The organism is Streptomyces sp. NPDC026062 (genome assembly GCF_055568375.1).
Genome location: NZ_JBVHOQ010000032.1, coordinates 1 through 57671, shown reverse-complemented (window position 1 = coordinate 57671; position 57671 = coordinate 1). Strand labels below are relative to the sequence as shown.

The following is a 57671-nucleotide window of genomic DNA, read 5'->3' as shown; positions in this document are numbered from 1 at the left end:
CGGAGCCCGCCGGGCGCTCGTCCCGGAAGATGCCGCGCGGCACCCGGTCCGTGGGATCGGCATCGCGCCCGGAACCCCGTCCCGTGTCCCGGCCGGCATCGCGTCCGGAGTCCCGTCCCGCGTCCCGTACGGGCGGAAGCACCGCCGTCTCGTCCGCCGCACCGGAGTGCCCGGACGTGTCGGAGACCTTCGGGATCATCGTCGTCTCGGCCTCGTCGGAAGGCCAGGGCGCGGACGGCGACGCGTCGCGGGACCGCCCGGAGCCGGACTGCGGATCCACCGGGGAAGGCACCGGCTGTGTGATCTCGTTCGGATTGACGATCGGGGTCGGCACCGTCAGCTCGCTGTCCGAAACGGACGCCGAGGACCGGGCGCGTGAGGACTGGTCGTGAGAGGACTGGGCCTGCGAGGACTGGGCCTGCGAGGACTGGTCACGTGCGGACCGGGCGCGCTCGGCATCGGCCTCCGCCGCCTCGGCATCGGCTTCCGCCTGGGCGGCCGCCGCCCGCGCGCGGGCGCTCTCCGCCGCCGCAGCCGCCTCCGCTTCTGCCTGCCTGCGAGCCGCCTCGGCCCGGAGCAGAGCCTCCTCGGCCTTGCGCTGCTTCTCCAGACGCCGGGCCTCGGCCTCCTGGCGCAGCCGGGCCTCCTCCTCCGCCTGACGCCGCAGCCGGGCCTGCTCGGCCTCACGGGCCGCGTCCTCGGCCTCGATCCGGGCGCGCTCCTCCTCGGCGACTCGGCGAGCCTCCTCGGCGCGCTGCCGGGCCTCCTCCGCCTGGCGTTCGGCCTCGCGTCGGCGCGCTTCCTCCTCCTCGCGGCGCTTGCGCTCCTCCTCCTCGGCTCGGAGCCTGGCGAGCTGTTCCTGCCGCTCGCGCTCCAGCCGCTCCTCCTCCGCCTTGCGCGCGGCCTCCTCCTCGGCGAGACGCCTGGCCTCCTCCTCGGCGGCCTTGCGCGCTTCCTCCTGGGCCTTGATCTCGGCCTCGGAGAGCGGAAGGAGCTGGTCGAGCCGGTGACGTACGACCGTGGTGATCGCCTCCGGTTCCTGGCCGGCGTCCACCACCAGGTAACGCGTCGGATCGGCGGCGGCCAGCGTCAGGAAGCCGGACCGCACCCGGGCGTGGAACTCGGGCGGCTCGGACTCCAGCCGGTCGGGCGCCTCGGTGAACCGTTCCCTCGCGGTCTGCGGGTCGACATCCAGAAGCACCGTCAGATGCGGTACGAGCCCGCTCGTCGCCCAGCGCGAGATCCGGGCGATCTCGGTCGGCGCGAGATCGCGGCCCGCGCCCTGATAGGCGACGGACGAGTCGATGTAGCGGTCGGAGATGACGATCGCGCCCCGCTCCAGCGCCGGACGCACCACCGAGTCGACGTGCTCGGCGCGGTCGGCGGCGTACAGCAGGGCCTCGGCCCGGTTGGAGAGCCCGGCCGACGACACGTCGAGCAGGATCGAGCGCAGCCGCTTGCCGACGGGGGTCGCACCGGGTTCACGGGTGACGACGACCTCGTGGCCCTTGGCGCGGATCCACTCGGCGAGCGCCTCGACCTGGGTCGACTTGCCCGCTCCGTCGCCGCCCTCCAGAGCGAGGAAGAAACCGGTCGCGGCGGGTGCGACCGCCGGATCACCGCCACGCAGCGCCTCGCGCAGATCACGGCGCAGCGGTACTCCGGAGCGGTCGTCCGTCTTCGCGAGCACGATCGCGGCGACCGGCAGCAGCAGTGCGCCGATCAGCACCAGGGTGAAGGCGGCGCCGCCGTGCGCGAAGACGAAGTCGCCGGCGGTCAGCCTCTGGGTGCCGATGGCGGCGGCCACCAGCGGGCCGCCGACCGCGCCGAGCGCGATCAGGACCCGGACGACCGCCTGGAGGTGCCCGGTGGTGCGGGCCCGGCGGAACTCCTCGGTCTCCTGGTCGACGAGCACATGGCCGGTGTTCGCCGCGACACCCGCCGTGTAACCGGCGAGTACGGCGATCAGGACGACGGTCGTCGTGTCCGGCACCAGGCCCATCGCCAGGAGGGCGACTCCGGTGACGGCGGTGGCCAGGGAGAGCAGCCGCCGGCGCGACAGGGCCGGCAGCACCTTCCCCGCGGTGCGGATGCCGACACCCGTACCGCCGGTCAGGGCGAGGATCAGCAGGGCGAAGGTGGCGGGGCCGCCGCCGAGGTCGGCAGCGTGCAGTACGGCGACGGCCGCCGCGGCCGCGATCGCTCCGGCGACGGCGGCGCAGGTCGCGACGATCAGCGGGACGGCACCGGTGCGGCCCTTGTCCGATCCGCTGCCGGCGGACGGCCGGCGCAGCCCCTCCAGCGGCGAGCGGGGACGGGGCGTCGGCGTACCGGGCAGTTCCAGGAAGTACAGGGTGGAGATGGAGGCGGAGAACAGCCCGGCCGCGACGTACGAGCCGAGGGCCGCCTGGTGGAAGGAGAACCACTCCAGGCCGGAGCCCAGCAGGTTGCCGACGAGCGTGGCAACCAGTAGAACGGCAGCGGCGGCCGGAATGGCGGCGAAGTCCGTACGCAGAGAGAGCCGGCGCAGCGCGTCGAGGTGGTCCGGCAGGGGCCGCACCGCGGCGCCCTCAATCGGCGGCGCGGGCAGCAGCGCGGGGGCGGCGCCGTCCTTGGCGATCGTCCACAGCCGTTCGCCCGCACCGGTGACGAACACGGTGATCAGGATCATCATGAGCGCCTTGTCGGGCGTCCAGTCGATCCACAGGGGCGCGACGACCAGCAGCGCGAGCCGCAGCCCGTCTGCGCCGATCATCAGCCACCGCCGGTCGACCGGCCCTCCTGGGGCCGTCAGGGTCGTCAGCGGACCCAGGAGTACGGCTCCGAAGAGCAGGGTGGAAATAATCCGGGCCCCGAAGACGGCGGCGACGGCGAAGGCCGCCCCGCGGTATCCGGATCCGAATGAGCCCCCAAGGACCGCCGCTTGCAGCGACAGCAACACCAGCACGAGAAGGGCGAGTGCATCGCCGGTACTGCCGACGAGCTGGGCGCTCCACAACCGCTTCAGCGGGGGAACGCGCAACAGGGCTCGTACGGCGCGCTCGCGTGAGTCTGCGGCAAGTGCGTCGGAGGTGGGGCTCACGACCGTTGGCTGCTCGGCTCGCGTCATCCGCCCAGCCTATCGGGAGCGCGGCAGTGCCCGGGGTCCGCGTCCGAACAAACGACCGCAGATGCCATTCCGTTCCCTCGGCCTCTCCCCTCCCGTTCAGCCTCTCCGGCCCCTTTCGCCCCCTCCTGCCACTCCCGCACCGCCCCGATACGAAACCGCAGCCCCGAGGCCACCCCAGAAGGCCCGGACCGCACCACACCGGAACACAGCACCCCGCACCGGACCGGAACACAGCACACCGAACCACACCGCACCGAACCACACCGGAACACGGAAACGCCGGGTGGGCCGGACACTCGTCCAGCCCACCCGGCGCTCAGAACCCCCGAACCGACCCGAACCGACCCGACCCGGCACGCCCGGGGCCGGCGCGCGCCGGCCCCGGCCCAGCCCCGGAAGGTCAGTCCTCCGAAGCCGACGAAGCCGTCTTCTTCGCGGCGGTCTTCTTCGCCGCGCCCGTCGTCTTCTTCGCAGCGGTCTTCTTCGCCGCAGTCGTCGTCTTATTCGCGGCCGTCGTCGTCTTCTTCGCCGCGGTGGCCTTCTTGGCCGGAGCCTTCTTCGCGGTCGCCTTCTTGGCCGGGGCCTTCTTCGCCGTCTTCTTCTTGGCGGGCCCCTTGGCACGCTTCTCGGCAAGCAGCTCGTAGCCGCGCTCCGGAGTGATCCCCTCGACGCTGTCGTCGCTCCGCAGCGTCGCGTTCGTCTCGCCGTCGGTGACGTACGCGCCGAACCGGCCGTCCTTGACGACGACCGGAGCACCGCTCACCGGGTCCGTGCCCAGCTCCTTCAGCGGCGGCTTGGCGGCGGCCCGCCCGCGCTGCTTGGGCTGGGCGTAGATGGCGAGGGCCTCTTCGAGCGTGATGTCGAAGAGCTGGTCCTCGGAGGTCAGCGACCGCGAGTCCGTGCCCTTCTTCAGGTACGGGCCGTAGCGGCCGTTCTGCGCGGTGATCTCGACGCCCTCGGCATCCTCGCCGACGACGCGCGGCAGCGACATCAGCTTCAGCGCGTCGGCCAGGGTCACCGTGTCCAGCGACATCGACTTGAAGAGCGAGGCGGTCCGCGGCTTCACCGCGTTCTTGCCGGTCTTCGGGGTGCCTTCGGGCAGCACCTCGGTGACGTACGGGCCGTAGCGGCCGTCCTTGGCGATGATCTGGTTCCCGCTCACCGGGTCCGCACCGAGCTCGAAGTCGCCGCTCGGCTTGGCCAGCAGCTCCTCCGCCAACTCCACGGTCAGCTCGTCGGGCGCCAGGTCCTCGGGGACATCCGCGCGCTGGTGGCCCTCGGAGTCCTTCTCGCCGCGCTCGATGTACGGGCCGTACCGGCCGACCCGGAGCTTGATGTCGTTGCCGACCGGGAACGAGGAGATCTCCCGGGCGTCGATCGCACCGAGGTCGGTGACGAGCTCCTTGAGCCCGCCGAGGTGGTCACCGTCGCCGTTGCCCGCGTCGGAGGCCTGTCCGGCACCGGCCGAGTCGTCCCCGTCCTGGGCGCCGAAGTAGAAGCGCCTCAGCCACGGCACGGACTGGGCCTCGCCCCGCGCGATGCGGTCGAGGTCGTCCTCCATACGTGCCGTGAAGTCGTAGTCGACGAGCCGGCCGAAGTGCTTCTCCAACAGGTTGACCACGGCGAACGACAGGAACGACGGTACGAGCGCCGTGCCCTTCTTGAAGACGTAGCCACGGTCGAGAATCGTCCCGATGATCGAGGCGTACGTCGACGGGCGGCCGATCTCGCGTTCTTCGAGCTCCTTGACCAGCGAGGCCTCGGTGTAACGGGCCGGCGGCTTCGTCGCGTGGCCGTCGACGGTGACCTCGTCCGCGGAGAGCGCGTCGCCCTCGGCGACCTGCGGCAGCCGGCGCTCGCGGTCGTCGAGCTCGGCGTTCGGGTCGTCGGCGCCCTCGACGTACGCCTTCATGAAGCCGTGGAAGGTGATCGTCTTGCCGGACGCGGAGAACTCGGCGTCCCGGCCGTCGCTCGCCCGGCCACCGATCTTGACGGTGACGGAGTTGCCGACCGCGTCCTTCATCTGGGAAGCGACGGTCCGCTTCCAGATCAGCTCGTAGAGCCGGAACTGGTCGCCGGTGAGACCCGTCTCGGCAGGAGTGCGGAAGCGGTCGCCGGAGGGGCGGATCGCCTCGTGCGCCTCCTGCGCGTTCTTGACCTTGCCGGCGTACGTGCGGGGCTTGTCCGGCAGGTAATTCGCCCCGTACAACTGCGTGACCTGGGCACGGGCAGCGGAGATCGCGGTGTCCGAGAGGGTCGTGGAGTCGGTACGCATGTAGGTGATGAAGCCGTTCTCGTACAGCTTCTGCGCGACCTGCATGGTGGCCTTGGCCCCGAAGCCCAGCTTCCGGCTCGCCTCCTGCTGGAGGGTCGTCGTACGGAAGGGGGCGTACGGGGAGCGGCGGTACGGCTTCGACTCGACGGACCGCACGGCGAACGCGGAGTCGGCGAGCGCGGCGGCCAGGGCGCGGGCGTTCGTCTCGTCCAGGTGCAGGGTCTGGGCGGAGCCGGCCTTGAGCTGCCCGTCGGGACCGAAGTCGCGGCCCTGGGCGATCCGGCGCCCGTCGACCGCGCTGAGGCGGGCGGTGAGCGTCGAGGGGTCGGAGGCGTCACCGGCGCGGCCGGTGGCGAAGGTGCCGGTCAGATCCCAGTATTCGGCGGACCGGAAGGCGATGCGCTCGCGCTCCCGTTCGACGACGAGGCGGGTGGCGACGGACTGGACACGGCCCGCCGACAGACGCGGCATGACCTTCTTCCACAGGACCGGCGAGACCTCGTAGCCGTAGAGACGGTCGAGGATACGGCGGGTCTCCTGGGCATCGACCATGCGCTGGTTGAGCTCGCGCGGGCTGGCGACCGCGGCCCGGATCGCGTCCTTGGTGATCTCGTGGAAGACCATCCGGTGGACCGGGACCTTGGGCCTGAGCACTTCCTGTAGATGCCACGCGATGGCTTCGCCCTCGCGGTCCTCATCGGTGGCGAGGAAGAGTTCGTCGGATTCGGCCAGCAGCTGCTTGAGCTTCCTGACCTGGGCCTTCTTATCGGCGTTGACGACGTAGATCGGCTGGAAGTCGTTCTCCACGTCGACGCCGAGGCGGCGCACCTCGCCGGTGTACTCGTCCGGTACCTCGGCGGCGCCGTTCGGCAGGTCGCGGATGTGCCCGACGCTCGCCTCGACGACGTATCCGGGGCCGAGATAGCCCTTGATCGTCTTCGCCTTGGCAGGCGACTCGACGATGACGAGTCGGCGGCCGCCCTGTGCGGTCTCGCTGGTCGGGGACAACTTCGCTCTTCTCTCCGGTCGACGCTCGGTGGGCATCCGGGCAGCGCTATGGCGCTGCCGACAGTGCTGTCGCTGCGGAGTGTGACGGTACAACCCGCCCCCGTGTCAAACGGCAAAAGCCCGCAACGGCCACTCGAACGGTAACCCGACTTCCGCCATTCCTGCCGCCCGGCCCGCTCGGTCCGCCCCGCGCACGGCCGCTGCCTGCGGGTTTCGGCGGCGCTGTGGCTGCGCCGCGGGTACGGAGGGCGAGGAGCGGGCGGCTCGGGCGTGTTCCGGGGCGGGCGTGGGTGGCCGGGGCGGGAAGGGGGTCGGACGCGAGCCAGGACCTCGCCTCGGATACGAGCGCAGGACGCCGGCTCGGATACGAACCCGAATGCCGACCCGGAAGCGGGCACGGATGCCGCCCCGGACCTCGGCACGGGCATCGGCACGGATGCCGGTTCAGATGCGAGTGAGGCACCACACCCCGAGGACGAGGAAAAGTACGCCGAACAGCGTCGCGAGTGCGGTGGAAACAGCGGGGCTCACCCGGTGCGCCACCGGCGCACGGTGCAGCACGCGCGCCCCCGTCCACAGCAGCAACGCGGCGCCGAACAGCGTGAACACCGTCCCGGCGAAGACAGCAGGTCCGCTCTCCATACCCGTACGCCTCCCTGTCCCTGTCCCCGTCCCCGGCCCTCCGGCGCGCCCCGGCACGGTCCGCCCGTGCGGTGCCGCCCGGTTCGGGGGAGACTGCCACCGCGGAACGTCGCCGACGCGAACGCCGGGTGAACAGCCGAGCCGTGGTGGACACCTCAGCGCGGACGCGCGGCGACCATGGCCGAATTCACCTCACATCGAGGGCCGCGCGCCGCCTGCTGCCGCGTTCGAACACCTTCAGCAGCAGGACGGCGAGCACGGCATATCCCGCCTCTGCGGCAAGCTCCGCGGTCATACCCCGGTGTCGAGACCTGCACCGGCGGACAACTCTCGTGCTGCTTCGGGCGCGTGAGCCATGGGCAGGACGTCCCCGCCGGCCCGCATCCGCTCCGGCAGGTTCTCCCGAGAAACGCTTACGCCGGTCAGAAGCATGGGTTCGGAACTGGCCACGTTCGAGATGAGGAAGACATCACGGAACCGCAGCCCCGGTGCCCCCAGCGCGAGGTCGAAGGCAAAACGGCCCGCCGCGGCGGCGAGCAGGACCGCGGCAAGGCCGACAAGGCGCCAAACGGAATCCGGAGCCCGAGCCGGAAGCAGGCCACCGAGAGCGTGAAGACGCTGATGACAAGGCCGTTCAGTACATACGGAAGGGCACACCCGAACCAGAGCGGAGCCCGGTTACGAGGACTCGGCAGCACCGCACCGCACCGCACCGAGCGCGAGGGTCAGGCCCTCTCGGGATCCAGCGGGCACGGGCGGATACGAGGGTGGTCCTCAAGCGCGGGACAGCGCTCGGCGCTGCCTGCCCGCACGACATCGGCCGGGATGCCCCGGATACTGTCGATCCGTGTCGCGCCGAGCGACGTCCCATCCAGCTCGATACGGGTCACCCGGCCATCCGCCCGGCCGGAGGAAGCGGCTCCAGGAAGCCCTCCCCGACCAGGAGCCGGATGGCCTGCGGGGTACGGTCGCGCAGCTGCACCGGGTCTTCGTTCATCAACTGGGCGATCGCGTCCAGGATCCGGCCGGCGGGCAGCGATCCGTCGCACACGCCCGCGAATCCGGCGGCGACCGCGTCGACCTTCGTGGCACGTCGCATGCCTCGGTTCTGACGCAGCACCACATGCTCGGGATCCTCCGCCCCCGGCAGCCCCACCTGCTCCTGCACGACCTCACCGGCGAGGGTGAAGTGCGCGGCCAGCAGCCCGGCGTCGTCCTGCTCCCTCAGGTAGTCCTGGCGGGCGAAGTGCGCCTCGACGGCGGGTCCGAGCGGCTGCTCCACCGCGTGCGGCCACTCCTCGATCACGATCGAGGGCTCTCCGGCGGCGGCCGCTGCGGACTTGCGCAGGGTGATCCAGCCGAAGCCGACCCCCTTCGTCCCGTGGGCCTCGAACTCGTCCAGCCAGGCGTCGTAACGCGCGGCGTACTCCGCGGGGTCCGTACGGTGGTCGCCGCTGTCGCGCAGCCACAACTCGGCGTACTGCGTGATGTCCTGCACCTCGCGCTGCACGATCCAGGCGTCGCAGCCGTACGGAATCCAGGACCGCAGCCTGTCCTGCCACTCCTCGTCCCCGGTGTGCTGCCAGTTGGCCAGGAAGTGGGCGTAGCCACCGTCGTTGAGCCGGTCGCCCGTCTGCTGCACCAGGGTCCGGCACAGGTCGTCGCCCGCCATACCGCCGTCGCGGTAGGTGAGGCGGGCACCGGGCGAGATGACGAAGGGCGGGTTGGAGACGATGAGGTCGTACGTCTCGGCGCCGACGGGCTCGTAGAGCGACCCCTCGCGCAGGTCGGCCGGGGCGGCGCCGGACAGGGCGAGGGTGAGCCGGGTGAAGTCGAGGGCGCGCGGGTTGAGGTCGGTGGCGGTGACCCGGGTGGCGTGCTGCGAGGCGTGCAGCGCCTGGATGCCGGAGCCCGTACCGACATCCAGCGCGGAGCCGACCGGTCTGCGGACGGTGATACCGGCGAGGGTGGTGGAGGCCCCGCCGATCCCGAGGACGACCCCTTCCTCGTGCGAACCGATCCCGCCCGCGCCGCCCACCGCGCAGCCCAGGTCCGAGACGATGAACCAGTCCTGGTCCTCAGGCCCGCTGTACGGCCGCACGTCGACCGTCGCCCGCACCTTGCCGTCTGCCTCGGTGAGCCAGCCGTCCGCCACGCACTGCTCCAGCGGCAGCACCGCGGCTGCCTGCCCGGCAGGGACCGGGCACTGGAGCAGGAAGAGGCGCACAAGCGTGTCGAGCGGCGCGTCCCCCCGGGTGGCACGCAACGCCGGGACCGTCTCGCTGCGGGCAAGCGCGGCGTAGGCAGGTGCGCCGAGCAGGTCGAGGAGCCCGTCGGCGGTGAAGGCGGCGGCGAGCAGGGCTTCGCGGAGCCGGGTCGCGTGGTCTGCTGCGGGAAGGCTGGTCTTACTCACATGCCCCATTGTGAGGGCTGCCACTGACAACGGCAGCGGCCCGCCGGTCCATCAGGGGCCGCCGGGCCGTTCGTACGCCTCGTAGCCCGCCCGGTACGCCCGCCGGGGTGGCAGGTGTACATCTGCTGCGGCAGCCGCACCGCTGCTCGTGCAGGGGCACTCCGCAGAGGTCCGCTGCTCGTGCAGGGGCCAGGCGGGGCAGGGGCTGGGGCAGGGGGCCTGGGCAAGGAGCCCGCCGCTCAGCTGCGGCCCGCGGCCGAGACCGCGGGCCGCCCGGTTACGACTTCTCGCTGGGCGAGGCGGACGCCTCCTTGGACGGGGTCGCCCCCTCGGACGGCGTTGCCTCGTTCGGGGAACCGGCCGAAGGTGACGCCGAGGCCGTCGGCTTCTGGCAGCCCTTCTGCTTGGCCATCGCGGTGCCGACCTCACCGGACTCGAGCTTCATCTGCGCCTGGGCACCATTGGTGCTGATCTTGTTGAGCTCGTCCGCGACACCCTTGAGGCCGTCGGCGAACTTCGCCTGGTCCTTCGTGTTCAGGTCATCGACCTTCTTCTGCAGATTCGCGTAGGCCACGGAGGAGGCGTTGAGCTCCTTCACCGCCGCCTTCTGCGTGGCCTCGCCGTCGTCGACCGGCGGCGGACCCGCCGAGTCGACAGCCGTGCCCAGCGCCTTGTACGCCTGCGAGATCTGCTTGAAGGCAGCCGAGTCGGCCTCCTGGACGTCGGCGGGCTTGCTGTTGTCTGCGGTCTGCTGCTGGATGGAGGCGTTGGCGTCAGCGATCTTCTGCAGCTGGGGCTGGAACTGGTCACAGACGGTCTTGGCCCAGTCGTTCACCTTGTTGTCGCTGTCGTCGCTGCAGCCCGACAGCGTAAGTACCAGTACCGCACCGCCGGACAGTGCGGCCGCAAGCTTCTTGTTCACCGGATTGGTCCCTTCCAAGGCTCTCGGCCCCGGAACTTACACGCCGAGCGCCCTCCATCCGGGTGCCGTGCGCCCGAAGGATGACCTTTTGAAGCCATTTGCACCAAGGGAAATGAGGGAGATACAACTCACCCGCACGACCTCAGAATGCGGGAACACCTGCACGATTCACCACTCGTACGGATGCACCAGCGGGCGGACGCGACATCAGATCGCCCCGCCCGCGCGCATTTTGATCGGGCATCACCCAGCAATGATCTACGTGGTGCGGAACCCAGACCTACGTGGTGCGGAACCCGGACCTACGTGGTGCGGAACCCGGCCTACTGAGCAGCCGCCGGATCGGCCGGCCCGGCAGTGCCCTCCCCACCGTCGCCGGAGTCGCCTTCGTCCCCCACCGCGATGCCCCGCCGCTTGGAGATGTAGACCGCGCCGACGATGACCGCGATGGCCACCACCGCCACCACCGCACGTACCCCCGCGCTCGCATCCTCCCCGTAGCTGAACTGCACCACCGCGGGCGCGATGAGCAGTGCCACCAGGTTCATCACCTTGAGCAGGGGGTTGATCGCCGGCCCGGCCGTGTCCTTGAACGGGTCGCCGACCGTGTCGCCGATGACAGTCGCCGCATGGGCGTCACCGCCCTTGCCACCGTAATGGCCGTCCTCGACGAGCTTCTTGGCGTTGTCCCACGCACCGCCGGAGTTGGCGAGGAAGACGGCCATCAGCGTCCCGGTGCCGATCGCGCCCGCCAGATACGAGCCGAGTGCGCCGACGCCGAAGGTGAATCCGACCGCGATCGGCGCCAGCACCGCCAGCAGTCCGGGCGTGGCCAGCTCACGCAGCGCGTCCTTGGTGCAGATGTCGACCACTCGCCCGTACTCCGGCTTCTCCGTGTAGTCCATGATCCCGGGGTGCTCACGGAACTGCCGCCGCACCTCGTACACCACGGCGCCCGCGGACCGGGACACCGCGTTGATGGCCAGGCCGGAGAAGAGGAAGACGACCGCTGCGCCGAGGATCAGGCCGACCAGGTTGTTGGGCTGGGAGATGTCCAGGCTCAGACCCATCTCCCCGGCCGAGGCGCCCACGTCGTCGACCGCGGTGGCGATCGCGTCCCGGTAGGAGCCGAAGAGCGCCGCCGCCGCCAGCACGGCGGTGGCGATGGCGATGCCCTTGGTGATGGCCTTGGTGGTGTTGCCCACGGCGTCCAGGTCGGTGAGGACCTGCGCGCCGGCACCGGTGACATCGCCGGACATCTCCGCGATGCCCTGCGCGTTGTCGGACACCGGGCCGAAGGTGTCCATCGCCACGATGACACCGACGGTGGTGAGCAGCCCCGTACCGGCCAGCGCCACCGCGAAGAGCGCCAGCATGATCGACGTACCGCCGAGCAGGAACGCCCCGTAGACACCGAGCCCGATCAGCAGCGCGGTGTAGACGGCGGACTCCAGACCGATGGAGATACCGGCGAGCACGACAGTGGCCGGCCCGGTCAGCGAGGACTTGCCGATGTCCCTGACAGGGCGTCGGGTGGTCTCGGTGAAGTAGCCGGTCAGCTGTTGGATCAGGGCTGCCAGCACGATGCCGATGGCGACGGCGACCAGCGCGAAGACCCGCGGGTCCCCGCCGTGCGAGGTGATGGCCGCGTCCGTGACCCCGTCCAGTTCCGCGTACGAGGACGGCAGGTAGACGAAGACCGCGACGGCCACCAGCACGAGCGAGATCACTGCGGAGATGAAGAATCCACGGTTGATGGCGGTCATTCCGCTCCGGTCGGCGCGGCGCGGGGCGACCGCGAAGATACCGATCATCGCGGTGACCACACCGATCGCCGGCACGATCAGAGGGAAAGCCAGCCCCGAGTCACCGAAGGCGGCCTTGCCGAGGATGAGCGCCGCAACCAGCGTGACCGCGTACGACTCGAAGAGGTCGGCGGCCATACCCGCGCAGTCCCCGACGTTGTCGCCCACGTTGTCCGCGATGGTCGCGGCATTGCGGGGGTCGTCCTCCGGGATGCCCTGTTCCACCTTGCCGACCAGGTCGGCACCGACGTCGGCGGCTTTGGTGAAGATGCCCCCGCCGACCCTCATGAACATCGCGATCAGCGCTGCTCCGAGCCCGAAGCCCTCCAGCACCTTCGGAGCGTCGGCGGCATAGACGAGGACGACGCAGGAGGCGCCGAGCAGCCCGAGCCCCACGGTAATCATTCCGACCACGCCGCCCGTACGAAAAGCGATCTTCATGGCTTTGTGCGAGACCTCGGTGAGATCCTTTTCCGGTTCGCCTTCCTCGGGGGTCGCCTCACGCGCGGCGGCTGCCACCCGGACATTGCTCCGTACGGCGAGCCGCATGCCGATGTATCCGGTGGCTGCCGAGAAAAGGGCACCCACCAGGAAGAACAGCGAACGGCCCGCTCGCTGCGACCAGTTGTCGGCTGGAAGCAGCAGAAGCAGGAAGAAAACCACGACGGCGAATGCGCCGACAGTACGCAACTGCCGGGCCAGATAGGCATTCGCGCCCTCCTGGACCGCCGCCGCGATCTCCTTCATGCGCTCGGTGCCCTCGCCCGCCGCCAGCACCTGGCGTACCAGCAGCTGGGCGACGACCAGTGCGGCGACGGCGACGACCGCCACGACGATCACGATGACGCGGTTGTCATCCGTGAGTACTGCGGCCGCGAGAGTGGTGGGTGGGTCGGAAAGTGCGGAAAACTGCGTCAGTTCTGCCAGTGGTGTGGTGCCGAACCCCGCCATACGTCCTCCTTGACGCTCAGCGCTCAAGACGTGGACGGATTGTAGGGAGCGGAACACGATCAAAACAGTGCGCGGTAAATGTAATTGCTACTCATCCACCGAACGGCAATTGATCGAGTTCCCTACGTGGACCGAATGCAGTAATGGGACCGACGCATTTCCGCAAGATCGCTCATCGGACAGAAACGAAAAAGGCCCTGCTCAGCAGGGCCTCGGAATCTGGATCCGAGGTGAATCAATCACCCGGGTTACGCCATCGGGGCGGCCGGACCGCCCCGGGACCCCGCGCCGCCTCAACGAAGAACGGGAACGGACAGCCGCCGACTCCGGCCGCCTCGAAACACGGCAACCGGCATCCACCGCCGCCTCAGACCACCGCGGCCGGCGTCTCCGGCCGCCTCAAACCACCGTGGCCGGTGTCTTCGGCCAGCTCATGCGGATCACTCCGCCATCCGCACCGGACCTGACCTCTACGTCGTCGACCAGGCCGCTGATGACCGCGAGGCCCATCTCGTCCTCACCGTCGCCTTCGGCGTCCGGCTCCGGCTCGTCCGGCCCCACATCGGGCGCGGAGTCGCGACGTCCGGAGACACCACCGGGCACGGACCCGTCGGCACCCGGGCCGGGCACCTCATCGCCGACCTCGATGGAGAAGGACTTCTCCTCCTCGATCAGGACGACCGTGACAGGCGACGTAATGCCGTGGCTGCGGTGCAGCCCGACCGCCCGGCTGCAGGCCTCCCCCACGGCGAGTCGGACCTCGTCCAGCACGGCCTCGTCGACCCCGGCCCGGCGCGCCACGGCAGCCGCCACGAGGCGGGCCGTTCTGACGTGTTCGGGCTGGGCGCTGAAGCGGAGTTCAACGGTGGCCATGCGATCCCCCTCGAACGTACGTATGTGAATCCACAGGAGCCCGACGCGAGGCCCGGTGCTCCTGACTCTCTCTGCGAAAACCGTTTGCCCGATCGGCCGACTCGCCGCAACCGACGACGCCTCCGGCCATCCGGCCGACGTTCACCCGCTACCCGACGACCGTTCGAAAACCGTTCGACAGTCGTTCGACAGCCATCGAATCGGTGATCGGCCGGTGCTCCGGTCGCCTGGCGACCGGCAGCCGGCCATTGGATGAATGTCCGCCGCAGTCCGCCGAACGAATGACGGAAGGATGTCGGACACCAGCCCCGGAATTACCAGCCACCGGACCACCGGCCACCGGCCACCGATGCACGGCCACAGCCGTTCCGGCAGTCCGGGCATGGACCACCGTCGTACGGGCCGCGGTCGGGACAGTCCTGGGACCGTCCCGATCGCGGACGCGACGTCAGTCGGTTGCCGCGACGGCCTCATCGACCGTGGTGTGGATCGGGAACACCTTGGTCAGACCGGTGATCCGGAAAATCTTGAGAATGCGCTCCTGGTTGCACACCAGTCGCAACGAGCCCTCATGGGCCCGCACACGCTTCAAGCCACCCACGAGCACGCCGAGGCCGGTGGAGTCGAGGAAGTCGACACCTTCCATGTCGACAACCAGGTGGTAGCTGCCGTCATTCACCAACTCGACCAACTGCTCGCGCAGCTTGGGCGCGGTATACACATCAATCTCGCCACCGACCTCGACGACCGTACGGTCGCCACCAGGGCCGGACACATTGCGAGTCGACAAGGACAGGTCCACGGATCCTCCAGCACCTTGCTATCGAGCGGTCGCCCCTCGGTCTCCCCGGCGGAGCCAGGGGACGGATCGCCAGCCGCGATGGCATTCAATCACTTACGGGCAGCCATGCACGACGCCTTGGGACCATTGTCCGCCCTGCCAGTGACACACTCGGTGCCGATGGCCAAGAATCACCGCCCCAGTCGACCGCCGGAAAGCGGGGGTTCCCGCCCCTCTCCCGATGTGGTCCTCGACCGGCTCGCCGCAGGGGCGGGCCGGTCCGCGCGCATCACTCATACGGAGCACTTGCCCCCGCGTACGGGAACCCATGCCATCTGGCCCGATCGCATCCGTCCGGAAGTCGTCGCCGCCATCCAGAAAGCCGGCGTCGACCATCCGTGGACCCACCAGGCCGCCGCGGCGGAGCACGCGCTGGACGGCGAGTCGGTCGTGATCGCCACCGGCACGGCGTCCGGCAAGTCACTGGCCTATCTGGCCCCGGTCCTCAGCGCCCTCCTGGACGGCTCCGAGGCCCCCAACGGCCGTGGGGCGACCGCTCTCTACCTCGCGCCCACCAAAGCCCTGGCAGCCGATCAGAGGCGCTCGGTGAGAGAACTCGCGGCTCCGCTGGGCCACGGGATCCGGGCCGCTGTGTACGACGGTGACACCCCGGTCGAGGAACGCGAATGGGTGCGCCAGTACGCCAACTACGTCCTCACCAATCCCGACATGCTGCACCGCGGGATACTCCCGTCCCACCCGCGCTGGTCCTCCTTCCTGCGCGCCTTGCGCTATGTCGTCATCGACGAGTGCCACACCTACCGGGGTGTTTTCGGCTCGCATGTCGCTCAGGTGGTGCGCCGACTACGCCGCCTGTGTGCCCGCTACGGCGCCGATCCGGTGTTCCTCCTCGCTTCCGCCACCTCAGCGGAGCCCTCCGTCGCGGCAGGCCGGCTCACCGGTCTCCCGGTCACGGAGGTCGCCGACGACGCCTCCCCGCGCGGCGAACTGGTCTTCGCCCTGTGGGAGCCGCCTCTGACCGAACTGTCCGGCGAGAAGGGGGCCCCCGTTCGCCGTACCGCCACGGCCGAGACCGCCGATCTGCTCACCGGCCTGACCGTGCAGGGAGTACGTTCCGTCGCATTCGTACGTTCACGGCGTGGCGCCGAGCTCATCTCCGTCATCGCCAAGGAACGCCTCGCCGAGATCGACCGTTCTCTGCCCTCCCGGGTCGCCGCCTACCGCGGGGGATACCTCCCCGAGGAACGCCGCGCCCTGGAGCGCGCACTGCACTCCGGCAGCCTGCTCGGCCTGGCAGCCACGACCGCCCTCGAACTCGGTATCGACGTCTCCGGCCTCGACGCCGTCGTCATCGCGGGTTACCCGGGCACCCGGGCATCTCTGTGGCAGCAGGCCGGCCGCGCGGGGCGGGCAGGCCAGGGCGCCCTCGCCATCCTGGTGGCCCGCGACGACCCTCTGGACACCTTCCTCGTCCACCACCCCGAAGCGCTGTTCCAGCAGCCTGTGGAGTCGACCGTCCTCGACCCGGACAACCCGTACGTCCTGGCCCCCCATCTGTGCGCCGCCGCCGCGGAACTGCCGCTCACCGAATCGGACCTGGAACTCTTCGGCCCCGCCGTGGCTGAGCTTCTTCCGCAGCTGGAAGCCGCGAAGCTACTCCGCAAAAGAGCCTCGGGCTGGCATTGGACCCGCCGGGAGCGCGCCGCCGACCTCGCCGACATCCGGGGCGAAGGCGGCCGCCCCGTCCAGATCGTCGAGGAGGGCACCGGCAGGCTGCTGGGCACCGTCGACGAGTCCGCCGCGCACACCTCCGTCCACGAGGGCGCCGTCCACCTCCACCAGGGTCACACCTATCTGGTCCGGAAACTGGACCTGGAGGACTCGGTCGCGCTGGTCGAGGAGGCCAGTCCGCCTTACTCGACGACCGCCCGTGACACCACGGCCATCACCGTCCTGGAGACCGATACCGAGATCCCTTGGGGGGACGGACGGCTCTGTTACGGCTCCGTGGAGGTGACCAATCAGGTCGTCTCGTTCCTCCGTCGCAAACTGATCACCGGCGAGGTGCTCGGCGAGACCAGGCTGGACCTCCCGCCCCGTACGCTGCGCACCCGCGCCGTGTGGTGGACGGTCACCCAGGACCAACTCGACACAGCACGGATCAACCCGGAGATCCTGGGTGGCGCGTTGCACGCCGCCGAACACGCGTCGATCGGAATGCTGCCGCTCTTCGCCACCTGCGACCGCTGGGACATCGGCGGAGTGTCCGTGCCGCTTCACCCGGACACTCTGCTGCCGACCGTCTTCGTGTACGACGGCCACCCAGGCGGCGCCGGCTTCGCCGAGCGCGCCTTCCACACCGCCCACGACTGGCTGACCGCCACGCGTCAAGCGATCGCGTCCTGCGAGTGCGAGGCGGGCTGCCCGTCCTGCATCCAGTCCCCCAAGTGCGGCAACGGAAACGACCCCCTGCACAAACGAGGCGCGGTCCGCCTGCTCACAGAACTCCTCCGATCCGCCCCACCCGCCCCGGTCCGGACGGACGGGAGCCCCTGAACACACCGGGCAGACGGGGCGGACTCTGCGGAGGAGTCAGGTCCAGCAGGGCAATCCGGCTCCACGGGAAAGGCCACCTCTCAGGAGAAGCCGGCCCCCTGATGAAGCCATGCTCTCCGGAGGAACCCGGCTCGACGCACGTATCGGGTTCGACGCGCGAATCAGGCTGGACGCGCGAATCGGGTGCTCCGAAGGCCTGAGCTGCGGGGTGGGTGGCGCGGTCGGCGGGCCCGCCCGAGACCTGACCTCGGGCGCGTACGGCCCACGCCGAACCCGGGCCGTCACATCGGCGATCTCCCCCTCAACGATGCACCGCACTACCTCCGCCCCTTGCGCCCTGGCCACCACCACGGCCGACCGGCAGGCAGCGGGGGCTCCCTCCAGAGCACGGTCTGCGGCAGCGAGCGCGGCCAGGTCGGCAGCGCCCCCCGCCCGGTGCCGGACCGCCACCATCTGCCCGAGAGCCAGAACCGCCGCGAAGACCACACACAGCGCCGCCGCGGTCACCGCAGACCAGACGGTCGCCAGCCCCCGATCCCGCCGCTTCCCGAACACAGCCAACCGATACAGCCCCAGGGACGGCCTCCGAAGCCCAGCCCGGATCATCCGACCACGCCCGTCACATGCATGACCCCCGCCACGTCCTCGGCCCCTGTCACATCCTCGGCCGCGGCTGCGGCCTCCGCACTCAGCGTCACTGAGAGCGGCCCGGGGCCAGGCACCGGCGCGGTCACGACGACTCTCCACAACCCCCCGGCCCGCCCCACCTCAACCCGGGCCCGGTCGGGTGCCGCCGAAAGGGCGGCCTCCCTCACCTGCGCCTCCGGTTCGGAGCGGGCTGCCGCCCGCGCGCCGGCTCTGGCCGCGTCCACGCATCGGATCTGGGCCGAGGCAGCCATCAACGCCCACAACAGGGCAAGCGCGAAGATCACCAGCACTGGGATCGCCATGGCCGCCTCCGCTGTCACCGCTCCACGGTCGCCACATCGGCTCGTCACCCCAGGCCCCTCCCGGGCGTGTCTCCCCCGCTCGGCTCCTTCCCCGGAGGGCTCCGTCCCAGCTCCCCCATCAGAATTTCGCATCAAGAGCGTCCTTCAGCAGCGATTGCAGCTGCGCCATGACAGGTGGGCTGGTGACCACCTTGTAGAGCACCGCAGCAAACGCACAGGCCGCAATCGTTCCGACCGCGTATTCAGAGGTCGTCATTCCGGCGTCCGCCCGCACCTTGCGTGCCACGGTTCGCATCCAGCGCATGATTTTCCGCATCACTTTAAACCCCCTCAATCAGTACTTCTGTGATGAATTGCGTTTATCTATGCCTTCTGGGCCATCAGGGCTGCAGTAGTCCTCCTGCCAGCCCGATGACCACGGGCGCTACGCCCACGGCGAGGAATGCAGGGAGGAAGCAGAGCCCTACCGGTGCAGTGATCAACACAGCGGCCCTCTGCGCCCGCGCCACCGCCGCGCTGGCCCGCTCTGCTCTCATCGCCTCGGCCAGCCTGGATACCGGCTCCGCCGCAGGAGCGCCGGTCGACCCGGCCCGGTCCAGACAGCGCGCCAGCGCGGCCGCGCCCGGTATCTCTCCGAACCTCCCCCAGGCCAAGGCGGGATCGCCCCCGAGTCGGATCTCCGCCGCCGTACGCGCCAGTTGCTCACCGACCGGTCCGTCCAGCGACGCACCGACCGCCTCGGCGGCCTCACGCGGGCCGGCCCCCGCAGAGATGCACGCGGCAAGCAGATCTGCTGCCAGAGGAAGCCCGCGCATGGACTCCGCTGCTCTCGCCGCTTTCTCGGCAGTTGCTCTCGGTGCCTTCCCGAGCCGCGCGGCGCGCTGCCACCGCCGTGTTCCCCAGGCCGCCACCAGCCCAACCGCCCACCCGGCGGGACCACCCACCAGGAACCAGCCCGTCACAGCGGCACCCAGCAACGTCGCCCACCGCTTGGCCCCTGCGCCGAAGGCCGGCCACCGCGTACGCCCCGCGCACGTTCCGGACCGCCCGCCAAGGGACATCGGAGCGATGGGGGACACATCGAGAAGGTTCAGGCCGCGCCGCCGCACCCGCTGCGCCGTCCGGCGTCGCGCCAGGACCTGGGCCAACCTGACAGACATGCCCAGCACCAGCCCCACCACCCCCACCCTGTGGACAACTTCAGCAGCCAGGGCGCTCATGCGACTTCTCCCTTACGGACGATCCGGGCGGCCCATAACAGCCCGGCCGCCTCCAGCGATCCGCCCATCACCAGACAAGCCAGTCCAGCGGTGGTGTGCAGCAACACCGCCAGCGGATCTGCCCCGAGCGCCGCTCCCAGCCCCAGGCCCAGCACCGGCAGCAGTGCCAGCACCACAACCGTCGACCAGGCACCGGCCAGTTGAGCCCGCAGTTCCTCCCTCCGGCGCAGCTCGGCTCGTAACGCGCCCTCCAACCGGTCCAGACCGGCCGCGAGACCGGCGCCACCGTCCGCTGTCACCCGCCAGCAGGCGGCCACTCCTGCAAGCCCTTCCAGGCCCGGCTCGCGCGCGGCCTGCCCCAGCGCTCGCGGAACATCGCCCCCGAACCGTGCCGCAGCAGAAACCCCAGGGCCTGCCGCACCCAGCACCCGCGTTCCGTGTACCGCGACAAGCAGTGCCTGCCCCGGCTCGTACCCCGCCCTCAGCTCGCCCACCACAGCGCCGCACAGGTCCACCACCCCCTCGGCCCGGCGCTCCCATGCCTTGTGCTGTTCCCTTCTCCGCAGCCACCTCCGCACCAAGGGAACTGCGGCCACCCCCGCAATCAGGGGCAGCACGGACTCACCGAGAACGGCCAGAGCAAGCGCCCCCGGCAGGCACCACCACTCACGGCGCCCCCTCAGCCACTCGTAAACCCGCCTCCGGCCGGCGTCCCAAGTCTTTCGAAGGGGCGCCCGCCTCGTTCCTTCACCGAAGAACGACCTCGCTCTCCGGCGCCCCTGACTACGCCCGGTCGCAGTCAGCCCTGCGGCACCCAGCCCGGCAGCCGCTGCCACTGCCGCGTACAGCGCCGTCGCATGCGCCACTTCCGGTACACCTGCCGATGTGCCACCGCTCATCGCTCGCCCCCGATCAACGCCCGCAGCCGCTCCCAGCCCCGCTCACACTCGAATCCGGCAGCTCCCCAGCGCAGCGCGGGCACGGTCACCACCAACCCCGCCCCATCCCGTTCCAGCACCTGGACCTCGGCGACCCTTCGCCGCCCGGTCCGGTCACGTACGAGATGGACCACCACCGACAACGCCGCGGCCAGCTGGCTGTGAAGTGCCGCCCGGTCCAGACCCGCAGCGGTCCCGAGCGCCTCCAGCCGGGCCGGAACGTGTTCGGCGGCGTTTGCGTGCACCGTTCCGCAGCCACCCTCGTGCCCCGTGTTCAAGGCAGCCAGCAATTCGGTGACTTCGGCACCTCGCACCTCGCCGACGACCAGCCGGTCGGGGCGCATGCGAAGGGCCTGCCGCACCAGATCCCGGAGGGTCACACGCCCGGCACCCTCCTGATTCGCGGGGCGCGATTCGAGGCGCACCACGTGCGGGTGGTCCGGCCGGAGCTCGGCCGAGTCCTCAGCGAGCACGATCCGCTCCTGCTCCCCCACCACACCGAGCAGGCTGGACAGGAGCGTCGTCTTTCCCACTCCCGTTCCGCCACTGATGAGGTAGGAGACCCTCGCCTCCACCAGAGCCCGCAACACCCGGTCGCCGCCCGGCGGGACCGTCCCGGCAGCAACCAGCTCCCGCAACGAGAAGGCCTTCGGCCGCACCACGCGGAGCGACAGGCACGTCGATCCGACCGAGACCGGCGGCAGCACAGCATGCATCCGAGTGCCGTCCGGAAGACGGGCATCCACCCAAGGCCTGGCATCGTCCAGGCGCCGCCCCGCAACAGCCGCCAGCCGCTGTGCCAGTCTGCGGACCGCCGCCGCATCCGTGAAGGCAACCGAGGTGAGTTCGAGCCCGCGACCCCGGTCCACCCACACCCGGTCGGGTGCGGAAACCAGCACATCCGTGACTGCGGGATCGGCGAGGAGCGGCTCCAGCACGCCGGTCCCAATCAACTCGCCCCGCAACTCATCGGCTGTTCCCAGCACTTCGATGTCGCCGAGCAACCGCCCCTGCGCCCTCAGTGCCGCCGCCACCCCTGCCGGAGTCGGCGCCACGCCGCTTTCCGCCAGCCGCTGACGCACAGCGTCGAGCAAGGCTTCGGTCACGACGTGCCTCCCGCGACAACCGGGCCCCCGCCCGTCTCACCCACAAGTGCCCTGTCCCAGAAGGCCGAACAGAACCTGGCCAGTGACCCACGCGGGCTTCCACCGGGCGGCTCCCCCATGTCCTGGTCGGCGAGCAAGCCTGGCTCCAAGGGGAGTTCACCAGCGAGTGGAAGCCCCATCGCGTGCGCCACCCACTGTTCGTCGAGCCCGGATGCGTACGGTCCGCGTGCCACCACGCGGAGGTCTTCCAGCACCATCCCGGCCATCGACGCCACCCGCTTCGCCGCGGCGACCGCCCGCAGCTCTCCGGGCACCACCAAGAGCCCGAGGTCCAACTGCGCCAGTGCCTCCGCCCCCGCCTCATCGATCCGGCGCGGCAGATCCACCACCACCACCCCACCGAGCCTGCGCGCGGCGCCAAGAACCGCCTGCATGGCCTGCGGCGGAATGACCACCGAATCGTCACGGCCCCAGCTGAGGACTCTCAGCCCGTGCAGCGCCGGCAACGACTCCTCCAGCGCCCCGCCACCGACCCGCCCTTTGGAATGGGCGAAATCAGGCCACCGCATTCCCTCCGCCCGCTCCCCGCCGAGCAGCACATCGATGCCGCCGCCAAGTGGATCGCCGTCGATCAGCATGGTCCGCCGACCGGCCCTCGCCGCCGTCACCGCCAGCGCACAGGCCAGCGTGGACGCTCCGGAACCGCCCCGGCCACCGATCACTCCGACGGTCATCGCGGGCCGACCGACCCCCTCGGCGGCGTTGGCGATCTGGTCGACCAGCCAGTTCTCCGAATCGGGCAGCCGCAGCACGTACTCGGCTCCGATCTCCACCGCCCTGCGCCACACGTCGGGAGCATCCTGGTCGCGCCCCACGAGCATCACACCGCGCCTGCGAGCCGCCCCGCGACATCGCGCCGCCGCGTCGTCACCCACGAGAACCATGGGCGCCTGCTCCCATCCCCCTTTGCGGTCGGGCAGCGTGTGATGAACCTCGGGCTCCGCGCCGGCGGCTGCGCACAGCCTCAGCAGATCGTCGAGCAGTTCCACATCCTCGGTCACGATCAGCGGTCCGCCCTGCCGCGCTTCGGCGACCGGCAGACGATCCCGCGCACTGGATTCAGCCACGATCTCCGCCCCCTTCTTCACTCACCTTCACCGCGGTTCGCGGCACTCTCGGAGCGTTCCGAGAATCGGTGATTCCAGAACCCGTGGACTTCACGGGTGGAATCACAGTGCGGCACTTCCGGAAAGCGTGTGGATCTTGCTCAAGAACTGGGGACAACTGCACCGCTGTGAATAACTCCGTCGCCCACACAGGCGACTTCCGAGAGCATCACTTCCATCACGGAGCGTGATGATGCATGCTGATGCCAGGCCAGTACGACAGCAGGCCATGACGGGAACAAAGGAGGAGAAATGCCTGATTTTGAGCGACAGGACCGCGCCCGGACATGCGACGACCCCCGCCGGGGGGGAGAGCGGGGGTCGTCCCCACGGCCGACTCGGGGGGGGAGGAGTCGGACCGGGTTAGCACGGTCGCGAACGATCCGTGACTTCCATGGTGTACCCGACAGCCTTCTCGAGCAAACCCACGCGCTGGGGTTTACGCCGAATGGTGGGCCTCTATGCTCTGCCTTGTGGAAAACCGCTTCTTGCCGCGCACAGCCGCCTTCTTTGACCTGGACAAGACGGTCATTGCGAAGTCATCGACGCTGACCTTCAGTAAGTCCTTCTACCAAGGCGGACTGATCAACCGCCGTGCCGTACTGCGCACCGCGTACACACAGTTCGTGTTCCTCGCCGGGGGCGCAGATCACGACCAGATGGAGCGGATGCGTGAATATCTCTCATCGCTCTGCAAGGGCTGGAACGTGCAGCAGGTGAAGGAAATCGTCGCCGAGACCCTGCACGATCTGATCGACCCGATCATCTACGACGAAGCCGCGACGCTCATCGAGGAGCATCACACCGCCGGCCGCGACGTAGTGATCGTGTCGACCTCGGGCGCCGAAGTCGTGGAACCGATCGGCGAGCTGCTGGGTGCCGATCGCGTCGTCGCCACACGAATGGTCGTCGGCGATGACGGATGCTTCACCGGAGAGGTGGAGTACTACGCGTACGGGCCTACGAAGGCCGAGGCCATCAAGGCTCTCGCCGTGTCCGAGGGCTACGACCTCACCCGCTGCTACGCATACAGCGATTCAGCCACAGATGTGCCGATGCTGGAATCCGTCGGTCATCCGCACGCGGTCAATCCGGACCGCGCGCTGCGACGCGAGGCGACTCTGCGGGAGTGGCCGATTCTCGTCTTCGACCGCCCGGTACGACTCAAGCAACGCCTGCCCGCGCTTTCAATGCCGCCTCGGCCGGCACTCATGGCCGCTGCGGCCGTGGGCGCCGCAGCCCTCACAGCCGGACTCGTCTGGTACACCGCCCGCCGCCGCACCACCGCAACGTCGACGTGACCGGGCTCTACGTGAGGGGCTCTGCGCAGGATGACGGAATTCGCCACCCCGCGCGGAGGCCACACCCCGCCCACAGGACACCGAGCACCGGGCGCCACACTCAGCGACGTCGAACCTACTCGAACGCACCGCACCCCGCGCCGGGAGATCTCTCGTTTGCGCCGACTCGTCCGTAATTGAACATAAAAGTAAAGAAGTTCGGCCAGCACTTCCACTCACCCAGCCCCTGGAGTACAAAGGACTCAACGGCCCGCGAGACCACGGACATCCGAGAGGATGACCGGTAACGCAGAGAAGGCCCCACGGACCGCGCATGAAAGCCGGGTACCCACGCGACGTCGACCCGTCGATTACGGGCCAGCCACACCAGGGACGGGCAAAGTACTCGACCTGATGGGCACATATCGAGGACGCTTGGTAACCGGGCAGACATGCCAGCGGCGGTACCGAGGACGGTACCGCCGCAACCTTTGCCATCCACCCCGGGAGCAGTTCGCACCGGTCGCCCGAACGGCAGAAGCCCACGGGGACCCAGCAGGAGACGCTCCCGCGTTGAGTCGTCGCCCGCTACGCCGCTCCGCGCTGAAGTGCCTCACATACCGCCGTCGACTCCCTGACACCCAGCTCCGCCGCCCGCCCGCAGTGCGCGATCCAGGCGCCCACACCATCCGGCGTCCCTGACAGATAGCCCTCGAAGGCTGCGACGTAGGCGGCCCGCCCCTGCTCGGCATGGCCGACCTCTGCCGGGCAGATCGACTTGGGGTCGAGCCCGCTCCCGATCAGCACGATCCGTTCAGCGGTCCGCGCCACCAGGCCGTTGTACGACCCGAAGGGGCGCAGTGCCAGCAGCTCGCCGTGCACAACGGCAGCCGTCACCAGAGCAGGAGCCGCACTCCCCGAAAGAATGAGCCCACTGAGCCCCTCAAGTCGCCCCGCGACCTCGTCGGCCTGAGGCAACGATGCCTCGATCAGCGGCTCATCCACCGGCTCACCCGCCAGCCGGGGCCGGCCGACCGCATCATCCGGCGCCGCGCCTCCGGCCGCGACCAGATGAAGTCGCGCAAGGACCCGCAGGGGCGACTGTCGCCAGATGGAGAGCAGTTGCCCCGCCTCTGCCGTCAGCCGCAGCGCCGCCCCGATCACGTGCGCCTCACCGTCACCACTGAAGTCAGTGCGGCGACGAACCTCCTCAAGATTCCAGTCGGCGCCGGAAAGCGCGGCCGACCCACGGGCGCCCCGCAAAGCCGCCTCGGCAGTCACCTCGTTACTGCGACGCCGCATGACACGGTGCCCGTACACCCGGTCGACAGCCTTGCGAACAGAGTCCACCGCATCCGGCACTCCTGGCAGGGCACCCAGGGCGGCGAGCGGGTCCGAGGAAGTCGTACTCATAAGTAGCGAGGCTACGCGCCCCTTGCGCACCTGCCGGTCCGGAGTGGCATTCTTCACGAAGTCTGGCAGCGCAACGCAGTCATGCGACTACCCTAGGTGAACATGAAGATCGCTTTCGTAGGGAAGGGCGGCAGCGGCAAGACCACGCTGTCCTCGCTCTTCATCCGCCACCTTGCCGCCAATGAAGCCAACGTCGTCGCGGTGGACGCCGACATCAACCAGCATCTCGGGGCCGCACTCGGCCTCGACGAGAAGGACGCAGCGTCCCTCCCTGCCATGGGGGCGCAGCTGCCACTGATCAAGGAGTATCTGCGGGGCAGCAACCCGCGCATCGCTTCGGCCGAGACAATGATCAAGACCACGCCGCCGGGCGAGGGCTCTCGGCTGCTACGGGTATGCGAGGACAACCCCGTCTACGACGCCTGTGCCCGTACGGTCGGGCTCGACGACGGGGACATCCGGCTGATGGTCACGGGCCCGTTCACCGAATCGGACCTGGGAGTGGCCTGCTACCACTCCAAGGTCGGCGCGGTCGAGCTCTGCCTCAACCACCTCGTCGACGGTCCCGAGGAGTACGTCGTGGTCGACATGACGGCCGGTTCGGACTCCTTCGCCTCCGGCATGTTCACCCGTTTCGACATGACGTTCCTGGTCGCCGAACCGACCCGCAAGGGCGTCTCGGTCTACCGCCAGTACAAGGAGTACGCACAGGACTTCGGCGTCGCGCTGAAGGTGATCGGCAACAAGGTGCAGGGAGAGGACGACCTCGAGTTCCTGCGCGCCGAGGTCGGGGACGATCTGCTGGTCACCATCGGGCACTCCGACTGGGTCCGGGCCATGGAGAAGGGACGCCCCGCCCGCTTCGAGTTGCTGGAGGCGGACAACCGGATGGCGCTCCAGTTCCTTCAGAACGCCGCAGAGGACTCGTACGGACAGCGGGACTGGGAGCGCTACACACGGCAGATGGTCCATTTCCATCTGAAAAACGCGGAGAGCTGGGGCAACGAGAAGACGGGTGCGGACCTGGCCGCCCAGGTCGACCCCGCCTTCGTGCTCGGCGAGCGGTACGCGCGGGCCGAGACCGCACAGCCCGCCTGAGCGGCAACTGCCAGGGCCTGTCCTGCCCGGATCTGCCGGACAGGCCCCTGCGCGTCCTCCGCCAGGGGATGGGCCGAGGAGTACCGTCCCGGCCGGGTTTGACCGCCGGCCATGGCAGGGCCGACCGTCGGCATACCGAATTGGACCCGACCGCCGGCATACCGGCCTGGGCCCGACCGCCGGCGCAACGGTCGGCACCCGGCGGTCGTCCCGTCGTTCGACTCAATCTCCCGAGCAACCGTCGGCCTTGACGGCAGGCACAACGGTCGCCCTACTCGTCGGCGCTGTGCCCCGCAGATCCGGCGGGCACCTTCGCCTCGGCCCGCCCCTGCTGCTGCACCTCGCCCTTACCGGGGCTCGCGCCCCCACCGAGGAACGACGCCCAGCCGGCCGTAGGCGCCTTGCCGACCTTCAGCGTGCCGAGCTTGGAGAGCATGGCCGGGTCCTGTGCGTCCAGCCAGTCCGCGAGTTGCTTGAACGACACACAGCGCACGTCCTTCTTGGTGCACACCGTCTCGATCGTCTCCTCGATGGCGCGCATGTACGTGCCGCCGTTCCAGGACTCGAAATGGTTGCCGATGACCAGAGGGGCACGGTTGCCGTCGTAGGCACGGTCGAAGGCCTGGATCAGACCGTCCCGCATCTGATCGCCCCAGTACTCGTGCTGGTCCGGATCACCCTGCGTCGTACCGGACTGGTTGAACATGAAGTTGTAGTCCATCGACAGGGTCTCGAACTCGCGCCCCGGCACGGGGACGAGCTGCATCGAGAGGTCCCAGATACCACCCTTCTTCTTCGGCCAGACCTGGTCGTTGACTCCGCTGGAGTCGTAGCGGAAGCCCATCGAGCGCGCCGCCGCAACCATGTTCTTCTGACCTTCCAAGCAGGGAGTCCGGCCGCCGATCAGCTCCTTGTCGTAGTCGAAGGGCAGCGACTTGTCGCCCTTGAGGTCCGGATCGTTGCTCTTCCAGCCCTTCACGAACGACTTCGCCTGACTGATCTCGCTCTTCCACTCGTCGACGGACCAGGTGCCGACACCGCCGTCCTCGCCGCAGAAGTGGCCGTTGAAGTGGGTGCCGATCTCATTACCGTCCAGCCAGGCACCACGGACCTGGGCGAGGGTGTTTCGGATGCCTTCGGTGTCGTTGAAGCCAATGTCGGAACTGCCCGCGTTGTGCTTCGGCGGGTCGTAGAGCTTCCGCTTCGCCTCCGGCAGGAGGTACACACCGCTGAGGAAGTACGTCATGTTCGCCCCATACTTCTTGCCCACCTCGCGGAAGTGGGAGAAGAGCCGCTGACTGTCCTCTCCCGCCCCGTCCCAGGAGAACACCACAAACTGCGGGGGCTTCTGGCCAGGTGTCAGACGATGCACGGCCGGCTGCTTCGGCTGGGCACCCGTAAAGGCGGTCGAGCCGTCACCGATGAGCCGGAACACGCTCTTGGGGGCCCCTTCGGCGGCTTTCTTCTTCACCCCCGCGGCACCGTTCGCCGCCCCGGGGTCAGAACCGCTCGGGCCGGAACCCGACCCGGCGCAGCCGGCCGCTCCAGCGACCAGCGCAACAGTGACGACGCCCCAGGCGAACCTCTTCGTGGCGGCCATCATCCGCCCACCTTCTTCCTCGCAGGTACCTTGCGCCGAAGCGCCGACACGGCTCGGTCAAAGTTGCACGCATTGCACATAAATTCGGGCGACAGGCCGCATGAAAAGATGCCTATTCACTGGAATGGGTGCTTGAATGGCCCATTTGCCCTTAACGCTGGACACCAATCTTTACTCTCCATTACGATCTATTTACCGAGAGTTGAGATATCCCGCCGCTGCACGCCGTGACCCACGGCCGCGTCCCCACATTCCGCGACCGCGCTGCCCCGGAGGAGACGGGAAACATGTCTGCCTGCGTCCCCACTCGTCATGACCACTCATCCCGCAGTTCGCGCCCTCCCCGATCCTCGGGAGTCAAGCGACCTCACAGCCCGCCACCGCCTCACCGCGGCGGACGATTCCGCATCGCGGGCGCCGACCTGTCCGCATCAATCACTGTCTTCCTTCTGGCCGTCCCCATGTCGCTCGGCCTCGCCGTCGCCATGGACGCCCCGCTGGAGGCGGGCCTCATCTCCGCCGCAGTCGGCGGTATCGTCGCCGGACTGCTCGGCGGCACCCCCTTGCAGGTCTCCGGCCCATCCGCCGGACTGACCGTGGTAACAGCCGAGTTGATTCAGGTCTACGGCTGGCGCACCACCTGCGCGATCACCATCGGCGCAGGATTGCTGCAGATGGTTCTGGGCTCACTACGTGCCGCGCGCAGCGCGCTGGCCGTCAGCCCCGCCATCGTCCATGGCACGCTGGCCGGTATCGGCGTGGCGATCGCACTCGCTCAACTGCACATCGTGCTCGGCGGTTCGCCGCAGAGCTCAGCCGCCGCCAACGCTCTTCATTTGCCGGACCAGTTGGCGCGCATGGGTCCGGCGGCACCATTGATCGGCGGGCTCACCGTCACAATCCTGGTGCTGTGGCCACGGATCCCGGGACGGGCCGGACGGATCATGCGGCGAGTCCCGGCCGCTCTGGCCGCCGTGGCCCTGGCAACCGCCGTGGCCGCGCTCGCGGCACCCTCCATCGCCCGGGTCGACCTGCCGTCCTGGCGCTCGCACGCGCTGCCCGAGCTGCCCCAGGGCCCTGTGCTCGGCCTGGCCACGGCCGTATTCACCATGATGCTGGTGGCCAGTCTGGAATCCCTGCTCGCCGCCGTAGCGGTGGACAAGCTGACTGCTGACCGGAATCGTGAGCGGTCGGCCGCGCCGGCCGTCGAGGCCGACAGCGCTCATCCCGGCGGGCGCACTGCGGGTGCCCCCGAGGCGAGCTCCACCACACCCTCATCCCGGATCAAACGCTCCGACCTCGACCGTGAACTACGCGCACAGGGCATCGCCAACACCGTGTCCGGGCTGCTCGGCGGACTGGCGGTCTCCGGCGGTGCGGTGCGAAGCTCGGCAAACGTACGGGCCGGAGCCACCGGGCGCGCCGCCACCGTTCTGCACGGCGTCTGGGTCCTGCTCGCCACCGGCCTGCTGGTCACCGTGCTGGAGTGGATCCCGCTGGCCGCCCTCGGCGCACTCGTCATGGTGGTTGGCATCCAGATGGTGAACTTCGCCCACATTCGCAACGTTCACAAGCACCGGGAATTCCTGGTGTACGGCGCGACGATCACCGGTGTGCTGCTCTTCGGCGTACTCAAGGGCGTGGCGATCGGCATCGCCGTCGCGGTTGCCGTCGCCCTGCACCGGCTGGCTCATACCCGGATCACCGTTTCCGACCACAATGGAGTGCATCTGGTCGTCGTACGCGGCCAGTTGACCTTTCTCGCCGTGCCGCGTCTCAGCAGAACGCTGGGGCAGCTTCCTCATGATGCGGACGCGGTAGTCGAGTTGGACGGCTTCTTCATGGATCACGCGGCATACGAGCTGATCCACGACTGGAGCAACGCCCATACCGCCCATGGGGGCCGGGTCTCCTTCACCGGCAGGTCCGGAGGCAGAATCGCCGAGCCCGCTTCTGCCGCGCATTCCTGCTGTCGCCCGTGGACCGCCTGGCGCAACCACCACTGCCACGACCGGTCGGAGCACGTGTCCACCTCCGGCACGACAGCGCACGCACACGCGGACAGCGGTACCGGAACGCGAACAGCGACACCTGCGACTGATGCCATGGGCTCTGCCACTGCCACTGCCACTGCCACTGCCACTGCCACTGCCACAGGATGCGTCTCCGCCTCCGCAATGTCCGACACCGTTCCCGTCCGCACCACTCCCGACGCACGGGAACCAGCACCCACACCGGCGGGTACAGATCCGTCCGCACAGGACTCGGACGACCGGGCACGATCCGCTTCCTTCCTCAGCCTCGAGGCACTCGGCAACACCGGGGGACACACACCCGGTCAGGCACCAGACCAATCGCCGGACCACGCACCGGACCACGCACCGAATCGCACACCCCACCTCGCGGGCGATCCCGCAGGCGCTTTCGCGCCAGATCATGTGGCTGCCCGGCCACGCCCCACGGGCAGTCAACGGCTGGTCAGCGGCCTCAGCTCGTTCCAGCGCAATACAGCTCCCCTGGTCCGCGAGGAGCTGGCAAGACTCGCCGAGGAGGGGCAGCGCCCCTCACAGCTGTTCATCACCTGCGCGGATTCCCGGCTGGTCACCAGCATGATCACGGCGAGCGGTCCCGGTGACCTGTTCACGGTCCGCAACATCGGAAACCTCGTACCACCGCCCGACTCCGAGGCGGGCGACCACTCGGTCGGTGCGGCCATTGAGTACGCGGTGGATGTGCTGGGAGTCGAGTCCATCACCATCTGCGGGCACTCCGGCTGCGGTGCGATGAACGCGTTGCTGGGCAGCAGGCCGGACGGCCCGGAAACTGCTCTCTGGCGCTGGCTCCGGCACGGTCTCCCGAGTCTGGAGCGGACGGACTCACCCAACCGGGCCCGGATCTCCGACCGACCGCCTGCCGATGCGGTGGAGCAGCTCTGCCTCACCAACGTCGTCCAGCAGCTCGACCACCTGAGAGCTCATACGTCGGTGTCACGGCGCCTCGCCGAAGGCACCCTGCAACTCCAGGGCATGTATTTCCACGTGGCCGAGGCCCAGTCGTATCTGCTGACCGAGGGCACGCATGCCGGCGGCGGGCCCGACGAAGCGTTCGACGGGGTGTTCGACCCGATCAACCCTTCCCATCCGTCGCCGTCGACCGCTGACCCGGCCGGCCCGGCTGGCCCATCCCACCCAGCCGAACTGGCACGTACCAGCGCCTGAACCACATCCCCTCCCGGCCCGTGAGACCTTGTGGTCCCGCTTCCGCGTCACCGCACACCGCACCACCGAGGCATCACCGCCGCATCACCGCGCATCAGCACCGCGCACGGGCGGCCTGCACCACCGCACCACCACCCCGCCGCGGAAGCGGGACAGCAATCGAAATCGTGCCTCCATACACGAAGACACAGGTCTAAACCAATTCTCGGCAGGCACTTGTCACCCGGCCCCCGGCCTGATGAGCTATGCCCCGGGACACAACGGACACCCTGGGACTGGGAGATGTCGTGAGCAACGAAAGCTTGGCCAATCTGCTTCGTGAGGAGCGGCGGTTCACACCGCCTGCCGATCTGGCCGCGAACGCCAACGTCACAGCGGAGGCGTACGAGCAGGCCAAGGCGGACCGGCTGGGCTTCTGGGCCGAGCAGGCCCGCCGCCTGACCTGGGCCACCGAGCCGACCGAGACGCTCGACTGGAGCAACCCGCCCTTCGCGAAGTGGTTCGCGGACGGCGAGCTCAACGTCGCGTACAACTGCGTGGACCGTCACGTCGAGGCGGGCAACGGTGACAGGGTCGCCATCCACTTCGAGGGTGAGCCCGGCGACAGCCGCGCCATCACCTACGCGGAGCTCAAGGACGAGGTCTCTCGCGCCGCCAACGCCCTCATCGAGCTGGGTGTCGGCAAGGGTGACCGGGTCGCCGTCTACCTGCCGATGATCCCGGAGGCCGCCGTCGCGATGCTGGCCTGCGCCCGCATCGGCGCCGCGCACTCGGTCGTCTTCGGCGGCTTCTCCGCCGACGCGATCGCCGCGCGCATCCAGGACGCGGACGCGAAGGTCGTCATCACATCCGACGGCGGATACCGCCGCGGCAAGCCCTCCGCGCTCAAGCCCGCGGTCGACGACGCGGTCTCCCGTATCGAGAGCGTCGAGCACGTCCTCGTCGTCCGCCGCACAGGCCAGGACACCGCGTGGACCGAGGGGCGCGACGTCTGGTGGCACGAGATCACCGCGCGTCAGTCGACCGAGCACACGCCCGAGGCGTTCGAGGCGGAGCAGCCGCTCTTCATCCTGTACACGTCGGGCACCACCGGGAAGCCAAAGGGCATCCTGCACACGTCCGGCGGGTACCTCACGCAGGCGGCGTACACCCATCACGCGGTCTTCGACCTCAAGCCAGAGACCGATGTCTACTGGTGCACCGCCGACATCGGCTGGGTGACCGGCCACTCGTACATCGTCTACGGCCCGCTGGCCAACGGCGCGACGCAGGTCATGTACGAGGGCACGCCCGACACCCCGCATCAGGGGCGCTTCTGGGAGATCGTCCAGAAGTACGGGGTCACGATCCTCTACACCGCGCCGACCGCGATCCGTACGTTCATGAAGTGGGGTGACGACATCCCCGCCAAGTTCGACCTGAGCAGTCTCCGGGTCCTGGGTTCGGTCGGTGAGCCGATCAACCCCGAGGCGTGGGTGTGGTACCGCAAGCACATCGGCGCCGACAAGTGCCCGATCGTGGACACCTGGTGGCAGACCGAGACCGGCGCGATGATGATCTCGCCGCTGCCCGGAGTCACGGAGACCAAGCCGGGCAGCGCCCAGCGCGCCCTGCCGGGCATCTCCGCCACCGTCGTCGACGACGAGGCGCGCGAGGTCCCGGACGGCGGGGGCGGCTACCTCGTCCTCACCGAGCCGTGGCCGTCGATGCTGCGCACCATCTGGCGCGACGACCAGCGTTTCCTCGACACGTACTGGTCACGCTTCGAGGGCAAGTACTTCGCGGGTGACGGTGCCAAGAAGGACGAGGACGGCGACATCTGGCTGCTCGGCCGCGTCGACGACGTGATGCTGGTGTCCGGGCACAACATCTCGACGACCGAGGTCGAGTCCGCGCTCGTGTCGCACCCGGCGGTCGCCGAGGCCGCCGTGGTCGGCGCCGCCGACGAGACGACCGGCCAGGCCATCGTCGGTTTCGTGATCCTGCGCGGCAGCGCGACCGTCTCCGACGAACTGGTCGCAGAGCTGCGCAACCACGTCGGCACCACGCTCGGCCCGATCGCCAAGCCGAAGCGGATCATGCCGGTGGCGGAGCTTCCGAAGACCCGCTCCGGCAAGATCATGCGGCGGCTGCTGCGTGATGTCGCGGAGAACCGCGCCCTGGGTGACGTCACCACGCTGACTGACTCATCAGTTATGGATCTGATCCAGACCCAGCTGCCCCAGTCCCCCTCCGAGGACTGAGACCCGAGGGCCCCGAGGAGCCGCCTGCGGATCCGCGGGGCCGAGGGGACCGCCCGTCGGATCCGCGGGGCCAAGAGACCGCCCGACACGGACCCGACGGACCCGACAGACCCAAGGGGCCCGAGGGACCCAAAGGCCCCCTAGGCCCCAAGCCCCCTGGTCGCCGAGAAGCAGCGCACGCCCCGAAGGGCATCCGGCAACGCGCCGGATGCCCTTCGGGCATTTAGCGTGGTGATCACCGGTCACAGCCCCGCGCACCCCGGGTACAGTGGCAGCTGATCAATAAAACGATAAGAAATCTCCACAGGGTGTGCCGGGAAGTCTGGTCGGCGAGTGCATCAGCCATGCCATCGCTGCCGTACCGACCCGGAGGTCTCCCCCCGTGGCCACGCCCACACCCACGCCCCCCTCCGCCCGCCGCACCTTCCTGGGCCGTCTGTCGCTCCGCGAGCGCAACTACCTCACCGACGCCCTGCGTACGGAGACCGTCGGCGGAGTCATCCTGCTGGTCGCCGCCGTGGCAGCCCTCATCTGGGCGAACACGTTCGGATCGAGCTACTCGACCGTCAGCGACTTCCACTTCGGCCCCGCCTCACTCGGCCTCGATCTGTCCGTGGAGCACTGGGCGGCCGACGGACTGCTCGCGGTCTTCTTCTTCGTCGCGGGGGTCGAGCTCAAGCGCGAGCTCGTCGCCGGTGAACTGCGTGACCCCAAGGCGGCCGCGCTCCCGGTGGTCGCCGCACTGTGCGGCATGGCAGTCCCGGCGGTCGTCTACACGCTGGTGAATGTGGTCGGCAACGGCTCCACCGGCGGCTGGGCCGTCCCCACAGCGACCGACATCGCCTTCGCGCTGGCCGTCCTCGCCGTCATCGGCACCTCGCTGCCGGCCGCACTCCGCGCGTTCCTGCTGACGCTCGCCGTCGTCGACGACCTCTTCGCCATTCTGATCATCGCGGTCTTCTTCACCGAGGACATCGACTTCTTCGCGCTTCTCGGCGCCTTCGCGGGCCTGGTCGTCTTCTACCTGCTGCTGCGGTTCAGAGTCCGTGGCTGGTACGTCTACGTACCGCTCGCCCTGGTCATCTGGGGGCTGATGTACAACAGCGGCATCCATGCCACCATCGCCGGTGTCGCCATGGGACTGATGCTCCGCTGCACCCGGCGCGAGGGCGAGGAGCACTCCCCCGGCGAACGCATCGAGCACCTGATCCGCCCGCTGTCCGCCGGTCTCGCCGTGCCGCTGTTCGCGCTCTTCTCGGCCGGGGTCTCCCTCTCCGGCGGTGCGCTGGCCGGCGTGTTCACGCGGCCCGAAACACTCGGTGTGGTCCTGGGGCTCGTCGTCGGCAAGACGATCGGCATCTTCGGCGGTACGTGGCTCGCCACCCGTTTCACCAGGGCGGAGCTGAACAAGGACCTGGCCTGGGCCGATGTCTTCGCCGTCGCCTCACTCGCCGGAATCGGTTTCACCGTCTCGCTGCTGATCGGCGAACTCGCCTTCACCGGCGACGACGACATGATCAACGAGATCAAGGCGTCGGTTCTCATCGGTTCCCTGATTGCCGCCGTACTCTCCGGTGTACTGCTCAAACTGCGGGTACGCAGATACCGGGCGCTGTTCGACGCCGAGGAACTCGACGAGGACGCGTCCGGGGTTCCGGACATCTACGAGCAGGACGATCCGGAGTACCACTTGCGGATGGCCGCGCTCCACGAGAAGAAGGCGGCCGAGCACCGCCGCCTTGCCCAACTGGCGGGGGCAGCGAGCAGCAAGCCGGACAGTCCGGCATGATCTGACATCGGATGTGTTGAACAGGAGAGGGAGTCAGGGATGAGCGACCCCGGCAATTACGCGGGCAGCGCCGACCGCAGTCTCGGCCAGCTGGTCGCCTCGGCGACGGCCGAACTGTCGGCGCTGGTACACGACGAGATTGCCCTGGCCAAGGCCGAGGTGCGGCAGGACGTCAAACGCGGCGTCATCGGCAGTGTGGCGTTCATCGTCACGGGCGTGCTGATTCTGTTCGCGATCCCGGTGCTGAGCTTCGCGGCCGCGTACGGAATCCACAACCTGGGACTGGGCCTCGCCTGGTCGTTCCTGATCGTGGGCGGCGCGTTCATTCTGCTGGGGATCCTGCTCGCGCTGTTCGGCTACGCCAAGTTCAAGAAGGTCAAGCCGCCGGAGAAGTCCATCGCCTCGGCCAAGCAGACCGCCGCCGTCCTCCAGGGCGTCAAGCCGCACCCTCGGCCGGGTATCGGCGCCGATGCCATCCTGCCGATGAGCGGCAGCACACTTGCGGACAAGGCCGTCGAGAACCGTCCGGTCCAGGACAAGGCGTCAGCTGTGGCACGCTCATCCACATGACGGTCCCCGATTCCAGCGCATTCCGCCCTGTGAGCCCGGAAGACCGGGCAGGCCGGGAGAAGCCGGCCGGTCCGGCGGGCCCCTCCCCGGCCTCCGGCGGTCCTGCGGGCCCCGCTGCCGCGTCCGGCGGCCCCGTCCGCATCGACGGCCCCTGGACCCACCGGGACGTCGCGGCCAACGGAGCCCGCTTCCACATCGCCGAAATGGGCGAAGGGCCACTGGTCCTCCTCCTGCACGGCTTTCCGCAGTTCTGGTGGACCTGGCGCCACCAGCTCCCTGCCCTCGCCGACGCGGGCTACCGGGCCGTTGCGATGGACCTGCGCGGGGTGGGCGGCAGCGACCGGACGCCTCGCGGTTACGACCCCGCCAACCTGGCGCTCGACATCACCGGCGTCGTCCGCTCGCTCGGCGAGCCGGATGCCGCGCTGGTCGGTCACGACATGGGCGGGTACCTGGCGTGGACGGCCGCGGTGATGCGTCCGAAGCTGGTGCGCCGGCTGGTGGTCTCCTCCATGCCGCATCCGCGCCGGTGGCGCTCCTCGATGCTCTCCGACTTCGCCCAGTCGCGCGCCGGCTCGTACATCTGGGGCTTCCAGCGGCCCTGGGTACCGGAGCGTCAGCTCGTCGCGGACGACTCGGCGTTGGTCGGGCGGCTGATCCACGAGTGGGCCGGCCCGGGTACGGCACAGTTCCCCGACGACGCGGCCCTGGACGTCTACCGGCGCGCCATGTCCATTCCTTCGACGGCGCACTGCTCGATCGAGCCCTACCGCTGGATGGTGCGTTCGCTGGCGCGGCCCGACGGCATCCAGTTCAACCGGCGCATGAAGCGGCCGGTGCGGGTGCCCACCCTGCATCTGCACGGCTCACTCGATCCGGCGGTCCGCACCCGGAGCTCGGCGGGGTCCGGCGAATACGTCGAGGCACCGTACCGGTGGCGACTTTTCGACGGTCTGGGGCACTTCCCCCACGAGGAGGACCCGGCCGGGTTCTCGGCCGAACTCATCAGCTGGCTCAAGGATTCCGAGCCCGATCGATAGCCGGCACGCACGCACGTCCGACAAACAGCCACTTGCCTGCCGCATAGGCCAATTGGCTTGCGGATGGGCGGTTACCGACCATGCGTCACGGGCAGACGTCCGGGTATGGGCTGGACGCACGACTTCGGTGACACAGCACGCAATCGTCGCTCGACCGCCACGGCGGATCCGGGCACTCATGAGGGGGGCGGCCTCCAGGGCCGGGTGCACGCTATGCATGTTCTGCATGATCCCCAGCTCGGTATTCCGCGCATCCTCCGCCGCCGGGCCCGCTGGGTCTCGGCGCGGCTGCGCCATCCACGCGGGTGACCGGAGCCTCCACGGGATTCCGCTGACAGCGGCTGAACGCGGCTGAACCCCGCACCAGCACGACCCGGTATCGAGCCTCACACAGTCACACCCGGCCGGCGATCGCCCGTGTCCGGGCACGCCTCGCTAGAGCGCGCACCCCTGACTGTCGACCTGCTGGTTGGCGGTACGGCCCTGCGTGATGTCCTGGCGGATCTCGTCGGCCGTGAGGGCGTAACCGGTGTCGGGGTCGTCGAGCGACTTGGCGAACACGACTCCGTACACCTTGCCGTCGGGCGTCAGCAGCGGTCCGCCGGAGTTGCCCTGACGGACCGTCGTGAAGAGCGAGTACACATCGCGGCGGACGGTGCCCCGGTGGTAGATGTCGGGCCCGCTGGCGTCGATGCGGGCCCGGACGCGCGCGGAGCGTACGTCGTACGAGCCGTTCTCCGGGAACCCCGCGACGATCGCGCTGTTCCCGGTCTCGGCGTCGTGGTCGGTGTCGGTGAACCGCAGCGGCTTCGCGTCGAGGTCCGGCACGTCGAGTACGGCGATGTCGCGCTGCCAGTCGTAGAGGACGACCTTCGCGTCGTACAGCCGCCCCTGCCCGCCGATCTGCACGGTCGGCTCGTCGACGCCACCGACCACATGCGCGTTGGTCATCACCCGGCGGTCGGAGAAGACAAATCCGGTGCCTTCGAGGACCTTGCCGCAGCTCGGGGCCGTACCGACGACCTTGACGATCGACTGCTTGGCGCGGGCGGCGACCGGGCTGCCGACCAGGGCCGGGTCGGGGGGCCTGACCTCGGTGATCGGTTCGTTGGCGAACGGGCTGAAGACCTGCGGGAATCCGTTCTGCGCCAGGACCGAGGAGAAGTCCGTGAACCAGGTGGAGGCCTGGGGCGGCATGACCCGGGAGATGCCCAGCAGGACGGAGGAGTTGCGGACCTCCTTGCCGAGCGTCGGCAGGGAGGTACCGGCCAGCGCGGAGCCGATCAGCCAGGCCACCAGCAGCATCGCGACGACGTTGACGAGGGAGCCGCCCGTCGCGTCGAGAGCACGCGCGGGCGACCACGTGATGTATCTGCGGAGTTTGTTCCCCAGGTGAGTGGTGAAGGCCTGGCCCACCGAGGCGCACACGATCACGATGACGACGGCGACGATGGCCGCGGTCGACGAGACCTCCGAACCGTCCGTCACCTGGTCCCACAGGATGGGCAGCAGATATACGGCGACGAGGCCGCCGCCCAGGAACCCGATCACCGACAGAATGCCGACGACGAACCCCTGGCGGTAGCCGATGACCGCGAACCATACGGCGCCGGCCAGCAGCAGGATGTCCAGCACGTTCACCGTCTATTGCCTCGCAGATTCGTCACCGGGCCCGTACGTCTCCCCGTGACCGGGAAGGCCCGGAGCAGCGGAGCACTGAAGTCAGCCTGTCATGCGCGCCAGTCGAGCGGCACCTGCTTGGCCCTGTCCCACGGGCGCTCCCAGCCCGCGAAGTGCAGAATGCGGTCGATCACCCCTGCTGTGAACCCCCATACGAGTGCGGATTCGACCAGAAATGCCGGGCCTCGGTGGCCGCTGGGATGGCGTGTGGTCACCCGGTTGGCCGGATCCGTGAGATCCGCCACGGGAACGGTGAAGACCCGGGCGGTCTCGGCGGGATCGACGACCCCGACCGGACTGGGCGAACGCCACCAGCCGAGAACGGGCGTCACCACGAAGCTGCTCACGGGGATGTAGAGCCGGGGCAGCACACCGAAGATCTGCACCCCGCGCGGGTCGAGGCCGGTCTCCTCCTCCGCCTCGCGCAGCGCGGCCCGCAGCGGCCCCGTCGTCGCCTGGTCACCGTCGGCCGGATCGAGGGAACCGCCGGGGAACGAGGGCTGGCCCGGGTGGGATCGCAGGCTTCCGGCACGCTCCATCAGGAGGAGCTCCGGCCCCCGTGCGCCCTCGCCGAACAGGACGAGCACGGCGGACTGCCGGCCGGCACCGCTCGCGGGCGGCAGAAAACGGCTGAGCTGCTGCGGCTCGATGGTCCGCGCCGCCCGGGCGACGGGGTCCAGCCAGCCGGGCAGGCCGTCGGTCGTCACGTCGATCTCGTTGTCGTCCCGGACATCGCCCCGGACGTCGCCCCGGGCATCGTCCGAGGCGTGATCTGCGGCGTCGTCCGCGGCAAGGTGGCCCGCGCCGCCCGCGGCCTCGCCCGCCGTCACGCCCGCAGCCTCGCCCGCCGCACCGGGCTCAGCCGGTGAGGCGGTGGTGGCCGCGGTGGCCGCGTCCGTGCTGTGTTCATGCGTCTTCATAGGCACCCCTCGTTTCTCAACGCCTGTCCTCACGCATTTCGTTCCGGCGCGGCTCGCGGTGTCAGCGGGCGCCCAGGGCGGGCGCGGGTCTGCCCGGATAGTCCGACGGCGGCCGCAGCCGCTGGCCCGGCTGGCCCCCCATCTCGTACTTCAGCAGTTTCCGCGCCTTCTCGGGGTCCGTCTCACCCTCACCGTACGAAGGACAGAGCGGGGCGACCGGGCAGGCACCGCAGGCAGGCTTGCGGGCATGGCAGACGCGGCGGCCGTGAAAGACCACGCGGTGCGAGAGCATCGTCCACTCGCTCTTGGGGAAGATCTCGGCGATCTCGGCCTCGACCTTCTCCGGATCCTCCTGCTCGGTCCACTTCCAGCGGCGCACCAGCCGTCCGAAGTGCGTGTCGACAGTGATTCCAGGCACGCCGAAGGCATTGCCGAGGACGACATTGGCGGTCTTGCGCCCGACCCCGGGCAGCGTCACAAGATCCGCCAGGCGACCGGGCACCTCACCGCCGAAACGGTCCCGGAGGGCGACCGAGAGACCTATGAGCGACTTGGTCTTGGCCCGGAAGAAGCCGGTCGGCCGGATGATCTCTTCCATTTCCTCCGGAACGGCCATCGCCATGTCCTCCGGAGTCGGGTACTTCGCGAACAGCGCCGGCGTCGTCTGGTTGACGCGCAGGTCCGTCGTCTGTGCCGACAGCACGGTGGCCACCAGCAGCTCGAAGGGCGTCTCGAAGTCCAGCTCGGGATGCGCGTACGGATACGTCTCGGCCAGGATGCGGTTGATCTTCCGCGCCCGCCGCACCATCGCCAGGCGCGACTCCGGCTTCTTCGGCTTCGCAGCCGCCTTCACCGCCGGTTCGACCGCGGTCTTCCGGACCTTGCTCTCTGCCATGAACGAAGGCTACGCCGACGGGGCGAATCCACGGGGCCGGTTCATGAGCCGGTCAGTGCTCGTGGCCTCCGTCGTGCTCGGCGGACGTGGACGGCGAAGCCGGGGACGTCGACGGCGCGGCCGGGGTAGCCGCGGGCGCCGGGCCACCGGTGGCGGTGACCGTGAAGGCGGCGGTGCGGACCACGCCCCCGTGCCGGAAGTCCAGGAAGAGGCGGTAACTGCCCCGGCTGGGCGCCGTGGTGGTGAACATGATCTCCGGGCCGGGCGCGGTGCCGGCGTCGCCCGGCTCTCCGTCGGGGTGGACGTGCAGATAAGCGAGGTCGCCGGCCCGCAGAGCGACCAGGTGGCCGTAGGCGCCGAGGTACGGCTGAAGATCGGTGACGGGTCTGCCGTCCTTGGCGACGGTGAGGCCGAGACGGGTCGAGCGGCCGGGAGTGAGATCACCGGTCAGGGTGACGCGGTAGCCGTCCACGGTGACGGTACGTCCCGTTCTGGCCGGTGGCACCGGCCGCAGTTCGCCGGCTGCGTGCAGATCGGCGCCGAGGGTGAGTCCCTGCGCGGTGCCGGCCGGAGTGAAGTCGGCGAACACGCGGTACTCACCGGCGGCGGACAGATCGGCGGAGGTGCGCCAAGTGCCGTCGGCGGCACGGGTGGGGTGCAGGTGCTGGAAGGCGGAGAGGTCGCGCGGGGCGACGATGAGGTGCAACTCCTTGCCGTGCGCGGGCAGGTAGGCGGTAACGGGCTTGCCGTCCGCTCCGAGGATCCGGAAACGCAGGTCGACGGGGCCGCCCGCGGTGACGTAGGAGTCGCTGAGGCTGAGCGTGTAGCCGCGTTCGGAGATCTGCAGGCCCCCGGGCAGACCACCCGCACCACCCGCCACACCGTCGCCGCTCGCCGCGACATCTCCGCCCGACGCGCCATCACCGCCCGGGGAAGCCGGATCCGAAGGCATCGTGGACGCGGTGTGCCCGGCATGGGCGGCGGTGGCCGGCTTCGAGGGCGTGTCACCGGTGGCGTGGCCGATGCCGTACGAGGCTCCGAAGACGGTGGCGAGACCGGCGGTGAAGGCGGTGATCTTCAGTGCGGTGTTCATGGCGGACTCCTCAGCGGATCGGTCGGGAGGGGGAAGGTGCGGGACCGTACGTGCGGGGCCGTACGTGCGGGGCCGTACGTGCGTCGGGCGGGCCACGGCCGGCGTACGTACGGCTGTCGCGTTCGGGCATGTCCCCTTTCGGGCCCGTCGCGTTTCGGCCCTGTCCCGTTTCGGGTCGTTCCTGTTTCGGGTCTGTCCTGTTGTCGGCCCGTGCCGGTCCTGACGCCGGACATGCGCGGCCTCCTCGTACGCCGGGCTTCCTCGTCCACGTGGCCCTGTCGTTCCGTCGACAGGCGTCACGACACCACGAATTAGATACCCCCCAGGGGTATCTCGTCAACAGAATCCGCCTACCGGGAGGGGGTATCCATCCCCCGCGTCACCGCCTGGCGGCGGGGACGGCTCTCAAGGCCTCCGGCTATACCGGCAGCCACCCGGTCCCCACGTCACCCCGCCGGGCCATATGCGACATTCCTCCACCTTCCGACGACCCGTTCGCCCACAGCGGAATTACGCGTGCCCGACACCCCGTCAGCACCTTCGACCCGCGCTCTCACCGACGTTCCGGTCACCCGTCCGGCCCAGCGCCCGCCACCGGCATCCACGCCGCTCAGCGGCGATCACCCCCCAATCGGCCCCCTGCCGCACGCACCGGCACGCGCGTGCGTCAAACTGGTTTGTGATTGATCGCACTGTTTTACCGTCCGGCATGATGGGGACCACGGTTCCCTGAACAGGCCGACAAGGAGAGAACTCGTGGACGACGTTCTGCGGCGCGCCCCGCTTTTCGCGGCGCTCGATGACGAGCAGGCCGCGGAGCTCCGCGCCTCGATGAGTGAGGTGACCCTCGCGCGCGGTGACGCGCTGTTCCACGAGGGTGACCCGGGTGACCGCCTCTATGTGGTCACCGAGGGCAAGGTGAAGCTCCACCGCACCTCCCCCGACGGGCGCGAGAACATGCTGGCGGTCCTCGGCCCCGGCGAACTGATCGGTGAGCTGTCGCTCTTCGACCCGGGCCCGCGTACCGCCACCGCGACCGCGCTGACCGAGGTCAAGCTCCTCGGCCTCGGCCACGGCGACCTCCAGCCCTGGCTGAACGTGCGCCCCGAGGTGGCCACGGCCCTGCTGCGCGCCGTCGCCCGGCGCCTGCGCAAGACCAACGACCAGATGTCCGACCTGGTCTTCTCCGACGTTCCGGGCCGTGTCGCCCGCGCCCTCCTCGACCTGTCGCGCCGCTTCGGCGTCCAGTCGGAGGAAGGCATCCACGTCGTGCACGACCTGACGCAGGAGGAGCTGGCCCAGCTGGTCGGCGCCTCCCGCGAAACCGTCAACAAGGCCCTCGCCGACTTCGCCGGCCGAGGCTGGCTGCGGCTGGAGGCCCGCGCGGTGATCCTGCTGGACGTGGAGCGGCTGGCCAAGCGGTCCCGCTGACCCGCCGCCGTACGTGGCATTCCGAGGGCCCCGCCGTGCCGGCGGGGCCCTCGGGCGTTGCGCGACCCGGGCACCCGGACAGCACGCCCGCGCGGGACATGCCGCCCAGGTGCCATCCGGGCACTGCCCGGGCGCACTCCGGGTTCCGTCCGGGCGCCGTCCGGATACCGGCTGTCAGATCAGCCCGTGCTCACGCAGATACTCCAGCTGCGCCCGTACCGACAGCTCCGCCGCCGGCCACAGGGAGCGGTCCACATCCGCGTACACATGCGCCACCACCTGGGACGACGTCAGGTATCCGGACTCCACCGCCGTCTCGATCTGGGCCAGTCGGTGCGCACGGTGCGCCAGGTAGAACTCGACCGCACCCTGCGCGTCGTCCAGCACCGGACCGTGACCCGGCAGCACCGTGTGGACTCCGTCGTCGACCGTCAGCGAGCGCAGCCGCCGCAGCGAGTCGAGGTAGTCACCCAGCCGCCCGTCCGGGTGCGCCACCAGCGTCGTCCCGCGCCCGAGGACCGTGTCCCCCGTCAGCACCGCACGGTCGGCCGGCAGATGGAAGGAGAGCGAGTCCGCGGTGTGGCCCGGGGTGGGCACCACGTACATCTCCAGCCCACCGGTCGTGATCACGTCCCCCGTGCCCAGCCCCTCGTCACCGAGACGCAGCTCCGGGTCCAGGGCCCGCACCTTCGTACGGGTCAGCTCGGCGAACCTGACCGCGCCCTCCGCGTGGTCGGGGTGGCCGTGGGTGAGGAGCGTGAGCGCGATACGGCGCCCCGCCCGCTCGGCGGTGTCGATGACGGCCCGCAGATGCGCTTCGTCCAGCGGCCCCGGGTCGATGACCACCGCGAGATCCGAGTCCGGCTCGGCGACGATCCAGGTGTTGGTGCCGTCCAGCGTCATCGCCGAGGCGTTGGGCGCGAGGACGTTGACCGTACGGGTCGTGGCCGGACCGGACAGCACCCCGCCGCGCGGCTGTCCGGGCAGTGCCGCGGCCTCGCTCATGCGGAACCACCGCCCGTACCGCCCGTGGGAAGGCGCTTGGTGAACTCCTCGTGCCCCGGCCAGCTCAGCACCAGCTCGTCGCCCTCCAGACGGGCCTGTGCCAGTACGGGGGTGAGGTCCTGGCCCGATGCGGCCTCCAGTGCCTGTGCGGCGGTGGCGTACGGCCTGAGCGCGCGCAGCGTGGCGATGGTCGGTGGCATCATCGTCAGCTCCCCCCGGTCGTATCCGTCGGCGGCCTCGCCCGGACCGATCCACACCGTGCGGTCGGCCTCCGTCGAGGCGTTGCGGGTGCGCTGACCCGCCGGGAGCGCGGCGACGAAGAACCACGTGTCATAACGGCGCGGTTCGAACTCCGGCGTGATCCAGCGCGCCCACGCGCCGAGCAGGTCCGAACGCAGCACCAGCCCCCGCCGGTCGAGGAACTCCGCGAACGACAGTTCCCGCGCGACCAGGGCCTCGCGGTCGGCCTCCCAGTCCGCGCCGGTGGTGTCCGTGACGACCGTGCCGGCGGTCGGGCCCGCGAGCAGGACGCCCGCCTCCTCGTAGGTCTCACGGACCGCCGCGCAGACGATCGCCTGCGCCTCGGCCGGTGTGCCGGCACCGAGCCGCCGCGCCCAGCTCTCCAGCGAGGGTCCGGCCCAGCCGACGAGCCGGTCGTCGTCACGCGGGTCGACGCCGCCACCCGGATAGGCGTACGCCCCGGCGGCAAAGGCCATCGAGGTGCGCCGGCGCAGCATGTGGACCGCCGGACCGCCCCCGGTCCCCTCGGCGGCGTCCCGGAGCAGCATCACGGTGGCGGCCCGCCTGGGGGCGGCGGCCGTCAGTTCGCCTGCGGCGAGGGCGCGGATCCGGTCGGGCCATTCCGGTGGGTACCACTGACCATGGGACATGGCCGGAGGCTATCCGGAACCGCGCCGATGTTCGAGGGGCACGGTGGTCCGTACATGCCCCGCACGCAGAAGATCCCGCCCGGTCATGGCGACCGGACGGGATCGCGGCTCCCCGGCGCCGAACGCCGGTCACGGTTCGACGGGGTGCGCGCGCCGCGGACCCCGCGAGCCCCGGTGCGAGCCGGGAACTCGGGGACGTGCGCGCCGGACCCCGCGAGCCGGGCGGGACAGCCCTCAGTCCAGCTCGACCTGGACCTCGACCTCGACCGGCGCGTCCAGGGGCAGCACCGCGACGCCGACCGCGCTGCGGGCGTGCACTCCCTTGTCGCCGAGCACCGCGCCGAGCAGTTCGCTCGCCCCGTTGATCACGGCGGGCTGGCCGGTGAAGTCCGCGGCCGAGGCGACGAAGCCGACGACCTTCACGACACGGGCGATCCGGTCCAGGTCGCCCGCGACCGACTTCACGGCGGCCAGCGCGTTGAGCGCGCAGGTCTTCGCCAGCTCCTTCGCCTCGTCGGGCGTGACCTCGGCGCCGACCTTGCCGGTGACGGCGAGCTTGCCGTCCACCATCGGCAGCTGGCCCGAGGTGTACACGTACACCCCGGACCGCACGGCCGGCTGGTACGAGGCGAGCGGCGGCACGACGTCCGGCAGGGCCAGCCCGAGTTCGGCGAGCTTCGCCTCGACGGCGCCCGCCACTACTGCTTCTCCCGCTTCAGGTAGGCCACGAGCTGCTCGGGGTTGTTCGGGCCGGGAACGACCTGGACCAGCTCCCAGCCGTCCTCGCCCCAGGTGTCCAGAATCTGCTTGGTCGCGTGCACGAGAAGGGGCACGGTCGCGTATTCCCACTTGGTCATGGCCCGACTGTAATGCCTGGGCAATCCCTGGCACGCGCAGCCTCGTGCGTAGCCTGCGGCGCGACTGGTTAGGCTCGAATACGTGAGCAGGTTCCAGGTCGTCAGCGGCAAGGGCGGTACCGGTAAGACCACGGTCGCCGCCGCCCTCGCGCTCGCCCTCGCGACCGAGGGCAGGCGCACCCTCCTCGTCGAGGTCGAGGGCAGACAGGGCATCGCCCAGCTCTTCGAGGCGGATGCGCTCCCCTACGAGGAGCGCAAGATCGCCGTCGCGCCGGGCGGCGGAGAGGTGTACGCCCTGGCGATCGACGCCGAGCGTGCCCTCCTCGACTACCTCCAGATGTTCTACAAGCTCGGCAGCGCGGGCCGGGCCCTGAAGAAACTCGGCGCGATCGACTTCGCCACCACCATCGCGCCCGGTGTCCGGGACGTCCTGCTGACGGGCAAGGCCTGCGAGGCGGTGCGCCGCAAGGACAAGCGGAATCGGTTCGTCTACGACTACGTGATCATGGACGCCCCTCCGACCGGCCGCATCACCCGCTTCCTCAATGTGAACGACGAGGTGGCGGGGCTGGCCCGGATCGGCCCGATACACAATCAGGCGCAGGCCGTGATGAGGGTGCTGAAGTCTCCCGAGACCGCAGTACATCTGGTGACCCTGCTGGAAGAGATGCCGGTCCAGGAGACCGCCGACGGCATCGCGGAACTGCGGGCCGCCGAACTGCCGGTGGGCCGCGTCATCGTGAACATGGTGCGCCCGCACCTGCTGGACGAGGACGCGCTGCGCACCGCCGCGGGAGGGCGGCGCAAGGAGATCGCCAAGACGCTCACCCGGGCGGGCGTGACCGGCTCGGCCGCGCTCGTGCGCCCCCTGATCGCGCAGGCGGCCGAGCACGCCCAGCGGGTGGAGCTGGAGCGTGAGCAGCGCGCCGTGCTGGCGGGACTCGGAGTGCCGGGGTACGAACTCCCGCTGATCGGCGAGGGCATGGATCCGGCCGGGCTGTACGAGCTGGCGATGGAGCTGCGCAAGCAGGGCGCGGGCGAGGGCGAGGGCGCGGCGGAACAAGGGGTGGGCTCATGACATCGGACACGGATGCCGGCAGGGATTCCGGTACGCATGCCGGTAAGGACGCGGGCGCGGAATCCGGCACCGGATCGGCGGGGGGCTCGGCCGCGGCCCCGCCGCTGGACACCGACTCCCTGCTCGACGACCCGGACATCCGCATCGTCGTGTGCTGCGGCTCGGGCGGCGTCGGCAAGACGACGACCGCGGCGGCCCTCGGCGTACGCGCGGCCGAGCGCGGCCGCAAGGTCGTCGTGCTCACCATCGACCCGGCACGCAGGCTCGCCCAGTCCATGGGCATCGACTCCCTGGACAACACCCCCCGCCGGGTGAAGGGCGTCGGCACCGAGGGCGCCGGTGAGCTGCACGCCATGATGCTCGACATGAAGCGGACCTTCGACGAGATCGTCGAGGCGCACGCGGAGGGTGAACGGGCGCGCGCGATCCTGGAGAACCCCTTCTACCAGTCCCTGTCGGCCGGTTTCGCGGGCACGCAGGAGTACATGGCGATGGAGAAACTCGGCCAGCTGCGGGCGCGCGACGAGTGGGACCTGATCGTCGTCGACACCCCGCCGTCGCGATCCGCGCTGGATTTCCTGGACGCGCCGAAGCGGCTGGGCTCGTTCCTGGACGGCAAGTTCATCAAGCTGCTGATGGCCCCGGCGAAAATGGGCGGCCGGGCCGGCATGAAGTTCCTCAACGTGGGCATGTCGATGATGACCGGGACGCTGGGCAAGCTGCTCGGCGGCCAGTTCCTGCGCGATGTGCAGACCTTCGTCGCCGCGATGGACACCATGTTCGGCGGGTTCCGCACCCGCGCCGATGCCACGTACAAGCTCCTCCAGGCGCCGGGCACGGCGTTCCTCGTCGTCGCGACACCGGAGCGGGACGCGCTCCGCGAAGCGGCGTACTTCGTGGAGCGGCTGGCCGCGGAGGACATGCCGCTGGCGGGTCTGGTGCTCAACCGGGTCCACGGCAGTGATGCCGCCCGGCTCTCCGCGGAGCGTGCGCTGGCTGCCGCAGAAAATCTTGACGCCGACGGCATTGTGGATCAGAGGGCCGGGAAGGCTGGACTTCGTGAGCCCGCCGAATCCCCCGCGGCCGGTTCCGCACAGCCCCCGGACACCGCAGGAGTCACCACCCCAGAACCGTCCGAGCATGCCTCGGAAAACGAGCCCGCCGACATCCCGGACGCGCAAGCCGACGTCCGTACGGATGCCGCGCCCACGGACGACTCGACAGCAGGCACCTCGACAACAGACGCCGCCGTGATCGCAGACGCCGCGACAACAGGCGCCGCAACGGCAGACACCATGACAATAGGCGCCGTGACAACAGGAGCCGTGACAACAGACACCGCGACAGCAGACATCATGACGGTCGAACAGCTGACAGCCGGCCTGCTGCGTCTGCATGGCGAACGGATGCAGGTGGTCGCGCGCGAGCAGCGCACCCGCGACCGCTTCTCCGCACTGCATCCCGAGGTAGCGGTGACCGCGGTGGCCGCGCTGCCCGGAGATGTCCATGACCTGGCGGGGCTCCGAGCCATCGGGGACCGGCTCGCAACCGGTTCCGCCTCGGCCTGAGCCGCGCAGTCACTCCGTCGTCCGGTCTGCCGCCCGGGTCTACCCCACGGCGGCGAACGTCTCGTGCAGTTCGTCGTCCTCCAGCCCGATCGCCACAGGCAGGATGCCCGTGGACCGCTCGTACTCGCTGCGTGCGGTCTCAAGCAGCCGCCGCCAGGACGTGACCGTCGGGCGCCGGCGCAGCAGTGCGCGGCGCTCCCGCTCGGTCATTCCGCCCCACACGCCGAATTCGACGCGATTGTCCAGCGCATCGGCCAGGCACTCGGTCCGCACCGGGCATCCGGTGCACACCGCCTTGGCTCTGTTCTGCGCTGCCCCTTGTACGAACAGTTCATCCGGATCGGTAGTGCGGCAGGCTGCCTGCGCACTCCAGTCGGTTACCCAGCCCATCCCGGCGCCGTCCTCTCCCGAATCGAGGCTCCCCCACGGCGACAGCGGCATATTCACCGCTGCCAGTTGAGGACGTTACGGAAGGTGGCGACAGCACAACACCCCCTTCGGGCCCAATCTTGAATGGCCCGAACGGACTATGCGTATGCGGCAGATCACCCAGAGGAGTGAGGTGAGGACATGTGCGACTATCCCAGCAGAATCGGGACAGACCACCTGGGTCACAACGGATATTCAATGACACACGAGGCGATTTCGGGAGCGCCTGAACGCGTGGTCGGGTCATACGCAGGGCGGTGCAAGGGGGTTGATACAAAACCGGACTGCTGTGACAGTTGAGAGCAGCTTAGGCCAAGGCATATACGTGTGTCCGGCGAATGAGAACGTAGGCTGCCCCCATGCCAAAGAAGCGCTCGGGCGGGGGTCTCTCGACGACCCAGCAGGCCGCCAAGTTCCTCGGTGTCGCCGCACTCTCCGGAGTGGTCCTGGCGGGCATCGCGCTGCCGGCCGCCGGAGCACTGGGTCTCGCCGCCAAGGGGACGGTCGACGGGTTCGACGAGATCCCGGCCAACCTGAAGACTCCGCCGCTGAGCCAGCGCACCACGATTCTGGACAACCAGGGCGGCCAGATCGCCACGGTGTACTCACGGGACCGCACCGTGGTGCCGCTGACGAAGATGTCCCCCTACATGCAGAAGGCGATCATCGCGATCGAGGACGCGCGCTTCTACGAGCACGGCGCGGTCGACCTCAAGGGCATCCTGCGCGCGATGAACCGCAACGTACAGGCGGGCGGGACGGCGCAGGGCGCTTCGACCCTCACCCAGCAGTACGTGAAGAACGTCTTCGTCGAGGAGGCGGGCGACGACCCGACCAAGGTCGCGCAGGCCACCCAGCAGACGCTGGGCCGCAAGGTCCAGGAGCTGAAATACGCGATCCAGGTCGAGGAAGAGCTCGGCAAGAAGAAGATCCTGGAGAACTACCTCAACATCACCTTCTTCGGCCAGCAGGCGTACGGCGTCGAGGCGGCCTCCCAGCGCTACTTCTCCAAGCACGCGAAGGACCTGAAGCTGGAGGAGGCGGCGATGCTGGCCGGCATCGTGCAGTCGCCCAGCCGCTACGACCCCGTGAACGACACGGAGGAGGCGACCAAGCGTCGCAACACCGTGATCCAGCGGATGGCCGACGTCGGGGACATCTCGCAGGAGGAGGCCGACAAGGCCAAGGCGAACCCGATCAAGCTGAAGGTGAAGCGGCCGAAGAACGGCTGCATCACCGCGGTCAGCGGATCGGGCTTCTTCTGCGACTACGTCCGCGAGATCGTCACGAGCGACCCGGCGTTCGGCAAGACCGCGAAGGACCGGGCCAAGCTCTGGGCGACCGGCGGGCTGACCATCAAGACGACCCTGGACCCGCGCTCCCAGGCTTCCTCCAACGAAGCGGCGACCTCACGGGTCAACGAGACCGACAAGGTCGCGGCCTCGGTCGTCCAGGTCCAGCCGGGCACCGGCCAGATCCTGGCCATGGCGCAGTCCCGTCCCTACGGGCTGGACGCGTCCAAGCACCAGACCGTGATGAACCTCTCCGTCGACCACAAGATGGGCGGCACCAGCTTCGGCTTCCAGGTCGGGTCGACCTTCAAGCCGATCACCGCCGCGGCAGCGCTGGAGAAGGGCATCAGTCCGGCGCAGAGCTTCGACACCCCCCACGAGATCTCCCTGCCCGGCGAGAGCTTCCGCACCTGCGAGAACCAGCCGGCGGACGACAAGCCGTGGGAGGTGGAGAACGAGCTGGAGGAGGAGAAGGGCCACTTCGACATGACCAGCGCGTTGGGCAAGTCCATCAACACCTACTTCGCGAAGCTGGAGCAGCAGACGGGCCTCTGCGAGACGCTCGCGATGGCGAAGAAGGTCGGCTACCAGCGCGGCGACAACAAGCCGCTGTGGCAGGTCGCCAACACCACACTCGGCGGCCAGGAGTCGACGCCGCTGGCGATGGCCTCGGTCTACGCGACGTTCGCCAACCGGGGCACGTACTGCTCCCCGGTCGCGATCCTCTCGGTGACCAAGCCGGACGGCAAGCAGATCGACGTACCGAAGTCGACGTGCGACCGGGCCATGAGCGAGCACACGGCCGACACCATCAACCAGATGCTCAAGGGCGTCGTCGCGGACGGCACCGGAAAGTCGGCCGGCCTCAGCGACCGTGACAACGCGGGCAAGACCGGTACGACCGACGAGCGCATCAACGCCTGGTTCGTCGGCTACACGCCGAACCTGTCCACAGCGGTGTGGGTCGGTAGCGACGGCGCCCACCAGATCCCGATGAGCAACATCAACATCGGCGGGCAGTACTACGAGGACGTCTGTGGCGGCTGTCTGCCCGGTCCGATCTGGAAGACGGCGATGACCGGCTCCCTCGACGCCTCCGAGACCCCGGCCTTCAACCCGGTCGACGTACCTAGGTCGAAGCCGAAGGAAGACAAGGACAAGAACAAGGACAAGAACAAGCCGGGCGAGGGCGACGCCAAGCCCGGCAACGACAGCCCCTTCCCCGGCATCAGCATTCCGCCGGACCTGAGCGGCGGGAACGACGGCAACGGCCGCGGCCGGAACGGCGGAACCAACGGCCCCTGACCTGCCCGTCCCCGCTGACGCCGGACATGAAGGTGGGGCGCCCCCGATCCGGGGGCGCCCCACCTTCATGTCCGCACCTTCATGTCCGCCCGCGGGACCGCGCGGCCTCAGCCCGCGAGGAGCTTCTTCACCGCGGCGGCCACCCGGCCGCCCTCGGCGCGACCCGCGACCTTCGGGTTCACGATCTTCATGACGGCGCCCATGGCGCGCGGCCCCTCGGCCCCGGCGGACTTCGCCTCATCGACGGCGGACGCCACGATCGCGGTCAGCTCGTCGTCGCTCAGCTGCTGCGGAAGGTAGGCGTCGAGCAGCTCGCCCTCCTTCTTCTCCCGCTCGGCCTGCTCGGTCCGGCCGCCCTTGGCGAAGGCCTCGGCCGCCTCGCGGCGCTTCTTGGCCTCCTTGGCGATCACCTTCCGCACCTCGTCGTCGGAGAGTTCGCGGGCCGTCTTTCCGCCGACCTCCTCCTTGGTGATCGCGGTGAGGGTCAGCCGGAGCGTGGACGAGGTCAGCTCGTCGCGCGCCTTCATGGCCGTGGTGAGGTCTTCCTTGAGCTTGGACTTGAGCGTGGTCATGGGGTGATTGTGGCAGGTGCGGGGCGTCCGCCGCCCGCCGGTTTTCCTGTGGACACACACCGTCTGCGACGATGGGCCCATGCGCGCACGCTACGGAGTACCCCTGAAAATCACGGCGGTCACCGCCGCGGCCGGCGCCGCCGGTCTCGCCTACGCGGCCGGATTCGAGGCCCGCTCGTTCCGCCTGCGAAGGATCACCGTCCCCGTACTCCCGCACGGGGCGCGCCCGTTGCGCGTCCTTCAGGTCTCCGACGTCCACATGGTCAGCGGCCAGCGCAAGAAGCGCGCCTGGCTGCAGTCCCTGGCCGGACTGCGCCCGGACTTCGTCGTGAACACCGGCGACAACCTCTCCGATCCGGAGGCCGTACCCGAGCTGCTCGACGCGCTCGGTCCGCTGATGGAGTTCCCGGGTGTGTACGTGTTCGGCTCCAACGACTACTACGGCCCGAAGCTCCGTAACCCCGCCCGGTACCTCTTCGAGAAAGCCGCGGGCAAGCACGGACTCAACGGAAACACCCCGGCGGTCGGCGTCGTCCACAACCCGTGGGAGCCGATGCGCGACGCCTTCGACGACGCGGGCTGGCTGAATCTGTCCAACACGCGCGGCCGCCTGAAGCTCGACGGCCTGGAGCTGGCCTTCACCGGCCTCGACGACCCGCACATCCGGCGTGACCGCTACGCCGAGGTATCGGGCGGCCCCGAGACGGGCGCCGACCTCTCCATCGGCGTGGTCCACGCCCCCTACCTGCGCTCCCTCGACGCCTTCACCTCGGACGGCTACCCGCTGATCCTGGCCGGCCACACCCACGGCGGCCAGCTGTGCATTCCCTTCTACGGCGCCCTGGTCACCAACTGCGACCTGGACACGGACCGTGTGAAGGGCCTCTCCAGCCACACGGCCGGGGGCCACCGCGCCTACCTCCACGTCTCGGCCGGCTGCGGCACCAACCGCTACACCCCGGTCCGGTTCGCCTGCCCTCCGGAGGCGACCCTGCTGACTCTGACGGCTCGGGACGTGTGACCGAGGGTGCACGGTTGATCAGCGCAAAAAGCGGATTTCGTCTCCGGGCGGCAGTGGGCTAAAGTAATCGATGTCGCCGGGAGACCGGCGGCGATCGGGGTGTAGCGCAGCTTGGCAGCGCGCTTCGTTCGGGACGAAGAGGTCGTGGGTTCAAATCCCGCCACCCCGACAGCCGTAAGACCAGGTCAGGGGCCTGATCCACTTAGTGGATCAGGCCCCTGAGTGGTTTCCGGGGGCGTCTTGGGAGCCGTTTGGGAGCCGATCTCGGAATCCGGCTCCCCGTTGGCTCCCGCAGCGGTTAGGCGTTCGATCATTCGGCGAGATAGCCCTCGTAACGGGACCCCGCCCACGTACGCTCTGGTCGTCCGACGCACCGCGCCGGGCGCACGAGGGGGGCACCGTGGATCATCTCTTCACTGTCGACAACCGGACGGCCACGCCGATATCGCGGACCGGGCTCGCCGCCGAGGGCCTGCTGGAGCGGCAGCATCTCCAGGAGTGGGTGATCGCCCATCCTCAGGTGCTCGGGGAGTCGGTGCTCGTGATCACCGCGGAGTACGACCGGTGGGCCGACACCGGTGGGGTTCCGGCCCGCGACCGGCTGGACGTGCTCGGATTGGATGCGACCGGGCGCCTCGTCGTAGTCGAGCTGAAGCGGGGGACGGCCGACCGGGACGTGCATCTCCAGGCGATCACCTACGCCGCCCTGGTGTCCCGCTTCGACCTCGACACCCTCGCCCAGGCGCACCGTGGCTTCCTGTCGCGCAGGGGGCAGGCCCTCGACATCGACGCGTGCAGGCAGCGGCTGCTCGACCACGTTGACGGGGAGTGGAGCCCGGAACTGCTCCAGCGGCCCCGACAGGTGATCATCGCAGCCGACTTCCCCAAGCAGGTCACCCACTCCGTGGTCTGGCTCTCGGAGATGGGCATCGACATCGACCTCGTCCAGGTCGGCCTGTGGCGGGTTGAGGGCAGCCTCGTCGCCGGGTTCACCAAGGTCTATCCGACGCCGGAGGTCGAGGAGTTCACGCTCACCCCGGCCCGGGTCGAAGGCGAGGCGGCTGCCAAGAAGTTGCAGGAACGCTCGCGTTCACGCAACGCCGTCCATGTCCTCATCGGTGCGGGTCTGCTGCCCGACGGGACCAGGCTGCTGATGACACCGCGCCACGGCGTGACGGAGGCCATCCGCACCGAGATCCGGTCATGGGTCGCGCAGAACACCGCCCGAGGTATCGCCACTTGGACCAATGACACCGCCAAGCCACTGGTCTGGGACGCTGACGGAGCCTCCTACTCCCCTACCGGCCTCGCCAACCACATCTTCACGAGCGTGACCGGACGCAGCGTGGACGGCATACAGGGAACGACGTGGTGGGACGTGGACACCACCCAGGTGCCCGCCGACATCGACCCCGAAGCATGGGCCACGCTGGCAGGATCCGACCTCACCGCTCTGGCCAGGCAGCTCAGAGGGACCCGCAAGGACTGGACCGGGCTGCACACTCTGCTGAGCGAAGTCCCGAGCGGACGGTGGACCACCTACGGGGACCTGGCGACGGTGGTCGGGAGCCATGCCGTCCCCATAGGCCAGCACCTCAGTACCTGCGGCCGATGCCCCAACCCCTGGCGCGTTCTCACGGCCGCGGGGAAGGTCAGCTCCGGATTCCGATGGCCTGATCCCTCGCGCACGGACAGTGCCCTGTCCGTGCTGGTCGGGGAAGGCGTGCACTTCGACGGTGGCACCGCAGACCCGGACCAGCGCCTGCACGAGGACGAGCTCCGGCAACTCCTCGACGGCTGAGAGCCCTATGAGGCCCTCAGCCCGCCGTGATCGGGGCCTGCATCAGGCCCCCGCGCCCCCGAAACGCTCCCGGTAGGACTCCAGGTCCTCCGCCGTGATCTTCGCGAAGAGGACCGGCGGGACCGTGAAGGGCGTGCCGGCCGGGACCGAGGCCAGGGCCTTCGTCTCTTCGGGCACCACCCAGGTCGCAGTGTCGGCGGTCAGGGCGAAGGCGCCCCGCATGGCGGCCGCCGAGGCCGGGATGAACGGCTCGGAGACGACCGAGTAGAGGTGGATGAGGTTCATCGCGGTGCGCAGGGTCAGGGCCGCGCCCTCCGGGTCGGTCTTGATCTCCAGCCAGGGGGCCTTCTCCTCCAGGTAGGAGTTGCCCGCCGACCAGAGGGCCCTGAGCGCCGCGCCGGCCTTGCGGTACTGGAGTGTGTCCATGTGCTCCTCGTACTCGGCCAAGAGGCGGGCGATCTCCTCGCCGAGTCGCGTCTCCGCCTCGCCTGCCGCGGTGCCCGCGGGAACCTCGTCGCCGAAGCGCTTGCGGGAGAAGGACAGAACGCGGTTGACGAAGTTCCCGAGAGTGTCGGCCAGGTCCTTGTTGACCGTGGCCGCGAAGTGCTCCCAGGTAAAGGAGGAGTCGTCGGACTCAGGGGCGTTGGCGATCAGGAAATAGCGCCAGTAGTCGGCCGGGAGCGTCTCCAGGGCGGCGTCGGTGAAAATGCCCCGCTTCTGCGAGGTGGAGAACTTGCCGCCGTAGTACGTCAGCCAGTTGAAGCCCTTGACGACGTCGACCTTCTTCCACGGTTCGCGCACGCCGAGCTCGGTGGCGGGGAACATCACCGTGTGGAACGGGACGTTGTCCTTCGCCATGAACTGCGTGTAGCGGACCGTGTCGTCGGCCTCGTACCACCACGACTTCCAGTCGCACCTCTCACCGTTCGGGGAGGAATCCGCCCACTCCTTCGTCGCCCCGATGTACTCGATCGGGGCGTCGAACCAGACGTAGAAGACCTTGCCCTCGGCCGCCAGCTCCGGCCAGGTGTCCGCCGGGACCGAAACGCCCCAGTCCAAGTCACGAGTGATCGCCCGGTCGTGCAGGCCCTCGGTCAGCCACTTGCGGGCGATGGAGGACGACAGCTGCGGCCAGTCGGCCTCGTGCCGGGACACCCACGCCTCGACCTCGTGCTGGAGCTTCGACTGGAGCAGGAACAGGTGCTTCGTCTCGCGGACCTCCAGCTCCGTGGAGCCGCTGATCGCCGAACGCGGCTCCAGCAGGTCGGTCGGGTCCAGGACACGGGTGCAGTTCTCGCACTGGTCGCCGCGCGCCTTGTCGTAACCGCAGTGCGGACAGGTCCCCTCGACGTACCGGTCGGGGAGGAACCGGCCGTCGACCGGGGAGTACACCTGGCTGATCGACCGCTCCTCGATGAAGCCGTTCTCCCACAGCTTCCGCGCGAAGTGCTGCGTGATCTCGGCGTTCTGCCGCGAGGAGCTGCGGCCGAAGTAGTCGAAGGCCAGCCCGAAGCCGTCGTACACGGCCTTCTGCGCGTCGTGGGCCTGCGCGCAGAACTCCGCCACCGACGTGCCGGCCGCTTTGGCCGCCAGTTCGGCGGGCGTCCCGTGCTCGTCGGTCGCACAGATGTACAGGACGTCGTGGCCGCGCTGGCGGAGGTACCGGGAGTACACATCCGCCGGAAGCATCGACCCGACCATGTTGCCCAGGTGCTTGATCCCGTTGATGTAGGGAAGCGCGCTGGTTACCAGGTGTCGAGCCATCCTTGGATGCTCCATTTCGTACGTTGGGCGCCGGCGGCGGTGCCACGGCGGACCGAGGTCGGGAGGGCGCAGCAGGGGCGACCGCACAGGGGCGCTCAACCGTGTCACGCATGGTGACGGCCAGAGCTGCGAGCCGCCGCAATCGTAGGGCACCCGGGTGCCACTCCGCCGAGTCGTTTACCGTCGGCCGGGCCGTACGGAAACGCGCTCGGCCGTCCGAGACAGGCGGCCAAGCGAGTCTCGGACGGCCGAGGCGGACCTCATATTAGGGCCCGTATGTCCGTGGTTGCGCACCCCTTGTCCTCATGCGAGACCGAAGGGTGATTCATATGATCCGAGTCCGGCAGGCCAGCCGCTCCGGACCGGCGCCACCCTGCGAACAGCGAAGTCCGGGTGACTCTCACCGCCCAGACTTCGCCTCGGTCTGCGCTACCGGCGTACACGCAGGAGGGCATCGAGCACGTGCACGGGCGACGTGGGACACATCGCCAGGCGGGCAGCGAGTGCTGCCTCCCACTGCTCGGTCAGGCCGAGCATGAGGCGCTTGCGCATGCCAGGGGTGACATGGGCATAGCGCGCCGAGACGGAGCCGTCGATGTGTCCCATTCGCTGGTCCATGAGGACCTTCTCGGTGCCGAGGTCCTCCATCACGGTCCTATGGGCGTGGCGCAGTCCGTGAGGGGTGAGGCCCTTGGTGGGCTTTGCCCCGCTACGTAGACATCTGCGACCTATGCAGCCAGATTCGGGCTACGTGATGTGATGGCTTTTCGTTCGAAATCGACTGGGCTGAGCTGACCAAGGGCAGAGTGACGGCGGCGGTTGTTGTACCAAGCAAGCCAGGAAAACACTGCCATCCGGGCTTCTGGGCTATGCCTCCAGCGTTCTCCGTGGAGGAGTTCTCGCTTGATGCTGGCGAAGAAGGATTCCGCCATCGCGTTGACGCTCCTATAGTTGTCAACTCCCCGCAGAGAACGTCCTCGGGGCAGGTCGGATGAGGTGGTAGACCTCGCGGATGACGTAGCGTTTGAGGCAGCGGATGATCTCGCGTTTCGTCTTGCCCTCTGCGGTTCGACGGGTGACGTA

Annotated in this window: 44 protein-coding genes, 1 tRNA gene and 2 pseudogenes (1 of these 47 running past the window's edge); 16 read left to right on the top strand and 31 right to left on the bottom strand. The window is 69.4% G+C overall.

Going from position 1 to position 57671, the window contains the following annotated elements:
• The 8 genes from tmk to ACZ4LX_RS26490 all read right to left on the bottom strand — a co-directional run.
• Window positions 1–3109, bottom strand: partial view of a dTMP kinase gene (gene tmk, locus ACZ4LX_RS26525; protein WP_467649426.1) — the 5' portion only. 272 nt of this gene lie to the left of the window's left edge; 3109 of the gene's 3381 nt are visible here — the first part of the coding sequence; the start codon lies at window positions 3107–3109; its stop codon lies off the left edge, out of view.
• Between the two features lie 400 nt (window positions 3110–3509).
• Entirely contained in the window at window positions 3510–6392 is a 2883-nt protein-coding gene (gene topA / locus ACZ4LX_RS26520) for a type I DNA topoisomerase (RefSeq protein ID WP_467649427.1), read from the bottom strand.
• 444 nt (window positions 6393–6836) lie between these two features.
• Entirely contained in the window at window positions 6837–7034 is a 198-nt protein-coding gene (locus tag ACZ4LX_RS26515) for a hypothetical protein (protein WP_467649428.1), read from the bottom strand.
• Between the two features lie 886 nt (window positions 7035–7920).
• A complete protein-coding gene (locus ACZ4LX_RS26510; RefSeq protein WP_467649429.1) occupies window positions 7921–9456 on the bottom strand; it encodes a DUF7059 domain-containing protein in 1536 nt (511 codons plus the stop codon).
• A 268-nt stretch (window positions 9457–9724) separates the two neighbouring features.
• Complete coding sequence (locus tag ACZ4LX_RS26505; RefSeq protein ID WP_467649430.1) at window positions 9725–10369, bottom strand: small secreted protein; 645 nt, start codon at window positions 10367–10369, stop codon at window positions 9725–9727.
• A gap of 323 nt (window positions 10370–10692) precedes the next feature.
• Entirely contained in the window at window positions 10693–13125 is a 2433-nt protein-coding gene (locus tag ACZ4LX_RS26500) for a sodium-translocating pyrophosphatase (RefSeq protein ID WP_467649431.1), read from the bottom strand.
• Between the two features lie 399 nt (window positions 13126–13524).
• Window positions 13525–13998 (bottom strand): ATP-binding protein, encoded by a 474-nt coding sequence (locus tag ACZ4LX_RS26495; RefSeq protein ID WP_467649432.1) that lies wholly within the window; start codon window positions 13996–13998, stop codon window positions 13525–13527.
• A 448-nt stretch (window positions 13999–14446) separates the two neighbouring features.
• Window positions 14447–14800 (bottom strand): STAS domain-containing protein, encoded by a 354-nt coding sequence (locus ACZ4LX_RS26490; RefSeq protein WP_003967428.1) that lies wholly within the window; start codon window positions 14798–14800, stop codon window positions 14447–14449.
• Window positions 14801–14878: 78 nt separating this feature from the next.
• On the opposite strand from ACZ4LX_RS26490, the gene ACZ4LX_RS26485 reads away from it, so the two are divergent.
• Window positions 14879–17356: a DEAD/DEAH box helicase gene (locus ACZ4LX_RS26485; RefSeq protein WP_467649433.1), complete on the top strand. Its 2478-nt coding sequence runs from the start codon at window positions 14879–14881 to the stop codon at window positions 17354–17356.
• Window positions 17357–17392: 36 nt separating this feature from the next.
• Here the strand turns inward: ACZ4LX_RS26485 and ACZ4LX_RS26480 are convergent, their stop codons facing one another.
• The 7 genes from ACZ4LX_RS26480 to ssd form a co-directional block, all read right to left on the bottom strand.
• The gene (locus ACZ4LX_RS26480) at window positions 17393–17962 is read right to left on the bottom strand and encodes an Rv3654c family TadE-like protein (RefSeq protein ID WP_467649434.1); all 570 of its coding nucleotides are present in this window, start codon (window positions 17960–17962) and stop codon (window positions 17393–17395) included.
• Window positions 17959–18306 carry a TadE family type IV pilus minor pilin gene (locus tag ACZ4LX_RS26475; protein WP_467649435.1) on the bottom strand — a complete coding sequence of 116 codons (348 nt, stop codon included), beginning with the start codon at window positions 18304–18306 and terminating at the stop codon, window positions 17959–17961. The genes ACZ4LX_RS26480 and ACZ4LX_RS26475 overlap by 4 nt, the downstream gene beginning before the upstream one ends.
• Before the next feature lie 118 nt (window positions 18307–18424).
• Window positions 18425–18622 (bottom strand): DUF4244 domain-containing protein, encoded by a 198-nt coding sequence (locus ACZ4LX_RS26470; protein ID WP_393058986.1) that lies wholly within the window; start codon window positions 18620–18622, stop codon window positions 18425–18427.
• Between the two features lie 64 nt (window positions 18623–18686).
• Window positions 18687–19526 carry a type II secretion system F family protein gene (locus ACZ4LX_RS26465; RefSeq protein ID WP_467649436.1) on the bottom strand — a complete coding sequence of 280 codons (840 nt, stop codon included), beginning with the start codon at window positions 19524–19526 and terminating at the stop codon, window positions 18687–18689.
• The gene (locus ACZ4LX_RS26460) at window positions 19523–20425 is read right to left on the bottom strand and encodes a type II secretion system F family protein (protein ID WP_467649437.1); all 903 of its coding nucleotides are present in this window, start codon (window positions 20423–20425) and stop codon (window positions 19523–19525) included. The genes ACZ4LX_RS26465 and ACZ4LX_RS26460 overlap by 4 nt, the downstream gene beginning before the upstream one ends.
• Window positions 20422–21570, bottom strand: coding sequence for a TadA family conjugal transfer-associated ATPase (locus tag ACZ4LX_RS26455; protein WP_467649438.1), 1149 nt, complete (start codon window positions 21568–21570; stop codon window positions 20422–20424). The genes ACZ4LX_RS26460 and ACZ4LX_RS26455 overlap by 4 nt, the downstream gene beginning before the upstream one ends.
• Window positions 21567–22697, bottom strand: a complete 1131-nt coding sequence (gene ssd, locus ACZ4LX_RS26450) for a septum site-determining protein Ssd (RefSeq protein WP_467649439.1) — start codon at window positions 22695–22697, stop codon at window positions 21567–21569. The genes ACZ4LX_RS26455 and ssd overlap by 4 nt, the downstream gene beginning before the upstream one ends.
• 500 nt (window positions 22698–23197) lie before the next feature.
• On the opposite strand from ssd, the gene ACZ4LX_RS26445 reads away from it, so the two are divergent.
• A complete protein-coding gene (locus tag ACZ4LX_RS26445) occupies window positions 23198–24037 on the top strand; it encodes an HAD family hydrolase (protein WP_467649440.1) in 840 nt (279 codons plus the stop codon).
• Window positions 24038–24604: 567 nt separating this feature from the next.
• Here the strand turns inward: ACZ4LX_RS26445 and ACZ4LX_RS26440 are convergent.
• Window positions 24605–25429, bottom strand: coding sequence for a Fic family protein (locus ACZ4LX_RS26440; protein WP_467649441.1), 825 nt, complete (start codon window positions 25427–25429; stop codon window positions 24605–24607).
• A gap of 102 nt (window positions 25430–25531) precedes the next feature.
• Between ACZ4LX_RS26440 and ACZ4LX_RS26435 the strand changes: the two genes are divergently transcribed.
• Window positions 25532–26527: an ATP-binding protein gene (locus ACZ4LX_RS26435; protein ID WP_467649442.1), complete on the top strand. Its 996-nt coding sequence runs from the start codon at window positions 25532–25534 to the stop codon at window positions 26525–26527.
• Between the two features lie 271 nt (window positions 26528–26798).
• Here the strand turns inward: ACZ4LX_RS26435 and ACZ4LX_RS26430 are convergent, their stop codons facing one another.
• Window positions 26799–28130 carry a polysaccharide deacetylase family protein gene (locus ACZ4LX_RS26430; protein WP_467649443.1) on the bottom strand — a complete coding sequence of 444 codons (1332 nt, stop codon included), beginning with the start codon at window positions 28128–28130 and terminating at the stop codon, window positions 26799–26801.
• Between the two features lie 284 nt (window positions 28131–28414).
• Here ACZ4LX_RS26430 and ACZ4LX_RS26425 point away from each other — a divergent pair, with 284 nt between their 5' ends.
• The 6 genes from ACZ4LX_RS26425 (at window position 28415) to ACZ4LX_RS26400 (ending at window position 37296) form a co-directional block, all read left to right on the top strand.
• Window positions 28415–31345, top strand: coding sequence for a bifunctional SulP family inorganic anion transporter/carbonic anhydrase (locus ACZ4LX_RS26425; protein ID WP_467649444.1), 2931 nt, complete (start codon window positions 28415–28417; stop codon window positions 31343–31345).
• 245 nt (window positions 31346–31590) lie between these two features.
• A complete protein-coding gene (gene acs, locus ACZ4LX_RS26420; RefSeq protein ID WP_467649445.1) occupies window positions 31591–33588 on the top strand; it encodes an acetate--CoA ligase in 1998 nt (665 codons plus the stop codon).
• Between the two features lie 382 nt (window positions 33589–33970).
• Complete coding sequence (gene nhaA, locus ACZ4LX_RS26415; protein ID WP_467649446.1) at window positions 33971–35377, top strand: Na+/H+ antiporter NhaA; 1407 nt, start codon at window positions 33971–33973, stop codon at window positions 35375–35377.
• A gap of 39 nt (window positions 35378–35416) precedes the next feature.
• Entirely contained in the window at window positions 35417–35947 is a 531-nt protein-coding gene (locus ACZ4LX_RS26410; protein ID WP_467649447.1) for a phage holin family protein, read from the top strand.
• Window positions 35944–36987, top strand: a complete 1044-nt coding sequence (locus ACZ4LX_RS26405) for an alpha/beta fold hydrolase (RefSeq protein WP_467649448.1) — start codon at window positions 35944–35946, stop codon at window positions 36985–36987. Before ACZ4LX_RS26410 ends, ACZ4LX_RS26405 begins: the two co-directional genes overlap by 4 nt.
• Before the next feature lie 105 nt (window positions 36988–37092).
• Window positions 37093–37296: a hypothetical protein gene (locus tag ACZ4LX_RS26400; protein WP_467649449.1), complete on the top strand. Its 204-nt coding sequence runs from the start codon at window positions 37093–37095 to the stop codon at window positions 37294–37296.
• A gap of 126 nt (window positions 37297–37422) precedes the next feature.
• Here ACZ4LX_RS26400 and ACZ4LX_RS26395 read toward each other — a convergent pair whose 3' ends face one another.
• The 4 genes from ACZ4LX_RS26395 to ACZ4LX_RS26380 all read right to left on the bottom strand — a co-directional run bounded on the left by ACZ4LX_RS26395 (window position 37423) and on the right by ACZ4LX_RS26380 (window position 41575).
• Window positions 37423–38628, bottom strand: a complete 1206-nt coding sequence (locus ACZ4LX_RS26395; RefSeq protein ID WP_467649450.1) for a MarP family serine protease — start codon at window positions 38626–38628, stop codon at window positions 37423–37425.
• Between the two features lie 89 nt (window positions 38629–38717).
• Window positions 38718–39587 (bottom strand): NUDIX hydrolase, encoded by an 870-nt coding sequence (locus ACZ4LX_RS26390; protein WP_467649451.1) that lies wholly within the window; start codon window positions 39585–39587, stop codon window positions 38718–38720.
• Between the two features lie 61 nt (window positions 39588–39648).
• Entirely contained in the window at window positions 39649–40482 is an 834-nt protein-coding gene (gene nth / locus ACZ4LX_RS26385; protein ID WP_467649452.1) for an endonuclease III, read from the bottom strand.
• Window positions 40483–40534: 52 nt separating this feature from the next.
• Window positions 40535–41575, bottom strand: a complete 1041-nt coding sequence (locus tag ACZ4LX_RS26380) for a hypothetical protein (RefSeq protein ID WP_467649453.1) — start codon at window positions 41573–41575, stop codon at window positions 40535–40537.
• Between the two features lie 756 nt (window positions 41576–42331).
• On the opposite strand from ACZ4LX_RS26380, the gene ACZ4LX_RS26375 reads away from it, so the two are divergent.
• On the top strand, window positions 42332–43006 hold the full coding sequence (locus tag ACZ4LX_RS26375) for a Crp/Fnr family transcriptional regulator (RefSeq protein WP_123460131.1): 675 nt from the start codon (window positions 42332–42334) through the stop codon (window positions 43004–43006).
• Between the two features lie 174 nt (window positions 43007–43180).
• Here ACZ4LX_RS26375 and ACZ4LX_RS26370 read toward each other — a convergent pair whose 3' ends face one another.
• The 4 genes from ACZ4LX_RS26370 to ACZ4LX_RS26355 form a co-directional block, all read right to left on the bottom strand.
• Window positions 43181–44011: an MBL fold metallo-hydrolase gene (locus ACZ4LX_RS26370; protein WP_467649454.1), complete on the bottom strand. Its 831-nt coding sequence runs from the start codon at window positions 44009–44011 to the stop codon at window positions 43181–43183.
• Window positions 44008–44901: an NUDIX hydrolase gene (locus tag ACZ4LX_RS26365; RefSeq protein ID WP_467649455.1), complete on the bottom strand. Its 894-nt coding sequence runs from the start codon at window positions 44899–44901 to the stop codon at window positions 44008–44010. Before ACZ4LX_RS26365 ends, ACZ4LX_RS26370 begins: the two co-directional genes overlap by 4 nt.
• 234 nt (window positions 44902–45135) lie before the next feature.
• On the bottom strand, window positions 45136–45600 hold the full coding sequence (locus ACZ4LX_RS26360) for a RidA family protein (protein WP_467649456.1): 465 nt from the start codon (window positions 45598–45600) through the stop codon (window positions 45136–45138).
• Window positions 45600–45758, bottom strand: a complete 159-nt coding sequence (locus tag ACZ4LX_RS26355) for a DUF4177 domain-containing protein (protein ID WP_003991873.1) — start codon at window positions 45756–45758, stop codon at window positions 45600–45602. The genes ACZ4LX_RS26360 and ACZ4LX_RS26355 overlap by 1 nt, the downstream gene beginning before the upstream one ends.
• 82 nt (window positions 45759–45840) lie before the next feature.
• Between ACZ4LX_RS26355 and bagA the strand changes: the two genes are divergently transcribed.
• Entirely contained in the window at window positions 45841–46836 is a 996-nt protein-coding gene (gene bagA, locus ACZ4LX_RS26350; protein WP_467649457.1) for an ATPase BagA, read from the top strand.
• Window positions 46833–48404 carry an ATPase BagB gene (gene bagB, locus ACZ4LX_RS26345; RefSeq protein ID WP_467649458.1) on the top strand — a complete coding sequence of 524 codons (1572 nt, stop codon included), beginning with the start codon at window positions 46833–46835 and terminating at the stop codon, window positions 48402–48404. Before bagA ends, bagB begins: the two co-directional genes overlap by 4 nt.
• 39 nt (window positions 48405–48443) lie before the next feature.
• Here the strand turns inward: bagB and ACZ4LX_RS26340 are convergent, their stop codons facing one another.
• On the bottom strand, window positions 48444–48794 hold the full coding sequence (locus ACZ4LX_RS26340; protein ID WP_018551136.1) for a WhiB family transcriptional regulator: 351 nt from the start codon (window positions 48792–48794) through the stop codon (window positions 48444–48446).
• Between the two features lie 398 nt (window positions 48795–49192).
• Between ACZ4LX_RS26340 and ACZ4LX_RS26335 the strand changes: the two genes are divergently transcribed.
• The gene (locus ACZ4LX_RS26335) at window positions 49193–51430 is read left to right on the top strand and encodes a transglycosylase domain-containing protein (protein WP_467649459.1); all 2238 of its coding nucleotides are present in this window, start codon (window positions 49193–49195) and stop codon (window positions 51428–51430) included.
• Window positions 51431–51537: 107 nt separating this feature from the next.
• On the opposite strand, the gene ACZ4LX_RS26330 is transcribed toward ACZ4LX_RS26335, so the two are convergent.
• Window positions 51538–52002 (bottom strand): GatB/YqeY domain-containing protein, encoded by a 465-nt coding sequence (locus tag ACZ4LX_RS26330; protein WP_467649460.1) that lies wholly within the window; start codon window positions 52000–52002, stop codon window positions 51538–51540.
• Between the two features lie 79 nt (window positions 52003–52081).
• Between ACZ4LX_RS26330 and ACZ4LX_RS26325 the strand changes: the two genes are divergently transcribed.
• From ACZ4LX_RS26325 to ACZ4LX_RS26315, 3 genes are all read left to right on the top strand, one after another.
• Window positions 52082–53023, top strand: coding sequence for a metallophosphoesterase (locus ACZ4LX_RS26325; protein ID WP_467649461.1), 942 nt, complete (start codon window positions 52082–52084; stop codon window positions 53021–53023).
• A 95-nt stretch (window positions 53024–53118) separates the two neighbouring features.
• A tRNA-Pro gene (locus tag ACZ4LX_RS26320) sits at window positions 53119–53192 on the top strand.
• A gap of 231 nt (window positions 53193–53423) precedes the next feature.
• Complete coding sequence (locus tag ACZ4LX_RS26315) at window positions 53424–54824, top strand: DNA-binding protein (protein WP_467649462.1); 1401 nt, start codon at window positions 53424–53426, stop codon at window positions 54822–54824.
• A gap of 42 nt (window positions 54825–54866) precedes the next feature.
• Here the strand turns inward: ACZ4LX_RS26315 and metG are convergent, their stop codons facing one another.
• The 4 genes and pseudogenes from metG to ACZ4LX_RS26295 all read right to left on the bottom strand — a co-directional run.
• Complete coding sequence (metG, locus tag ACZ4LX_RS26310; protein WP_467649463.1) at window positions 54867–56588, bottom strand: methionine--tRNA ligase; 1722 nt, start codon at window positions 56586–56588, stop codon at window positions 54867–54869.
• A 429-nt stretch (window positions 56589–57017) separates the two neighbouring features.
• Window positions 57018–57281 (bottom strand): annotated as a pseudogene (locus tag ACZ4LX_RS26305) (LacI family transcriptional regulator); the annotation flags it as partial.
• 35 nt (window positions 57282–57316) lie between these two features.
• On the bottom strand, window positions 57317–57520 hold the full coding sequence (locus tag ACZ4LX_RS26300; protein ID WP_467649464.1) for an integrase core domain-containing protein: 204 nt from the start codon (window positions 57518–57520) through the stop codon (window positions 57317–57319).
• A 22-nt stretch (window positions 57521–57542) separates the two neighbouring features.
• A pseudogene (locus ACZ4LX_RS26295) lies at window positions 57543–57671 on the bottom strand (IS110 family transposase); the annotation flags it as partial.

What these genes read in the sequence shown, in the direction of transcription:
- ACZ4LX_RS26460 (WP_467649437.1), bottom strand. Translation starts at nt 20,425, where the DNA reads ATGAGCGGTGGCACATCGGCAGGTGTACCGGAAGTGGCGCATGCGACG.
- metG (WP_467649463.1), bottom strand. Translation starts at nt 56,588, where the DNA reads ATGGCTCGACACCTGGTAACCAGCGCGCTTCCCTACATCAACGGGATC.
- ACZ4LX_RS26425 (WP_467649444.1), top strand. Translation starts at nt 28,415, where the DNA reads ATGTCTGCCTGCGTCCCCACTCGTCATGACCACTCATCCCGCAGTTCG.
- ACZ4LX_RS26365 (WP_467649455.1), bottom strand. Translation starts at nt 44,901, where the DNA reads ATGTCCCATGGTCAGTGGTACCCACCGGAATGGCCCGACCGGATCCGC.
- ACZ4LX_RS26325 (WP_467649461.1), top strand. Translation starts at nt 52,082, where the DNA reads ATGCGCGCACGCTACGGAGTACCCCTGAAAATCACGGCGGTCACCGCC.
- ACZ4LX_RS26465 (WP_467649436.1), bottom strand. Translation starts at nt 19,526, where the DNA reads ATGAGCGCCCTGGCTGCTGAAGTTGTCCACAGGGTGGGGGTGGTGGGG.
- ACZ4LX_RS26340 (WP_018551136.1), bottom strand. Translation starts at nt 48,794, where the DNA reads ATGGGCTGGGTAACCGACTGGAGTGCGCAGGCAGCCTGCCGCACTACC.
- ACZ4LX_RS26400 (WP_467649449.1), top strand. Translation starts at nt 37,093, where the DNA reads ATGGGCTGGACGCACGACTTCGGTGACACAGCACGCAATCGTCGCTCG.
- ACZ4LX_RS26335 (WP_467649459.1), top strand. Translation starts at nt 49,193, where the DNA reads ATGCCAAAGAAGCGCTCGGGCGGGGGTCTCTCGACGACCCAGCAGGCC.
- ACZ4LX_RS26495 (WP_467649432.1), bottom strand. Translation starts at nt 13,998, where the DNA reads ATGGCCACCGTTGAACTCCGCTTCAGCGCCCAGCCCGAACACGTCAGA.
- ACZ4LX_RS26380 (WP_467649453.1), bottom strand. Translation starts at nt 41,575, where the DNA reads ATGAACACCGCACTGAAGATCACCGCCTTCACCGCCGGTCTCGCCACC.
- ACZ4LX_RS26485 (WP_467649433.1), top strand. Translation starts at nt 14,879, where the DNA reads ATGGCATTCAATCACTTACGGGCAGCCATGCACGACGCCTTGGGACCA.
- ACZ4LX_RS26500 (WP_467649431.1), bottom strand. Translation starts at nt 13,125, where the DNA reads ATGGCGGGGTTCGGCACCACACCACTGGCAGAACTGACGCAGTTTTCC.
- ACZ4LX_RS26430 (WP_467649443.1), bottom strand. Translation starts at nt 28,130, where the DNA reads ATGATGGCCGCCACGAAGAGGTTCGCCTGGGGCGTCGTCACTGTTGCG.
- ACZ4LX_RS26370 (WP_467649454.1), bottom strand. Translation starts at nt 44,011, where the DNA reads ATGAGCGAGGCCGCGGCACTGCCCGGACAGCCGCGCGGCGGGGTGCTG.
- ACZ4LX_RS26515 (WP_467649428.1), bottom strand. Translation starts at nt 7,034, where the DNA reads ATGGAGAGCGGACCTGCTGTCTTCGCCGGGACGGTGTTCACGCTGTTC.
- ACZ4LX_RS26300 (WP_467649464.1), bottom strand. Translation starts at nt 57,520, where the DNA reads ATGGCGGAATCCTTCTTCGCCAGCATCAAGCGAGAACTCCTCCACGGA.
- acs (WP_467649445.1), top strand. Translation starts at nt 31,591, where the DNA reads ATGCCCCGGGACACAACGGACACCCTGGGACTGGGAGATGTCGTGAGC.
- bagB (WP_467649458.1), top strand. Translation starts at nt 46,833, where the DNA reads ATGACATCGGACACGGATGCCGGCAGGGATTCCGGTACGCATGCCGGT.
- ACZ4LX_RS26510 (WP_467649429.1), bottom strand. Translation starts at nt 9,456, where the DNA reads ATGGGGCATGTGAGTAAGACCAGCCTTCCCGCAGCAGACCACGCGACC.
- ACZ4LX_RS26405 (WP_467649448.1), top strand. Translation starts at nt 35,944, where the DNA reads ATGACGGTCCCCGATTCCAGCGCATTCCGCCCTGTGAGCCCGGAAGAC.
- ACZ4LX_RS26480 (WP_467649434.1), bottom strand. Translation starts at nt 17,962, where the DNA reads ATGATCCGGGCTGGGCTTCGGAGGCCGTCCCTGGGGCTGTATCGGTTG.
- ACZ4LX_RS26445 (WP_467649440.1), top strand. Translation starts at nt 23,198, where the DNA reads ATGCTCTGCCTTGTGGAAAACCGCTTCTTGCCGCGCACAGCCGCCTTC.
- ACZ4LX_RS26470 (WP_393058986.1), bottom strand. Translation starts at nt 18,622, where the DNA reads ATGCGGAAAATCATGCGCTGGATGCGAACCGTGGCACGCAAGGTGCGG.
- ACZ4LX_RS26435 (WP_467649442.1), top strand. Translation starts at nt 25,532, where the DNA reads ATGAAGATCGCTTTCGTAGGGAAGGGCGGCAGCGGCAAGACCACGCTG.
- ACZ4LX_RS26440 (WP_467649441.1), bottom strand. Translation starts at nt 25,429, where the DNA reads ATGAGTACGACTTCCTCGGACCCGCTCGCCGCCCTGGGTGCCCTGCCA.
- nth (WP_467649452.1), bottom strand. Translation starts at nt 40,482, where the DNA reads ATGGCAGAGAGCAAGGTCCGGAAGACCGCGGTCGAACCGGCGGTGAAG.
- ACZ4LX_RS26330 (WP_467649460.1), bottom strand. Translation starts at nt 52,002, where the DNA reads ATGACCACGCTCAAGTCCAAGCTCAAGGAAGACCTCACCACGGCCATG.
- ACZ4LX_RS26475 (WP_467649435.1), bottom strand. Translation starts at nt 18,306, where the DNA reads ATGGCGATCCCAGTGCTGGTGATCTTCGCGCTTGCCCTGTTGTGGGCG.
- ACZ4LX_RS26390 (WP_467649451.1), bottom strand. Translation starts at nt 39,587, where the DNA reads ATGAAGACGCATGAACACAGCACGGACGCGGCCACCGCGGCCACCACC.
- ACZ4LX_RS26410 (WP_467649447.1), top strand. Translation starts at nt 35,417, where the DNA reads ATGAGCGACCCCGGCAATTACGCGGGCAGCGCCGACCGCAGTCTCGGC.
- ACZ4LX_RS26355 (WP_003991873.1), bottom strand. Translation starts at nt 45,758, where the DNA reads ATGACCAAGTGGGAATACGCGACCGTGCCCCTTCTCGTGCACGCGACC.